Here is a 56,816-nt window from a genome sequence, read left to right as displayed (position 1 = left end):
CATCGGTTCGTCCAGCAACAGCAGCCCCGGGCTGGAGGCAACGGCTCGCGCGATCTCCAGCAGCCGCCGGTCGGACAACGTCATATGCGCGGTGCGGACATCGCGCTTGGCGGTCAACCCGACCAGTTCAAGTGCCTCCTCGGCGGCTGCCGTCGCATGCTTGACGCGGCCGCCCGAGCCATAGACGGCACCTACCATGATGTTCTCGAAGGCCGTCATGGTCAGGAACGTGCGCACCAGCTGGAAGGTGCGGGCAATGCCGAGCCGGCAGATGCGATGCGGGGCCGTGCCGGTGATGTCCTCGCCACGGAAGCGGATACGGCCCTGGGTTGGGGTGAAGAGCGCGGTAATTACGTTGAACAGTGTCGACTTGCCGGCGCCGTTGGGACCGATCAGCCCGATCAGCTCATTGGCTCCGACGGCGATGTCGATGTTGTTGAGCACGACAAGCCCGCCGAACCGCTTCTGGATCGCCTCGAGGCGAAGCAAGGTTTCGTCAGGCTGCATCGTGTGTTTCCGTTTCTCGAGGGGAAGCTATCCGCGCAATCTATCGAGGTCAGCGCCGCCCTCATCGCCCTGCCGGCCTTCTCCCCGAGTAGGACGGGGAGAAGGGCAGGCGGCAACGTCGGAGCCCGTGCCCTCGCCGCTCAGCGCTTGTCCCAGGCCGGCGCCGGCTTGTAGGTCCAGTTGCCATTCGGGAAGATCAGCTGGTGCTTGCCTTGCCACCATTGCGTGGCAACGCTGGGGATCAGCGCAAAGCCGGTCTGGTCGAATTTGAGATCGCCGACGACGGTGTCCTTGAATTCCTGGTTGAAGACCGCGTCATGCAGCGCGGCGGCATCGGTGGTTCCCGCCTTTTCGATCGCCTGCGCCAGCACCTGCGCATTAGCGTAGAAGGCGCCGACTGTGACGGAGTCCTTCTTGAATTCGGCCTCGTAGCGATCGCCGAGTTCCTTGGCGCCGCGATAGGGATAGCTCGACGACCAGAAACCGTCGGTCATGATGTAGTCCGAATCCGCTCCGAGCGCTTCGTGGAACTCGCCCGTCCAGGTGCCCTTCCAGCCATGCAGATAAGGCACGGAGAAGCCGAGCTCCTTCATCTGGCGCAGCAGCGTCACCGTGTCGGCCGGCGAGCCGAACACCAGCATGGCGTCGACATTGGCGGCCTTGAGCTTGGTGATCAGCGCCGAATAGTCGGTGGCCCCGATCGCCCAGGGATCGTCGACCGCGAAAGTGTAGCCATATTTCTTGGCCGCCGCCTCGAAGGCGCCGCCAAAGCCCTTGCCGTCGGGCGAATCCTCGGTGACAAGTGCCGGGTTCTTCGGCTTCTCATTGGCCGGCAGCTTGTTCCAGATCTCGAATGGCACCTCGGCGCCCGGCCCCGGGTGGAAGAAGAAGAGGGCCGAGTATTTGAGCTTCAACGGCTGCCACTCGAACGGGAACGCCGTCGTGATCATGTAGAACTTCTTGTATTTCTCGGCGACGATGGCACCGGCGATGTTCATCGGCCCGGAATGGGTCGATAGCAGCGCGTCGACCTTCTGCACCTTGATGAGGTTTTCCAGCGCCGAGGCGACCTTGCTTTCCGAGCTTTCGTCGTCGGCGACGACGAGGCGCACCGGCAGCTTCTTGCCGGCCGACTTGAGCATGATGCCGCCGGCCTTGTTGATGTCGGCCACCGCTTGCTCATAGGCCCATTTCTGCTCCTTGCCGTCGCCGGCCAGCGGCCCGGTCAAGGAGATCGGAGCGCCGATGACGATCTCGTCGCCGGCGGCATTCGCGACCCCTGTGCCGCCGGCCGCAAGTGCGGTCGACAGCACCAGGCCCGCCAGCATTGCCTTCAGATTGTTTCCCATTGCATCCTCCCAGGTTGTTTCATCGGCCGGACGCATCGGCGCCCGCCCGCATGCCTCAGACCGTCGCTGCCGCGACCAGCCTGGTATCGGTGAACTGCTCGAAACTCACGGCTTTACCGTCGTCCATCTCCCAGACATGGACGACGCGCGCCGACATTTGCTTGCCGGTCTTCCTGTAGGTGCCCGAATAGGTGCCGATGCCGACGATGGTGGCGCCGCCGTCGACCAGTCTTTCGAGCTTCAGCGTGTAGCCGTCCCACTCCTCGCCGATGCGCTTGAAGACCCCCGCTATGATGGCGTCGGGGCCGACATAGGTGCCGGCATAGGGGAAGCCCGCCATTTCGGTCCAGGCGGTGCGGCTGGTGATTGGCGCCATCATCGCAGATAGGTCCTTGGCATCGGAACCGGCGTAATGGGCCTTGATCGCTTCGTAGTTCTTGTTCATCGCGTTCTCCCGCGCGGTCAGACCGGCGCCTTGCCTTCGTCGTAGACGGTTCTGGATTTCTTCTCGATGTGAGCGCCGGCCGGCTTGTTCTCGACCTTGCCCAGGCTGGTCACGCCGAGGAATTTCCCGGTCGAGCGCATGACGTCCCAATTGTAGAAGAACAGCGAGGCGACCGGGATGATGAACTCGCGGAAGCCGAACACATATTGGTTGTCGGCAAACTTCCAGGTGGTCGCCAGGTCGACGTCGCCATGGCCACGCTGGATGCCGACGAGGTTCTGCCAGGCATAGCGCTCGGAGCTCAGATAAATGTGCTCGTAGACGTGGTTGGGGCTGTATGTGTAGTGCGCGGTGAGCCCGATCAGGTCCCGGGTCGGCGCCGGTTTGATGCCGGTCGGCGCCACGCTGAGGTCGCCGAGCACGCCGGCCGACCAGGTCTGCGCGACGCGCGGCTCGCCGGGCGCTTCGCCTGCTTCACGCACCCGTTCGCGCACCGACAGCACGCGGCGCGTGCTGGTGTTGACGATGTAGGCCTCATCCTCGGTCGGCCGGCCGGCGAAAGTCATGTTGATGAAGAACACGTTGGCGGCGACTTCGAGCGCCTCGTACCAGTCCGCGCCGGCCTCGCTGCCCTCGCTCCACGCCACCGTGTCGGGCGACGTGAAGGCAAGGTCGATTGTGCGCCCCGTGTCGAGCGTGATCTTGAAGGTCTGGCCGCGCAACGCTGATGTCGTCGCCAGCCGGTTGGTGGCGATGCCGGCGGCGAAATCGTCGAAATGCTTCCAGTCCGCCGGCCTGTTCTGGTCGTTCATCGCACTCTCCCAATCAATCGACAAAAGCTAATGTCGGCAGGTCGACGACGGTGGCGCCGCCATCGACGGTCAGGATCGAACCGTTCATCATGGCCGCCTCGCTCGAAGCGACGAAGCAGACGACGTTGGAAACCTCTTCCGGTGTCGCCGGCCGGCCGAGCGGGACGTCCCTGGTCACCAGCCGGTAGGCATCGTCGATCGAGCCAAGTCCGTGCTTCTCGACGATCACCGCCATCTGTTCGTCGGCCATGTCGGTCGAGACCCAACCCGGGCAGATGATGTTGGTGCGCACGCCCTTGCGGCCATAGTCGCGCGCCAGCGATTTGCCGAAGCCGATGCAGGCATGCTTCATGGTGACGTAGCCGGCGGCGTCCGGGCCGGCAAACAGGCCGGCGATCGAGGCAACGACGACGATGTTGCCCTTCCGCGCGATCAGGTCCGGCAGGCATTCGCGGGCGCAGACGAAAGCGGTGTCAAGATTGGTGCGCGTCGCCAGGCTCCAGGTTTCGTCGCTCATCGAAATCGTCGGGCCGACACCATGGCCGCCGGCATTGGCGACGAGGATGTCGACCGGTCCGATTTTTTCATGCACTTCGGCAAGCGCCGCACGCACCGCCTTCGGATCGGCGGCATCGCCCTGCACCACCAGACCGCCAATATCCTTGGTCACAGCTTCCAGCGGCTCGCGCCGCCGGCCCATCAGGACCACCTTGGCGCCGTCGGCCGCCATGCGCCTGGCCACCGCCGCGCCGATCCCGGTGCCGCCGCCGGTAATGAAAGCCGTCTTTCCCGAAAATCGCATTGTTCCATCCCGATTGGTAAGCGCGCCGGCTATGTGCCGATCTTCACTGGGAATAATGCGGCACCGGCCAATCTGCGTCTTGTCCGAGCGAGAACTTTGTTTTGACTGAGTGCGCACTTTGCGCCCTGTCCGATGAAGTGCCGCGCGACCTTGCGCGCGGCACTCGCTCGCCGGATTACTTTTTCACCGCTTCCAAATCCATGACGATGTCGACATCCGGTCCAAGGCCGAAGCCGGCCGCGGCCTTGGCCATCGGGAAGTCGGCCGTACTGACCTTGCCTGTGGCGCTGAACGCCGCCTTGGTCAGCGTCGCATCCCACGGCGCCGGCGCCTCGTTGATCAGCGTCACGTCGAGGGTGATCTCTTTGGACACACCGCTGATGGTGAGATTGCCGGTGACCTTGCCGGTCTTGTCGCTGACCTTCTCTACCTTGGTGCTTTCGAAGGAGATCGCCGGGAATTCGGCGGCGTTGAAGAAGTCGGGGCCTTTCAAATCGCTGTCGCGCTGGTCATAGGCGGTGTGCACCGAGCCGACATCGATCTCGGCCTTGACGCTGCTTTTCGATGGATCGGCCTTGTCCATCACGATGGCGCCCTTCACCGCATCGAACTGGCCATGCGCGATGCCGTAGATGCCGTGTTTTATGGTGAAGGTGATCCAGGCGTGCTGGCCGTCGATCTCGTAAGTGTCGGCATGTGCTGCCGATGCGAATGCGCACACCGAGGCAAAGGCCAACGCGGCCGTCAGTTTTCTCATCGTCACGTAACTCTCCCCATTGTTGGTTGTCGTTCTTTGGCTCAGGAAAAGCCGAGGGCGGCTCCATGCGGCGCCCATAGGATCGCCGTCAGGATGGCCAATATCGCCGGTGTGGCGATCAGCAGACCGGCAATCGGCGGCCGCAACGGCCGGACGCCGGGAACAAGGCCCCGCAGCGGACCGGGCATCAGCATGGCCACGATCAGCGGCAAGGATGAAAGCACCAGCGCGACCGGATTAGCCTTCGGCGCCAGCAGCGCGACCTGGATCTGCACGGTGGCTGCGGCGTAGATAAGCAGCAGTTCAGTGCCCTTGCTCCAGGCAACGGCGGAGCCTCCGCGCAGCACTGTGATGTACTGGACAAGACACCAGCCGCCGGCGAGCGCGGCAAGCGATCCCAGCAATTGCCCGGTGACGATCGAGGCGCCAAGCACCGAGACGATGGCGCCGGCCAGGCAAAAAGCGAGCATCGCCGCCGGCACCAGGAACGGCGCTTCGGCGGACGACGATGGCGAGGACCGCGCCGACAGCAGCATCGCGGCGCCGACGATCGCCAACAGGCCGGCGATGAGGGCGGCGACCATCTGCAGGTCGAGTGAACCGCCGGCCAGGCGGCGCCAGCCAAGCCACAGCAAGGCTACCGCAAGCGCGGCGGCGACAAGCTTGCCCGCAACGGCAGCGCTCAACAGGCGTTCGGGCAACAGGCCCACGACGATGCCGCCAGAGGCGAGATAGATCAGCTTCTGGCTGGCGGCGACCGGCGGCACCACAGGCGGCCCGAGCGTGTCCCAATAGAAGAACAAAATCAAAGCGGCCCACAGCAGAGAAAGCACTGATCCCGGCAGTGCGACCCTTGCCAACAGCGCCATCACCGTGCCGAGCGCGAGTGGCAGCGCAGCAGTGGTGACCATCGGATTGCCCAGCAACGCACTCAATCGTCGACACCTCTTTGACAACCGGGAAGCCTGCGCAAAACACGCTGCTCGATGCGACTTTGGTCTAGGCCAGTCGACTGCGGGGCGTCTTGTCCAAGCGGGAACTTTGTTTTGACTGAGCGTGCACTGGCACCATCAGCCGCTTGAAGCCAGCCGACACGCTCCATAACCCTGATGCAACGTGTTCACCAGCAATCGAGGAGGATGGCGTGAACGAGAGAACCGTGCCGCCGATCAGCACTGCTGCCGCCGCTTTCCTGGCGCGTCCGCACCGGCCCTTCATCAATGGACGCTTTGTTGACGGCTTGGCGGGAAATGGCCTCGCTGTCGATGATTCCGCCTCCGGCGAGATCGTCGCGCATGTGCCCGAGAGCGGTCCCGAACTGGTCGACCAGGCGGTGCGTGCTGCGCGTGCAGCCCTTGAAGGCCCGTGGGCCTCAATGCGGCCGGTCGACCGCCAGAACCTGATGCTGAAGCTCGCCGACGCCATCGAGGCCGATGCCGATCTCTTGGCCGAGATCGAAAGCATCGAGAACGGCAAGTCGCTAGGTGTCGCCCGCATGCTTAGCGCCGGCGGCAGCGTCGACTGGCTGCGCTATTATGCCGGGTGGGCGACCAAGATCGAGGGCTCGACCTTCCAGGTGTCCATTCCGGTGCCGCCTGGCGCCAGGCATCAAGCGATGACCATAATGGAACCGGTCGGCGTCGTCGGCGCCATCGTGCCGTGGAATTTCCCGTTGCTGATCGGCATGTGGAAGATCGCGCCGGCGCTCGCCTGCGGCTGCACCGTGGTGTTGAAGCCGCCGCAGGAGACGCCGCTCGGCCTGCTCAGGCTCGCAGAACTGATCAAGGCGTCAGGCTTCCCGCCCGGCGTCATCAACATCGTGACCGGCAGCGGCAGCGTCACCGGCGAGGCGCTGATCCGTCATCCCGGCATCGACAAATTGACCTTCACCGGTTCGACGGAAGTGGGAAAACGCGTCGGCCACGCGGCCGTCGACCATGTCGCCCGCTTCACGCTGGAGCTCGGGTCGAAATCGCCGATGATCCTGCTTGCCGACATGGAAGAGGGCATTGAGCCCCTGGTCGCCGGGCTCGGCATGTTTTTCAACCAGGGCCAGGTCTGCACCTCGGCCTCGCGGCTGCTGATCGAAAAGTCTATCTACGAACGCACGCTGGCGCGGCTGGCCGAGATCGCCGATGGCATGACACTGGGCGCCGGCCGCGATGCCGAAGCCCAGATCAACCCACTGGTCTCGGCCAAGCATCGAAGGAGCGTCGAGGGCTTTGTCGAGCGCGGCCTGGCGGCCGGCGGCGAACGTGTCAGCGGTGCGCGGCCGGTGCCGGCCAGGGGCCACTATGTCGCGCCGACCATCCTGCACAATATCAGGCCCGACATGGAGATCGCGCGTGAGGAGGTGTTCGGTCCGGTGGTGGCGGCGATGCCTGTCGCCGATCTCGACGAGGCGATCCATATCGCCAACGACACGCGCTATGGCCTGTCGGCCTCGATCTGGACCCGCGACATGGGCAAGGCGATGACCGCCGTCCACGGCCTCAAGGCCGGCACGGTGTGGGTCAATTCGCATAACACGCTGGACCCTGCGGCACCCTTCGGCGGCTTCAAGCAGTCCGGCATCGGCCGCGAACACGGCCGCGCGGCGATCGACGGCTATCTCGAGACCAAGACCGTCATCATGCGCTACGCCTGACGCCATGAACGCTGCGTACGACTACATCATCGCCGGCGCCGGCTCGGCCGGCTGCACGCTGGCCAACCGCTTGGTCAATACCGGCAAGCGCGTGTTGATCGTCGAAGCCGGGCCGGCCGACAATTCGCGCTTCATCGACATGCCCGCCACCTTCGCCAAGGTGATCGGCACGGCGCGCAGCTGGATCTACGAATCCGATCCCGAACCCAGCGTCGGCGGCCGCCGGCTACCGGTGCCGCAGGGCCGCACGCTGGGCGGCGGGTCGTCGATCAATGCCATGCTCTATGTCAGGGGCCAGCCGCAGGACTATGATGACTGGCGCGACCTTGGCTGTCCCGGCTGGGGCTGGGACGAGGTGCTGCCGGTGTTCAGGCGGCTGGAGCGCAACGAGCGGCTGGCCGGCGATCGCCACGGCACCACCGGACCGCTGCCCGTCTCCGATCCCCGCCATCGCCATCCGCTGTCTCTGGCCTATGTCAGGGCCGCGCAACAGGCCGGCTATCCCTTCAATGACGACTTCAACGGGGACAGGCAGGAAGGCGTCGGCTTTTACCAGACGACGACCGCGAATGGCGAAAGACAATCGGCGGCAAAGGTGTTCCTGAAGCCGTTGGCAGGCAATGCCAACCTCACCGTCGTCACCGATGCGCTTGTCACCGGCGTGACATTGGAAAACGGTGCGGCAAGCGGCCTCGCCTACACCACATCGGACGGACAGACCCATGCAGCGACGGCGGAAGCCGAAGTGATCCTCACATCAGGCGCGCTGGCGACGCCGAAGCTGATGATGCTGTCGGGACTGGGGCCAGCCGAACATCTGACCGCGCTGGGCATTCCCGTCATCCGCGACATGCCCGCGGTCGGCCGCGACCTGCAGGATCACGTCGCGGCTCCCGTCTATGCGCTGACGCGCCAGCCGATCTCGCTGCTTGGTGAGGACCGTGGCCTGCGGGCGCTGCGCCACGGCCTGCAGTACCTCATGTTCCGCACCGGCCTGCTCACCTCGAATGTGGTCGAGAGCGGCGGCTTCTTCGACGCCGATGGCGATGGCCGTCCCGATATCCAGTTCCACGTCCTGCCGGTGATGATCGAGAGCGCCGAACACGGCTCGATCGAGCGGCACGGCATGGAGATCAATCCTTGTGTGCTCAGGCCGAAGTCGCGCGGCACGGTCAGGCTGCGCTCGCGCGATGCGGCCGATCCGATCCGCTTCACCACCGGCTTCCTGTCCGATCCGGACGATCTCGCCTTGCTGCTGGCCGGCATGAAGATCGCCCGCACCATCCTGCGCCAGCCGGCGCTGCAGGCCATGGTGGCGGAGGAGCTTTCGCCGGGCGCGGCCGCGGATCTTCCTGACCAGGCGATCGTCGGCCACATCCTCGAACACGCCAAGACGGTCTACCACCCATCGGGAACCTGCCGGATGGGCAATGACGACAGTGCCGTGGTCGATCCGCGGTTGCGCGTCCGCGGCGTGCCGCGCCTGCGGATCTGCGATGCCTCGGTCATGCCCAGGCTCATCAGTGGCAACACCAACGCGCCGGTGATCATGATCGCCGACCGCTGTGCCGATTTCATCCTCGGCAGCGCTTAGCGAGAAACGGTCAGCCGAGAGAAATCCAGGCCGTTTTGAGATCGGTGTATTTGTCCAGCGCATGCATCGACTTGTCGCGACCGAAGCCGGACTGCTTGACGCCGCCGAGCGGCACGGTGATGTCGGCGCCGCCATAGGTGTTGACGTGGACGACGCCGGCATTGATGTTGCGCACCATACGATGCGCCGTGGAGAGGTTGGCGGTCCACACCGCCGAGGCAAGGCCATAAACCGTCGAATTGGCAAGCCGCACCGCCTCTTCCTCGGTCTCGAAGCGCATCACGCCGAGCACCGGCCCAAACACCTCCTCGCGGGCGAGTTGCATCTCTTGCGTCACGTTCTCGAAGATCGTCGGCGCCATGTAGCTGCCGCCGGTTTCGGCCAGGATCCGTCCGCCGCCGGTGACCAGACGGGCGCCTTCAGCTGTCGCCCGTTCGACGAAGCCGAGATTCTTGTCCAGCTGCTCGGCGCTTGATACCGCACCGACGTCGCTCGTCAGATTGAGCGGATCGCCGACCTTCAGCCGCGTGGTCGCTGCGAGGAGCTCGTCCATGAAGCGGTCGTAGACCGACGCCTGGACGAGCAGGCGCGAGCCGGCAACGCAGACCTGGCCGGAATTGCGAAAAATGCCGTTGGCCGAGACGATTGCGGCCTGTTTCAGGTCCGGGGCGTCGGCAAAGACGATGTTGGGCGACTTGCCGCCGAGTTCGAGGAAGACGCGCTTCAGATTGGAACGCGCCGCATACTCAAGCAGATGCCGGCCGACCGGCCCCGAGCCGGTGAAGGCTATGGCGTCGACATCCATGTGCAGGCCGAGCGCCTCGCCGGCAACCGCGCCACGGCCGGTAACGACGTTAAACACACCGGCGTGAAGCCCGGCTTCGGCAGCGAGCTCAGCCAGCCGCAGAAGCGTCAGCGAAGCGACCTCGGGCGGCTTGACGACGATGGAATTGCCGGCAGCCAGCGCCGGCGCGATCTTCCAGGCGCCGATCATCAATGGGAAATTCCAGGGTACGATGACGCCGACAACGCCGAGCGGCTCCTTGTGGATCAGCCCGAGCACATTCTCGGCCGTCGGCGCGATCTCGCCATAGACCTTGTCGATAGCCTCCGCGTAGTAGCGGATGGTGCCCGCGGCCGATAACGGCTCGGCCTTGTAGGCCATGCCGATCTCGGTGCCGTTGTCGCGGACGCCAAGCACCGCCAGTTCATCGACATGCTTTTCGACCAGCTCGGCTAACTTCGTCAGAATCTTCTTGCGGAAGGCGGGGGCGGCGCGCGACCACGAGCCCTTCTCAAACGCCTTGCGCGCCGACGCCACGGCGCGATCGACATCGACGGCGTTGGCGTCGGCGATGCTGGCGAACGGGCGGCCATCGATCGGCGAGATCACGGGCAGCGTGGCGCCACTTGCACCTGCGGTCTGCGCACCATCGATGAAGAGGTTTCGCACGCCGACCTCGGCCTTGCGCAACGTGTCGATGGTGTTCTGGTTGATCATTGCGTACCGGCTCCGAAGGCGACATGCAGGGTGGTTGGCGCGCGAAATTCCCAGCCCCGGAACACCGGTTCCTTGCCTGGCACCAGCCGCAGATCCGGAAACCGTTCCAGCAGAAGCCTTACCGCGAGGCACATCTGCTCGCGCGCAAAAAACCGACCCGAACAGAAGTGATGGCCAAAGCCGAAGGCAGCGTGGTTGCCTTCATCACGAAGGATGTCGAAACGGTCGGGATCGGAGAACCGGATTTCGTCGCGGCTGGCCGAGGAGACGAGCGCGGCGACTGGCGCGCCCGCCGGGATGGTCACGCCGCCGAGCTCGACCGCGCGCGTCGTCTGGCGCGTCTGCGTGCCGATCGGCGCGACCCATCGCAGACCCTCGTCGACCGCCTTCGGCACCAAGGTTTCCAGATCGTCCAGCACCTGCCGCATCTGCTCGGGATGCGAAAGCAGGCCGGCAAGTATGGAGCCGGCGCCATGGCCGGGCTCCTGCATGCCGCCGAGCAGGATGACCTTGATGCTCGGCATCACGAAGTCGATGGCGCGGGTCGCACCCTGCGGCATGCCGTCATGCAGTATGTGCGACAGGGCGGAGTCGTCAGGCGCGTGGACAAGCCTCTCCAGCGTCGGCAGGATGGCGGCGCCAACCTCGGCGCTGATCGCATCGGCGATTTCCTGGCGCTTCGGATCGTTCTCGAAATTGATGGCGCCCTGGGCAAGGCCATAGAACCAGCGCCGCAAGGTCGGCATGTCGATGTCGGCCAGCCCGAGCGAGCGCGCCAGGCTGAGCGTCGACACCGGCTCGAAATACTCGGCCATCAGTTCCGCCGCACCCTGCTCGGCGATCCGGTCGAGATAGGCTCCGGCGATCGAGCGCACGAGATCCCCGGCATAGGAAGCGACGGTGCGCGGCCGGTATTTCGGGTCGACGCCCTGGCGCAGATCCTTGTGGACGTCTCCGTCGGTGGTCAGGATGGTCGGCTTGCCGAAGGAGCGTTCGACCGGGGATGTCCCGACAACCGCGGAGAAGATGTCGGGCGACTTCGCGACCGTTTCGACATCCTTCCAGCGGGTGACGAACCAGAGGTTGACCGCCGGCACGAAAGCGACCGGCGCGTTGCGCCTCAGTTCAGCATAGATCGGATACGGATCGGCTTCCAGCGCCTCAACGGTGATGCTCTCGGCAAAGCTCAACGCCGCTACTCCCCTAGGGTGAAGAAGGGGGCGGCGTCATGCGCCGCCCCTCTTGATCTCAGTCCTTCAAAGGCTGTCCAAGCTCGGCGAAGGCCACCGGATCCCGGCTCTTCAACGCGCTCGCCAGCACAAGGCCAACCACGGCCGCGATCAGCACCAGCGCCGGCAGGAACACGCCGAGGAACCCGCCAGCACCGGACAGGCCGCCGAAATTGATGACGATCAGATAGATGATGATGACGAAGGCGATGAAGGTCAGCCCCGGCAGGATTGTGGTCTTCACCGCGTTCTCCGGACTGGACGGGTTGGCACGGAAGAACATCACGACGGCGAGCGAGGCCACCGCCATCATCACGATGACGCCGAGAGTGGCAACGTTGGTCAGCCACGAAAACAGCGCCAGCACCGGGTCAAGGCCAAGCACGGCGAAGAGCCCGACGACGACAGCGGCAAGCACGCTCTGGATGACCGAGGCGACATGCGGGCTCTGGTGCGTCGAATGGGTCACGCCGATGGTCCGCGGCAGGAGCTTCTCGCGGCCGGAAACATAGATGTAGCGGGCGACCGCATTGTGGAACGCCAGTACGCCGGCAAACAGGCTCGACACGAACAGGATGCTCATGGCGTGCGAGAGCATCGTTCCGGCGTAGCGGTCGGACAGGCCGAACAGGAACGTGGTCGGATCCTGAAGCCCCTGCAGCGCCGGCAGCAGCTTATCAACGCCGGCACCGACCGCCATCAGCCATGCGGTGACCATGTAGAAGACGCCGATCAGGATGACGGAGAAATATGTCGCCCGCGGAATGGTGACCTTGGGGTCGCGCGCCTCCTCGGCATAGATCGTCGTTGCCTCGAAGCCGATGAACGCGGCAAAGCAGAACAGGATGGCGATCGCCGGCGCGCCGCTGGTGATCTGGCTCCAACTGAACGGCGCCGCTGACAGTCCACTATCGCCTCCGGTCTTGACGATCGCCATGTCGAGGATCAGCACCACGACGTATTCGGCAAGCACCAGAACGGTCAGGATCTTGGCCGACAGGTCGACCTGCCTGTAGCCGAGCACGGCGACGATGGCGATGGCGATGAAACTCCACGCCCACCAGGGCAAGTTGATGCCCCAGCCGGCAAACAGCCCGGCGGTCGCGGCGCCCAGAAGGCCCATGACGCCGATCTGCATGGCATTGTAGGACAGGATTGCAATCAGCGCCGTGGCGCCGCCGGCGAGGCCGCCGAGCCCGCGCGCCGCATAGGCATAGAAGGCTCCCGCATTGCCGACATGGCGCGACATGGCGACATAGCCGACCGCGAACAACAGCAGCAGCAGCGTCACGATCAGATAGGTGCCGGCAAAGCCCGCGCCATTGCCCATCAGCATGCCGAGCGGCGTGCCGCCAGCCACAGCCGTCAGAGGCGCCGCTGCCGAGATCACCATGAAGGTGATGGCGCCAACGCCAAGGCTGTTCTTCCTCAGCCGGTTCGCTTCGCCGGCTTCAATTGTCGTCATCTTTCCCTCCAATTCCGCGCTGCGGAAGCCAAGTGTCCCTGAAATGTCGAGGCCCTGTGTCGGGCCGCCTTGTCGTTTCATTATTTGCAACGACATTTCGAATATAGACTTGCAAAGGAACCGGCTTCCTGTCAAGTTAATTCGCACGTTAAGTATCAGATGGAGGATCAGATACGCATGGGTACGGTGAGCAAGGCCATCACGCTGCTGGAAATGCTCGGTCGCGGCGAGCCCGAGACGGCGTTGGCTGACCTCGCCCGGCGCGCCGGCTATGACAAGGCAACAACGCGCCGGCTGCTGGTCTCCCTGATCGCGCATGGGCTGGTCGAGCAGGATGAAGCCACGCGTCTTTACCGGCTGGGCGCCGGTGTCGCGCGGCTGGCGCTGATGCGCGAAGCCCAGTTCCCCTTCCTGCGCATGGCGGTGCCGGTGGTCGAGGCGCTTGCGGCGGAAACCGATGAGACGGTGCACCTGTCGGAATATTCGAAGCGCGGCCTGATCACAGTCCATGTCGTCGAATCGACCAGGGCCAATCGCGTCAGCGTGCAACTCGGCGAGGTGCTGCCGATGCATGCGACGGCTTCTGGCATTGCGTTCCTGGCGTTCACGGAAGAGCGTATCCGAGACGCTGTTCTGGCCGGACCGTTGCCGGCCTTCACGCCCCACACAATAGGCGACGCGAAAACACTTGCCGAGCATGTCGCCGCCGCCCGCGCGCGCGGGCACTCGACCGGCTCGCAAGGCTTCGAGGAGGGCGTGCTCAGCGTCGCGGCGCCGATCCTCGGCGCCGACGGTTTTGCCATCGGCATCATCGCCGTCGCGGCGCCTAAGGTGCGGGTCCAGAAGGGCGAGATCGAGCGCTATGGCGCCAGTGTGGCGGCGGCTGCGCGCGTTATCAGCGAGCGGCTTTTCGGACGGCAGGGCCAGCCGGGCCGCAAGCGAGCATGACAACAAATACCCCTGCAAGGAGATGGACTGTGGAGGAGACACGCCGAATCCTGGTTATAGGCACCGGTGACACCAAGGCCGACGAATTGCTCTTCATGCGCGAGCGCATCGAGGCGGTCGGCGGTGTCGCCGTGATGATGGATGTGAGCGTGCTCGGCGATCCGCCCTACCAGCCGGCGCATGACAAGCATGCGGTGGGTCAAGCTGCCGACACGACCATCGAGGCGATCATCGCCAGCGGCGACGAGAATTCGGCGATGACGCTGATGGCGCTCGGCGCCTCGCGGCTTGCCCGCGCACTCTGCGACAAGGGCGAAATCGACGGTTTCATCGCGCTCGGTGGCTCGATGGGCACCGACCTTGCGCTTGACGTCGCGCTGGCGCTGCCGCTCGGCGTGCCGAAATTCGTCATCTCGACCATTGCCTATTCACATCTGCTGCCACCAGAACGGATCGCCACAGACCTGATGATGATCCTGTGGGCGGGCGGTCTCTATGGCCTCAACAGCGCCTGCAAGGCGGTGCTGTCGCAGGCCTGCGGCGCGGTGGTGGGTGCTTCGCGCGCCGTCGTCAAGCCGGACGCGCCGCGACCGAGGATAGGCATGAGCTCGCTCGGCAAGAGCTGTCTGCACTATATGGTGACGCTGAAGCCGGAGCTGGAGAAGCGCGGCTATGAAGTCATCGTCTTCCACACCACCGGCATGGGCGGCCGGGCGCTGGAGGCGATCGCCGCGCAGCGCGGCTTCGTCGCGGTGATGGATTTCAGCCTGCAGGAACTCGCCAACCAGCTGACCGGCTCGGTGGTGAATTCCGGCTCCGACCGGCTGGAAAATGCCGGTCGGCAAGGCATCCCTCAGATCGTGGCACCTGGCGCCATCGACATGGTGGATTTTCCGACCTGGCAAGCACTGCCTGCCCGTTTCTTCGAACGTCCGTACCATGCGCACAACCGCCTGCTCGCCTCGGTGACATCAGACGGCGAAACCCGCAAGGAGATCGCGCGCGCCATCGGCGAGAAGCTCGCCGCCGCAACCGGGCCGACCGCCTTCATCCTGCCGGCAGGCGGCATCCAGCAATGGGACCAGGAGGGCGAGCCGCTGCACGAACCGGAGGCGCTGTCGGCCTTTGTCGAGGAGATGCGCTCGAGCGTGCCCGGCAATGCCGAGTTGCACGAGATATCAGGGCACATCAACGACGCCGCCTTCAGCGCCAAGGCACTGGAGATCTTCGACCGCTGGGTCGCCGAAGGCATTGTGCCGCTGGGCGCGCCGGAAGGAACACAAGCTGCATGAGCGGGCCATTGCCAAAGGCGCTGGTGCTTGACTTCGGCGGCGTCGTCACCCGCACGCTGTTCGAGACGCACGCGCTGACCGAACGCGCGTTGGACTTGACGCCCGGCACGCTCGGCTGGCGCGGGCCGTTCGATTCGGAATCCGACCCGCTGTGGCGTTCCATGCAAGCCGACGAGATCAGCGAGCGCGACTACTGGAAGACGCGCACGCGTGAAGTCGGCCGTCTCGTCGGCGAGGACTGGGACGACATGTCGACTTTCGTGCAGCGGGCGCGCGGCACCGACCCGCAAGCGGTGGTGCGGCCAGAGGCGGAACGAGCGATCCGTGCGGCGCATGAAGCTGGCATCCGGCTCGCCATCCTCTCCAACGAGCTCGACTTGTTCTACGGCAACAGCTTTCGCGAGCGCCTGCCGCTGCTGTCGCTGTTCGAGACCATCATCGACGCCACCTACACGCATATCCTCAAACCCGATCCGCGCGCTTATGCGATGGTGAGCGAAGCACTGCACTTGCCGCCCGCGGCTTGCGTCTTCGTCGACGACCAGAAGCGTAACGTCGACGGCGCGGTCGCCGCCGGCATGCTGGCCGTGCATTTCGACGTCGCCCAACCGGGGCAAGGCTATGCAGAGGCGCTCGGCCATTTCGGCGTTGCGGCCTAAGAAGAAACGGAGTTCCCACCGATGCGCGACATCAACTTCCTCACCGAGAACAACGCCAAGCCGATCTGGCATCCGATGGCGCATCCGGCCGAGATGCGCGCGACGCCGCCAAAGATCATCATGAAGGGCGAAGGCGTCTCGGTCACCGATGCCGAAGGCCGCACCGTCCTCGATGCAGTCGGGGGCCTGTGGAACGTCAACCTCGGCTACAGCTGCGATCCGATCAAGAAGGCGATCGCAGCACAACTCGACGCCCTGCCCTATTATTCCGGCTTTCGCGGCACCTCGACCGGACCGTCGATCGAGCTTGCCTATGAGCTGTGCGACTGGTTCGCTCCCGAGGGCATGGTACGGACCTTCTTCACCTCCGGCGGCTCGGACTCGGTCGAGACGGCACTGCGGCTGTCGCGGCAATACTGGAAGATCAGGGGCCAGGGCGACCGGACGAAGTTCCTGGCGCTGAAGAAGGGCTATCACGGCACGCATTTCGGCGGCGCCTCGGTCAACGGCAACGCCAATTTCCGCCGCAACTACGAGCCGCTGATGCCCGGCGTTTTCCACACGCCAGCGCCTTGGACCTACCGCAACCCATTCGACGAGACCGACCCGGCGAAGCTGGCGAAACTCTGCGCGCGGGCGATCGAAGACGAGATCGCCTTCCAGGGCGCCGACACCATCGCCGCCTTCATCATGGAGCCGGTGCTCGGCGCCGGCGGTGTGATCGTTCCGCATGAGAGCTTCATGCCGATGGTGCGGGCGATCTGCGACCGTCACGACATCCTGCTCATCGCCGACGAGGTGGTGACCGGTTTCGGTCGCACCGGCGCCTGGTCGGGCTCGCGGCTCTCCGGAGTGAAGCCGGATTTCATGAGCATCGCCAAGGCGATCACCTCGGGCTACTTCCCGCTCGGCGCCACGCTGATCAGCGCCAAGGTTGCCGACGTCTTCGAGGCCGACAAGACCAGCTTCGGCTCGATCGGGCACGGCTACACCTATTCCGGCCATCCGGTCGGCTGCGCGGCGGGGCTGGCCACACTCGCCGAGACCAAGCGGCTTGCCGTCAACGAGAATGCGGCGGCGCGCGGTGTCGAGCTCGGCAAGGCGCTGGAGGCGCTGAAGGCGAAGCACGCTCTGGTCGGCGATGTGCGCTACCAAGGGCTGATGGCGGCGCTCGAACTGGTTTCCGACCGTGCCGCCAAGAAGCCGGCCGACAAGAAGACGATGAATGCCGCCGCAGAGGCCGCCTACAAGGCCGGCGTCCTGCTGCGCGTCTCCGGCAACACCATCATCCTGTCGCCGCCGCTGGTGATCTCGTCCGCCGATGTGGCAAAGATCGCCGAGGCTCTCAACGCCGGACTGACGGCAGCCGCCTGAGCGACGGTGACGCTCAGTCCTGACCGAGCCGCAGGCGTCGCCACGCCGCCGGCGAGAGGCCGACGGCGGCGCGGAAGAAGCGCGAGAAATAAGCCGGGTCGTTGAACCCGGTCTCATAGGCGATGTCCTCGACCGGGCGCACGGTGAACAGCAGCAGGCGCTTGGCCTCGACCAGCCGCCGCTCACCAACCGCCTGGCGTACGCCCGCGCCGAGCACCTGCCGCGCTGCCTTGTCGAGCAGATGGCGCGTGGTGCCGAGCGCGGCGACATAGCGCTCGACCGGCCAGTCGTCGCGAAAATGCCGGTCGATCAGACGCCGCAGCCGGCCGCCCAGCGCCACCGTCGCCGGCACCGCGACAGCATGCGACTGCGCATCGAGGCGGGCGATGCCCGACAATGCCACGGCGATCAGCGGCGGCAGGATTTTCTCCATACCGGGCAACCTGTCGGCATATTCCGCCTGGATCATCGTAACCGTATCACCCAACCTTTCCCAGAGGGCCGTTTCACCGCGTCCGGTGACGAAGACCGGCTGGTCGAGCGGCAGCGCGGACTGCTCAGCGATCGCCGCAAGGGCAGCATCGGAGACCGAGACAACGATGGCGTCGGCGCCCGTCTCGATGCTGAATCCGTGGACCACGCCGCTCGGCATGAAGCTCACCGTCGGCGCCGAAAAACTCCAGGTCTCGTCTTCGATCCGATAAATGCCGCTGCCGCCGGTCCAGAAGGTGATCTGCGCCATTTGCGGGTGCTTGTGCGCGAGAACCTGGCCGCGATGCACGGAGGCACGTGCAAGAACAGTCTCGACATGCAGGAATCCGACGTCGAGCGCACGCGCCGGTTTGCCGTAGACGAAGAATTCGGGAATGGCAGTCTGGCTCATGACGGCAAAAAAATCCAAGTGGTTCTATACTTTCGTCCATAAACCTTTGTCACGACGATCGCTACAGTTGACGCGTTAAAGGAGGATCATGATGCGATCGGAAGATTTCCGGGCCGACACGAAACGGCCGTTTACCGGTGCCGAATATTTGCAGAGCCTGCGCGACGGGCGCGAGGTCTATATCAATGGCGAGCGGATTGCCGACGTCACCACCCATCCGGCGATGCGCAACTCGGCGCGCTCGCTGGCCCGCCTCTACGATGCCTTGCACGATCCGGCGCGGCAGGCGGTGCTGACCTCGCCGACCGACACCGGTTCTGGCGGCTACACGCACAAATATTTCCGCGTCGCCCATTCCGCCGCGGATCTCGCCGCACAGCAGACCGCCATCGCCGACTGGTCGCGCATGTCCTACGGCTGGATGGGGCGCACGCCCGATTACAAGGCAGCACTTATGAACACGCTCGGCGCCAATGCCGAGTGGTACGGCCCGTTCAGGGACAATGCACTCGCCTGGCACAAACGCGCCCAGGAAGCGGCCCTGTTCATGAACCATGCCATCGTCAACCCGCCGATCGACCGCCACAAGCCGGCCGAGCAGGTGAAGGACGTGTTCGTGCACATCACGAAGGAGAACGACGCCGGCATCTGGGTGTCCGGCGCCAAGGTGGTGGCGACGTCGTCAGCGCTCACCCATTACAATTTCCTGGCGCAGAGCTCGGCGACGGTCACCGAGGACCCGTCATTGTCGGTGATGTTCATCGTGCCTATGAACGCGCCGGGGATAAAGATGTTCTGCCGCGTCTCTTACGAGCAGACGGCCAACACGGTCGGCCATCCCTTCGACTATCCGCTGTCGTCTCGTTTCGACGAGAACGATGCGATCCTGGTGCTGGACAATGTCTTCATCCCCTGGGAGGACGTGCTGGTGCTGCGCGATGCGCAGAAGATCCTCTCCTTCCACCCGGCGTCGGGCTTCATGCACGGCTATTGTTTTCAGGGCTGCACGCGCTTCGCCGTCAAGCTCGACTTCCTCGCAGGCCTGCTGGCGAAGGCGCTGCGCGCGACGGGCGGGGATGCCTTCCGCGGCAACCAGGCGGCCCTCGGCGAAGTAATTGCGCTGCGCCACATGTTCTGGAGCTTTTCCAACGCCATGGCGCACAAACCGATCCCATGGGCGAACGGCGCCGTGCTGCCCAATCTCGAGGCGGCGCTCGCCTATCGCACTTTCATGTCGGAGGCCTATCCGCGCGTTATCGATACGGTGCGCCGAGTCATCGCTTCGGGGCTGATCTACCTGCCGTCCTCGGCAAAGGATTCGACAATCCGGAGATCGACAAGTACCTTGCCCAGTACGTGCGCGGCTCCAACGACATGGGCCATGTCGAACGCATCAAGATCATGAAGCTGCTGTGGGATGCGACCGGCACCGAGTTCGGCGGCCGCCACGCGCTCTATGAGCTCAACTATGCCGGTGCGCCGGAAGAGGTGCGGCTGCAGGTGCTGAAGGGCGCTGAGCGCGGCGGGCGCCTGAGGGCGATGGAGGAACTGGTCGACACCTGCATGGCCGACTACGACGAAAAGGGCTGGACCGGCGACACCTGGCTGCCGCCGCTGCCGGCTGGCGCAAGCTGAGGTCCCGGCCATGGAGCCACAAGTTGCAAGGCTGGAGTTCCGTGAGGCGATGGCGCGGGTCTGTGCGCCGGTCAACATCGTCACGACTGATGGTCCGGCCGGCCGCGGCGGCTTCACTGCGACCGCCATGTGCAGCGTTTCCGACGATCCGCCGACGCTGCTTGTGTGCATGAACGAGCGCTCGGCGCAGACCGGCCTGTTCCTCGCCAACCAGCGTTTCTGCGTCAACGTGCTGACGCAGTTACACACCCATCTGGCGGCAAAGTTCGCCGGCACGATCCGCGACATGAGCGAGCGCTACAATGCGGCAAGATGGCAGACCATGCCGTCCGGCATGCCGGCGCTGCTCGACGCCATCGTCAGCTTCGATTGCGAGATCGGCGACGTGAACAAGGTTGGCACGCACAATGTGATGTTCGGCCGCGTCGTCGACATCCGCCACGGCAGCGACGAGGCGGCGCTGCTCTATGTCGGCCGCAACTACATGCAGCCGAGTGCACTCGGCAGTTTTGGCGGGTAGAGGCTGTCAAGTCTGGTTTTCGGATGATTCCGACTGGATCAGGTTTTCGAGCAGGTCGAGCAGGTGCTCATGCTGTTCGGCGCCGTAGCGCTGCTCGATCGCATCGTAGATGGCGATGCGCTCGGGCGACAAATCCTCGATCAGCGCCAGCCCGGCCGGGCTGATTGCGAGCAGCGCCCGGCGACCGTCATCCTTGACCTTGTTGCGGGTGATGAACTGCCGTTCCTCCATCGCCTTGATGATGCGGGTCAGGCTGGGCGGAAGGATCGAGGCGCGATTGGCAAGTTCGGTTGCCTCGAGCGGCCCGGCTTCGGCAAGCACACGCAGCACGCGCCACTGCTGCTCAGTGATGTCGTGTCGGGCAAGCATCGGCCGGAAATGCGCCATGATCACTTCGCGGGCGCGAAGCAGAGCCATGGGCAGGGAGCGGCGGGTGCTGGGCGGTAGCAAGGTCAGGTCTCCAAAAAATTCCAATTCCGGTACGACTCGCACCACACAATGAGGCTCGGATCGCAGCTATATCCGCGATTTCGCCGGGGGCGGCAATCCCACCATCGGGAGCTGTATCTGCATAGAGAACGACACTTGACATTCCGCCGTCAAGATGTAATTCACATGTTAATTACAAGGTGGAGGAAACCTTGCCACATATGGCGATCGAATATTCGGCGAATCTCGACGCCAAGGTCGACATCAGCGCGCTTTGCACGCTGGTCGCTCGCACCATCCTCGAAACCGGCCTGTTCGAACATGGCGCGGTGAGGGTACGCGCTTTTCGCGCCGAGGCATACGCGATCGCCGATCGCCTCCCCGAGAACGGGTTCATCGACATGAACTTCCGCATCGGCAAGGGCCGCAGCGCCGAGGAAAAGCAACGCACCGGCGAGGCGATCTTCACTACTGTTTCGGATCATCTCGCATCTCTGTTCACGACGCCGCATTTCGCGCTGTCGCTGGAGATCCGCGAGATCGATGCCGAACTAAGCTGGAAGAAGAATGCCATCCACCCGCGCCTGCGCGGCAAGTGACAGGAACCCATATCATGGCGGCATTGGACGACAATCTGAGAAAGGCCGAGGCCTATCTCGAGCGCTTCAGAAGCGCTGGCGTGCTCAACCAGATCGGCGGCGAAACCGTGCCGGCCGCCGACGGCTCGACATACGAGACGCTGTCGCCAATCGACCTGAAGCCGATCGCCAAGGTGGCACGCGGCAAGGCCGCCGACATCGACCGCGCCGCCAAGGCGGCGAAGGCTGCCTTCCGCGACTGGGCGGCGATATCAGGCGACGCCCGCAAGAAGCAGTTGCACAAAATAGCCGACGCCATCGTCGCGCGGGCCGAGGAAATCGCTTTCGTCGAATGCATGGACACCGGCCAGTCATTGAAGTTCATGGCCAAGGCAGCGCTGCGCGGCGCGGAGAACTTCCGCTTCTACGCCGACCGCGCGCCGGAGGCCCGCGACGGCCACACGATCCGCGCACCGAACCAGGTCAACATGACGACGCGCGTGCCGGTCGGCCCGGTCGGCGTGATCACGCCGTGGAACACACCTTTCATGCTGTCGACCTGGAAGATCGCGCCGGCGCTCGCCGCCGGCTGTACGATCGTCCACAAGCCAGCCGAGTTCTCGCCGCTGACCGCGCGGCTTTTGGTCGAGATCGCCGAGGAGGCCGGCCTGCCGATGGGCGTGTGGAACCTCGTCAACGGCTTTGGCGAGGACGCCGGCAGAGCGCTGACCGAACACCCCGACATCAAGGCGATCGGCTTCGTCGGCGAAAGCCGCACCGGCTCGATGATCATGAAGCAGGGTGCCGACACGCTGAAGCGCGTGCATTTCGAACTCGGCGGCAAGAACCCGGTCATCGTCTTTGCCGATGCCGATCTGGAGCGGGCGGCCGACGCTGCCGTCTTCATGATCTATTCGCTGAACGGCGAGCGCTGCACCTCGTCCTCACGCCTGCTGGTCGAGGAAAGCATCTACGACAAGTTCACCGCGCTGGTGGCGGAGAAGGCCAAGCGCATCAGGATAGGCCATCCGCTCGACCCCGAAACCGTGGTTGGCCCACTGATCCATCCGGTGCATGAGGAAAAGGTGCTGTCCTATATCGAGATCGGCAAGTCGGAAGGCGCTGTCGTCGCCGCCGGCGGCGGCAAGTTCGCCGGTCCGGGCGGCGGCTGCTATGTCAGCCCGACGCTGTTCGTCGGCGCCACCAACAAGATGCGCATCGCCCAGGAAGAGATATTCGGACCCGTGCTGACCGCCATCTCGTTCAAGGACGAGGCCGAGGCGCTGGCGCTGGCCAACGACACGCAATACGGCCTGACCGGCTATCTCTGGACCTCGGACGTCACCCGCGCCTTCCGCTTCACCGACGCGCTCGACGCCGGCATGATCTGGGTCAATTCGGAGAATGTGCGCCACCTGCCGACGCCGTTCGGCGGCGCCAAGAACTCAGGCATCGGCCGCGACGGCGGCGACTGGTCGTTCGATTTCTACATGGAAACCAAGAACATCGCGTTCGCCACGGCGCCGCATTCCATCCAGAAGCTCGGCGGCTGACCGGAGACCCCAACGATGCCCTTGCCCACACCCAATCTCTACCCGGCATTCAACATCGTGCGGCTCAGCCACGTCGAGCTGGCTGTTACGGACCTCGGTAAGTCGCGCGCGTTCTATGTCGACACGCTCGGCCTGCAGGTGACCGACGAGACCAAGGACGCCATCTATCTGCGCGCCATGGAAGAGCGCGGCCACCATTGCATCGTGCTCAGGAAAGGTGCCGCGCCGGAAGCCCGCGATCTCGGCTTCAAGCTGTTTTCCGACGACGATCTCGATAAGGCCGAGCACTTCTTCAAAGCCAGGGGTCTGCCTGTGAAATGGGTCGAGCGGCCCTACCAGTCGCGTACCTTCCGCACCCGCGACCCGCACGGCATTCCGCTCGAATTCTATTCCAGAATGGAGCGGCTGCCGCCGATCCATCAGAAGTATGCGCTGTACAAAGGCGTCAAGCCGCTGCGCATCGACCACTTCAACTGCTTCTCGCCCAATGTCGATGAATCGGTGGCGTTCTACAACGAGCTCGGCTTCCGCGTGACCGAGTACACGGAGGATGCCGCGACCGGAAGACTTTGGGCGGCATGGACGCACCGCAAGGGCGGTGTCCACGACATCGCCTTCACCAACGGCATTGGCCCACGCCTGCACCACGTCGCCTTCTGGGTGCCGACACCGCTCAACATCATCGATCTGCTCGACCTGATGGCCACCACCGGCTGGCTGCCGAACATCGAGCGCGGCCCCGGCCGGCACGGCATCTCCAACGCCTTCTTCCTCTATATCCGTGATCCCGACAATCACCGCATCGAGATCTATTGCTCGGACTACCAGACGGTAGATCCCGACCTAGAGCCGATCAAATGGGACCTCAAGGACCCGCAGCGCCAGACGCTGTGGGGCGCACCGGCGCCGAAGAGCTGGTTCGAGGAAGGCAGCACTTTTGCCGGCGTCGAGCCGCGCAAGTCCGATCTGGCGGCCTCGCCGATCGTCGCGCCGTGACGTCGGCTAACTGCAGGGGAAACAAATGAGCGCGGCACGTCTCGCCACCTTCACCGTTGGCGGCAAAACGCGCTACGGCGCAATCACCGACAAGGGCGTCGTCGACCTGTCGGCGCGACACGCACAGTGGCCGAGTTTGCGCGAGGTGATAGAGGCCGGCGCACTGCGACGGCTGGCGGAAGAGGCGGACGCTTTCGCCGCCGATTTCCCGCTCGACGCCATCGCCTACGAGATACCCGTCCCCTCGCCCGAAAAGATCATCTGCGTCGGCGTCAACTATCCGGACCGCAACGAGGAGTACAAGGACGGACAGGCCGCACCCTCGAACCCGTCGCTGTTCATCCGCTTCCCGCGCTCCTTCGTCGGCCATGGCAGGCCCCTCATGCGGCCGTCGGAATCGCCGCAGCTCGATTATGAGGGCGAGATCGTCATCGTCATCGGCAAGGGCGGCCGCAGGATCGCCGAGGCGGATGCGCTGGGCCATATCGCAGCACTTTCGCTCTGCAACGAGGGCACCATCCGCGACTGGGTGCGCCACGCCAAGTTCAATGTCACCCAGGGCAAGAACTTCGACCGGACCGGCTCTATCGGCCCCTGGCTGGTGCCGTTCACCGACGAGGCACAGATCGCCGACATCGCGCTGACCACGCGCGTCAATGGCGAGGTTCGCCAGCAGGACCGCACCGGCCGCATGATCTTTTCCTTCCGCAAGATCATCAACTACATCTCGACCTTCACCACGCTGGCGCCGGGCGACATCATCGTCACCGGCACGCCGACCGGCGCCGGCGCCCGGTTCGACCCGCCAATCTGGCTGAAGCCGGGCGATGTGATCGAGGTCGAGGCCGACGGCATTGGCTTGCTCAGCAACGGCGTCGTCGACGAAGGGACCGGTCGATGATGACGCCGGAACAGGTCGAAGACGCGGCCGCGAGGCTGTTCGAGGCCGAGCGCGACCGCCGCCAGATCAGGCTGCTCAGCCTCGATTTCCCCGGGGCGACGATGGATGACGCCTATCTCGTCCAGGCGGCGCTGGTGAAACGAAAAGTGGCCTCGGGCCTGACGATCAAAGGCTGGAAGATCGGCCTGACCTCCAAGGCGATGCAGTCGGCGCTCGCCATCGACATTCCGGATTCCGGTGTGCTGTTCGACGACATGTTCTTCGATGACGGCGGCACCGTTCCAGCCGGCCGCTTCATCCAGCCGCGCATCGAGGCCGAGATCGCCTTCGTAATGAAGGCGTCGCTGGCCGGTCCGGACGTGTCGATCGACGACGTGCTCGACGCCACCGACTACATCACGCCGGCGCTGGAGATCCTCGACACCCGTATCGAGCGCGTCAACAAGGAGAGCGGCAGGATACGGACCTTCTTCGACACCATCTCCGACAATGCCGCCAATGCCGGCGTCGTCGTCGGCGGCCGTCGTGCCGGACCGCGCGAGGCCGACCTGCGCTGGATCGGCGCCATCCTGTCGCGCAATGGCGAGGTCGAAGAGACCGGGCTCGGCGCCGGGGTGCTCGATCATCCGGCGAAGGGCATCGCCTGGCTGGCCAACCGGCTGCATCAGTACGGCATGCAGATATCCGCCGGACAGGTCGTGCTGTCGGGCTCGTTCATCCGGCCCGTGGAGTGTCGCCACAGTGACACTATCGCTGCCGATTTCGGACCCTATGGAGCGATCCGCATCACCTTTGCCCGCTAGCGGCAATTCCTCCATAGCCCGCTGACCCGACTTGCCGGCGGCGTGCTGAAACAGAACCCGGAAGAGCCCGAAAGGGTGTCGGCACTCCTTGCCAGCCTTCAAAGTATCGGCGCCGAAATCCGGGTGCCGCGCGAACAACCGTTCGATGCCATCGCTTTGCTGGACGATCAGGATTAACTCGACTTCCATCGCTGGCCGCGTTCCTGAAAGGCTTTATTACGCGATAGACCACGATCCGCTGACGCGCTTTTGCGCTCCTGTTTCAATCCGAGCCGCTGTCCCGAGCCGCTGTGCAGTTTTGGGCAACATGCGTTTGATCGACAAACCCGTGGCCAGAAGCCGAGGGGTTCCTTGTCGGGACGGCCGGCGCTATCGATTCGAGCGGCGGAGCGCTGTGGACGCAATCAGCAAAACGATCGAGGCGGCGATCAGCACTGTGGCAGCAGCCGCGATGGTCGGCGTCAGCGTGTCGCGCGCGATGGTGAACATCTCGCGCGGCAAGGTGCGTTGTCCGGGACCGGCGAGGAACATCGTCACCACGACTTCGTCGAGCGAGGTGGCGAAGGCAAACAGCGCGCCCGACGCGATGCCCGGCAGAATGACCGGAAGCGTGACTTTGCGGAAAGTGAGGAAGGGCGGCGCCCCCATGCTGGCGGCCGCCCAGAGCAGCCGCCTGTCGAGACCGGTGAGAGCGGCCGAGACGGGTCACCACGACGAAGGGAACGGCGAGCGAGGTATGGCCGAGGATGAGGCCGGGAAGGGTCGCGGTCAGGCCGGCCATCGAGAAGACGAAATACATGCCGACGCCGACGATGACCGCCGGCGCGATCATCGGCACCAGCAGCAAGGCGGAGATCGTGCGCCGGCCTGGCAGATTAGGCGCCGCGAGGCCGAGCGCGGCCATGGTGCCTAGCGGCGTCGCCAAAAGTGTCGTCGAGACAGCCAGAACCAGGCTGTTGCGCAGGGCATCCATCCAGGTCTGCATCGAGAAGAACTCGCGATACCACTTCAGCGACCAGCCGGTGATGGGAAAAGTGAAATCGCCGCTGCTCTTGAACGAGAACAGCACGATGATGATCAGCGGCGCCATGAGGAAAGCCAGCACCATCATGGCCGTCAGCCCGAGGCCGAAGCGGCCAAGCCGGCTGGTGGTGGTTGATCGCGGGGAGGACATCCGGGCCTCCTAGCGCAGACCGGCGCCGCTGCGGCTGAGCAGGGCGTTCTGGATGGCATAAAGCGAGAGCGTGACGACCAGCATTGTTCTTTCTCGGCGGCGTCGTCGGCGCTGTGGGTTTCAAGCATGTCGGCTTCGCGGCGACGTTGTTTCTGGCGGCCATTCTCCTCGTGCTGGCCTCCATGCCAGTCCTGGAGGACGTCTCCGTTCGCATGAGGCGGCTTTGGCAGTAGCGCTGCAGAGCTTTGCCGCATGCCAGATTTGGCAGCACATTCGCGAAGGCGCTGTTCCTGGATTTCGGCAGCTATCTGTTTTGGCCGATCCTGAAGCACGAACACGATGAGATCGGCCCAACGACAAGAGCAAGCGAACTCAGCCATACCCACTCATAGCGTAGAGTGAGGTCGAAGAGATAGCCGACGCGCCCGCGGCGGCTCCAATCGAGTGGCCGGCCGAGATAAGGGCCCATTGCCAGCCCCATCACGCGCAAATCCGAGATGGCTGGCGACAAGACTGGCCGTGACGGGAATGGCCGCATGGCTTTGGTTCGAGGCAGGGCGTATCGCCCGGTTTTCTACAGCCTCAAGACAGATGCGTCACGCATCACTAATTGAATGCGCCGCATTTTAATATATGCTGCAAGATGTAGAGATAATATCTCAAAGCTGATCAAAAAGGGGGATGCGACCGTGATAACTGCTCCACAGTTGCGTGCCGCGAGGGCGCTCCTTGGCATCGACCAGCGCAGGCTTGCCGAATTGTCCGGTCTTTCCGTGCCGACAATTCAACGCATGGAAGCCAGCGAGTCGATTATTCGGGGTAACGTCGATTCTCTCATGAAGCTGATCGGGGCACTTGACCTCGCCGGCGTGGAATTGATCGCTGAAGGCGCCTCCAGCCAAATCGGCGGGCGCGGCGTGCGACTGAAAGCGGATTTTGACCCCGCCAAAATCCTTGGCGGAGTCGATACGGATGCCAAACTCCCCGTGAGGAGCGTGGCGTGATTTCGGGGGCCGCGGTCCTCCTGTGGGGCGTCGCTGCGCTCCTGGGGACTGCGGTGCTTGCGATTGCGGAAAGCCGCAGATCCGACTCGGGAACACGCCTGATCTACGGCTTGACGCTAGGTATATCGGCGGCCGTGCTCATGGTTCTCGCGAGCCGCATCGCCGACAATCCCGTCACCCCGTCGACTGTGGTGTTGCCTCTTGGATTGCCATGGATTGGCGCTCATTTCCGTTTGGATGCGCTGTCGACTTTCTTCCTCATCGTCGTCAACTTCGGCGGCTCCATGGCCAGTCTTTATGGCCTCGGCTACGGCAGGCATGAGTCTGCGCCGCATCGGGTGCTGCCGTTCTTCCCGGCTTTCCTAGCCGGAATGAACCTTGTCGTGGTGGCCGACGACGCCTTCACTTTCCTGCTTTCCTGGGAATTCATGTCGCTCGCCTCCTGGGCGCTCGTCATGGCGCACCATCGCAAGCAGGACAATGCGCGGGCGGGCTACATCTATCTCGTGATGGCGAGCTTCGGCACACTCGCGCTGCTGCTTGCGTTCGGCCTGCTCGCCGGATCCGATGGAACCTACACATTCGACGCGATGCGAGCCGCCGATCCCACCCCGTTCGCCGCTGCTTTCGTCCTGGTTCTCATGCTGCTGGGCGCCGGCTCCAAGGCTGGACTCGTCCCGCTGCACGTCTGGCTGCCACTCGCTCATCCGGCCGCGCCAAGCCACGTCTCGGCTCTCATGAGCGGCGTGATGACCAAGGTCGCAGTCTATGGCTTCATACGCGTTATTTTCGATCTGCTCGGTGAGCCGGCATGGTGGTCGGGTGTTGCCGTGCTTTTCCTTGGCGGCCTGACGGCGGTTCTCGGCATCCTCTACGCGCTGATGGAAAAGGACCTGAAGCGACTGCTTGCCTATAGCACCATTGAAAACATCGGCGTCATCTTCGTAAGCCTTGGTCTCGCGCTCGCTTTCAAGGCGAACGCCCTGCCATCGGCTGCAGCGCTGGCGCTCACCGCCGCGCTGTTCCACGTCCTCAACCATTCCTTTTTCAAGAGCCTGCTGTTTTTCGGCGCGGGCGCCGTGCTGACGGCAACCGGAGAGCGGGATATGGAGAAGCTGGGCGGTCTCATCCACCGCATGCCCTTTACAAGTTTTGCCTTTCTCGTCGGTTGCGTCGCGATCTCGGCACTTCCACCCTTCAACGGCTTCGTCTCCGAATGGCTGGCCTTTCAGGCCATATTGCAGAGCCCCGATCTGCCACAATGGGGACTGAAGGTCATGGTGCCCGCCGTTGGCGGTCTGCTGGCGCTGTCAGCGGCACTGGCCGCGGCCTGCTTTGTAAAGGCGTTCGGGATTGCATTCCTCGGCCGGCCACGCTCGGCCGCGGTGGAACTGGCGCATGAGGTCGACCGCTACTCGCTGGCGGCAATGTTCATTCTCGCTGCCCTTTGTCTCCTGGCCGGCATTCTGCCCGGTCTTGTGATAGACGGCCTCTCATCGGTGACACTGCCACTGATCGGCAGCCGGATGCCTGTGCAGGTGGCCCAGCCCTGGCTGTCTATCGTGCCGATTGCAGCGAGCCGCAGTTCCTACAACGGCCTGTTGGTGTTCCTGTTCATCGCCTTTTCCGCATCCGCTGCGGCATATGTGATCCATCGCTTTGCATCACATGCACTCCGTCGGGGTCCCGCCTGGGGTTGTGGCTTCCCGGATGTGGTCCCGAGCTCGCAGTACACGGCCGTCAGCTTCGCGCAGCCTATCCGCCGCGTCTTCGGCACGTTCGTATTCCGTGCAAGGGAAACCGTCGAAATGCCGGCACCTGGCGAGACCGGTCCGGCTCGTCTGAATGTCGAAATGCATGATGTGATCTGGGAGACGCTGTACCTGCCTATCGGCCGGGCCCTCGACTTTGCGACCGACCACCTCAACCATCTGCAGTTCCTGACGATCAGGCGCTACCTGACCCTCGTCTTTCTCTTTCTCATTGTCCTGCTCCTGGTGCTCGCACTATGGCCGTGATTCTCGAGTTGGCCGTTCAAGGCGCGCAGATGGCGCTGGTGCTTTTGCTGGCGCCGCTCCTGACCGGATTCGTGCGCAAGGTGAAGGCACGGCTCTTGCGCCGCCAGGGTCCTTCCCTGATCCAACCTTACCGCGATCTCTTGCGGCTGATGCGCAAGGAAGTCGTTCTGGCGGACAACGCATCCTGGCTGTTTCGCGTGACGCCCTATCTGATCTTTGCCACCACCTGGGTCGGCGCGGCGCTCATCCCGACATTCGCCGCCGGCCTCACATTCAGTTGGACCGCCGATCTCATAGCCATTGTCGCACTGCTGGGAAGCGCCCGGTTCTTCCTGGCGCTGGCAGGCATGGACGTCGGCACGAGCTTCGGCGGCATCGGCTCGAGCCGCGAGGTGATGATCGCTTCGCTGGCCGAACCCGCCATGCTGCTCATCGTGTTCAGCCTGGCGCTCGTCGCGGGTGCTACGCAACTCTCAACGGTCGCCGCCTTCATGGGGTCACCGGAGGTTGGCTTGCGGGTGTCGCTCGGGATGTCGCTCATCGCCCTCGTGATGGTGGCGATCGCCGAAAACGCCCGCATACCCGTGGACAACCCATCGACCCATCTGGAACTCACCATGGTTCATGAGGCGATGGTGCTGGAATATTCCGGTCGCCATCTGGCGATGATCGAGTTTGCCGCCTTCCTCAAGCTTCTGCTCTATGTGTCGCTGATTTCCTGCGTCTTCCTACCTTGGGGCCTGGCGAGCGCCGGGGCAGGACTGGAATCCCTTGCTCCGGGTGTCGTCGCCTATGTCGGCAAGCTTGCCGTCTGTGGCGTTCTCCTCGCCGTGTTTGAGACTGCCATTGCCAAGATGCGCGTCTTCCGCGTCCCGGATTTCCTCGGGGCAGCGCTGATGCTGGCCCTGCTCGGCACGCTCCTGCTGTTCGTCTCACGGAGCCTCTGATGAACGGCCTCACCTTCGACATCGCTCACCTGCTCGCCGGCGGCCTGGTGCTGGTCAGTTTCATGATGCTGTATCAGGATCGCCTCTTTGCTCTGATCAACGTTTTTGCGCTTCATGCAATCGTGCTGGCCCTGTCCGTAGCTTGGCAGGCATACATTCAGGACGCGCATCATCTCTACGTCACGGCGGCGATCGCCCTCGTCTTCAAGGCGATCGTCATTCCTGTCGGGCTTCATCGCATCATTCAGCGGCTCGGCATCCATCGTGACGTCGAGACCGCCGTCGGCATCGGTACGACGATGCTTGCGGGGATAGGCCTGGTGACCCTGTCCATGGTCCTGATGCTGCGCGTCACTCCCGAGGCTGATCCCCTCGCACGCGAGGACCTGGCTTTCGCGCTGTCCATCATTTTGCTGGGGCTGCTGGTGATGGTCACCCGCCGTAACGCCGTCAGCCAAGTTGTCGGATTCATGTCGCTCGAGAACGGTCTGGTCCTCGCCGCCACGGGGGCCAAGGGCATGCCTCTGGTCGTCGAGATCAGTGTCGCCTTCTCGATCCTTATCGCCTTCATCGTCATCGGAGTCTTCCTGTTCCGCATTCGCGAGAGGTTCGACTCGGTGGATGTCGGCGCGCTCGACGACTACAGGGGAGAACACCGTTGACCGCGTTTTCCCTCGATGCGGTGGCCGCCATTTTGCTGATACCGGTCTTCGCGGCCGCACTTCTGGCGGCGCTGCCGAAATACCAGATATCGGCGGGCGTCAATGTCGCGGCGAGCTTGCTGACCTTGCTCGCCGCACTGTCGCTTCTTGTCACCGACCGCCCGCAGCCTGGGCAGTATCTGCTCGTCGACGATCTCAACATCGTCTTCATCGTGCTCAACACATTCGTCGGCTTCACCACCAGCGTCTTCAGCGCTTCCTACATTGCCCACGAACTGGAGAGCGGGCGGCTGACAGTCCCGAACTTGCGGTTTTATCACGCAATGTACCAGGTCATGATGTTCGGCATGAACCTGGCGTTCGTGTCGAACAATATTGGCTTGATGTGGGTGGCGGTGGAGCTTGCCACGCTGACCACCGTGCTCATGGTCGGCATCTACCGCACGCACGAAGCGCTGGAGGCAGCCTGGAAATATTTCATTCTGGGCAGCGTCGGCATCGCGCTCGCACTGTTCGGCACCATCCTCGTCTACATGGCTGCACAGCCGGTTGTTGGCGAGGGGACGAATGCGATGGTCTGGACGGTGCTCATCGCTCACGCCGCGCGCTTCGATCCGGCTCTGCTCAATGTCGCCTTCATCTTTCTGCTGCTCGGCTACGGGACGAAGGTCGGCCTTGCGCCCTTACATGCCTGGCTGCCAGACGCGCATGCTGAGGGTCCAACGCCGATTTCCGCAGTGCTGTCGGGCTTGCTGTTAAACGTCGCACTCTATGCCGTGCTGCGCTTCAAGCTATTGCTCGCGGCAAGCCCGGAAGCGATCGCACCTGGGCCATTGATGATCACGATGGGACTGACGTCGCTTGTCTTCGCGGCCTTCATGCTCTACCGCCGCCGCGACATCAAACGCCTGTTCGCGTACTCCTCGATCGAGCACATGGGCATCATCGTGTTCGCCTTCGGCATAGGAGGCCCGCTCGCCAATTTTGCCGGGCTGCTGCACATGGTCATGCACAGCCTGACCAAGTCGGCGATCTTTTTCACGGTCGGCCACATTGCCCAGGTCAAGGGGACACAGAACATCGCCGAAATCCGGGGACTGACGGAAACACATCCTGCCCTTGGCTGGGCGCTCGTCATCGGCGTCGTTGCCATTGCCGGCCTCCCTCCGCTCGGTATCTTCATGAGCGAATTCCTGGTCGTGAGTTCGACATTTGCAAGACACCCTCTTTTGGCGATGCCCTTGGTTTTCGGGATTCTGCTCGCTTTCGGCGCCCTGCTGCTTCGACTGACCGGCGTCGCTTTCGGCGAACCGCGCGGCAGCACTGCACCCGCCGAGGCGTCCTACATTCCGATGTATTCCCACTTGGCGTTGGTGTTTGCCGCCGGCATCTATCTGCCGCCACCGCTGGTCACATGGTTCCAGCACGTCGCAAGTATCCTGGGGTGAGCAGAGGAGAGAAAGAGCATGCCCGCGCTGATCGACCTCATCCTTGCTGGCCAACGTGTCGAAAATCATTTCCCGTGGTCGCGCGCCGTGGTGACTCCGAAAAAATGGGGCTTTGCCGTCGAGCAACTGGCCGAGGGCCACTGGAGCTTGCTCGGCCTATGGGGTGAGCCAGGCGCCGTCCACATGGCACTTCTCGATGAAAGCGCCGGGGACATCGGCGTCGTCAGCCTGGAATGCCCCAGTGGCCGCTACCCATCGGTCGGCCGGCTGCATCCGCCCGCATTGCGGCTCGAACGTGCGGCTGCTGACCTGTTCGGGCTCCTGCCACAAGGCGCGCCTGATATGAGACGGTGGCTTGATCATGGCCACTGGGGTGTCAGCTATCCGTTGAGTACCCGCGTCCGGACGTCTGCTGCGACTGCCTTCCCGTACAGTTTCCTGCCTGCCGAGGGGGAGAGCCTGCATCAGATCCCAGTCGGGCCCGTGCATGCCGGCATCATCGAGCCGGGCCATTTCCGGTTCACGGCGAGCGGTGAAACGGTCGTCCGGCTGGAGCAGCGCCTCGGATACGCGCACAAGGGTATAGAAGGCCTGATGGCGGGGTCCGACATCGACCGTGCAGCCAAATTGGCGGGCAGAACCTCTGGCGACAGTACCGTGGCATACTCCCTCGCTTTTGCCCGCGCGGTCGAGGCGGCGCTGGGTGTCCAGGTTCCCCCACGCGCGGTCTGGCTGCGAGCGCTCATGGCCGAGTTGGAGCGCCTGGCCAATCATCTGGGCGACATCGGCGCTATCTGCAATGATGCCGCCTTCGCGCTCATGCATGCCCACTGTGGGGTGCTGCGTGAGCGCGTATTGCGGGCAAGCGATGCTGCCTTCGGTCACCGTTTGATGCGCGACTGCATCGTGCCCGGAGGCGTGGCAAGCTTCCTGAGCGATGAGGGCACGACAGCGCTCAGGTCCCTGATCGCAGAGATCAGGCAGCGGTTTCCCGCGCTGGTCGAGCTCTACGACAACACGGCGTCGCTGCAGGATCGGACTGTCGCAACTGGCCGGCTGAAGGTGGAACTCGCTCGTCAATATCGCGCCGGAGGCTACGTTGGCCGGGCCTCCGGTCGGGACTTCGATGCCCGACGCAATCTCGCTTATCCACCCTATGGCGAACTCGCCTTCGATGTACCTCTCCTCCAGGAAGGCGATGTGAACGCCCGTGTATGGATTCGTATCCACGAGGTCGAACAGAGCCTGTCCCTGATCGAACAAGTCCTGCGACAACTGCCAGACGGACCGATCCGCGTCGATTTCGCGCAGACAAACCGATCGCATGAAGGCATGGCGCTCGTCGAAGGTTTTCGCGGCGACATTCTGGCCTGGCTGCGCATTGGCAAGGGCGGCTTGGTCGAGCGCTGTCACCTCCGTGATCCGTCATGGTTTCAGTGGCCGCTCCTTGAAGCGGCGATCGAAGGAAACATCGTTGCCGACTTTCCGCTGTGCAACAAATCGTTCAACTGCTCTTATTCGGGCCATGATCTCTGAAGGCACGCTGTCATGCGCAAGCTTCTTTTTGAAAGCCTGATACGCCCCCCTCTCACCGAGCGTCCGCCGTTGGCAAGCAGCGCGGCAGTCGACGAACTCGCACGCGCGCTCGATGGGGCTGCTCACAAACGATTGGGGCGAAGCCTGTCGATCCGGGCGGTCGATGCCGGTTCCTGCAACGGCTGCGAACTTGAGATGCACGCGCTGAACAACGCCTTCTATGACATCGAGCGTTTTGGGATCCGGTTCGTCGCATCACCGCGCCATGCCGATGTACTGCTCGTCACCGGGCCGGTCACAAAAAACATGCGCGAGGCATTGAAGCTGACCTACGACGCAACCCCCAACCCAAAATGGGTGGTCGCACTGGGAGATTGCGCAGGCAATGGCGGCTGTTTCTCCAGCAGCTATGCGGTGGTGTGCGGAGTGTCCGAGGCCTTGCCTGTCGATCTGCACATTCCAGGTTGTCCGCCGCCGCCAATCGAAATTCTGAAAGGCCTGCTCGCCTTGCTTGAGGGCGTGAATTCCAAGACTGGTGCTGCCCGAAGGTGACCATGTAGAGGCTTTGCCAAGGTTGGCCTTGTCGCTGCATAGATCCAACCAATGCGTAGCCGTGAGTTTAAGGGCATCAGCCAACCTCTGTCCCAAAATTGGAAGGCGCTCGGCGGCGAGAACAGCTAAAACGCCTGCTTTTTCGCCGGCAGCCCAGCGCTTTCGATCGAAGGGGAACCCGTTCCCTAGTCCGAAATGGTTACTTGCGCTGCAGCTAATGTAGTTACAATCTTGTGCAGTCGGAAGCTGCATGGGCCGGCTAAGCGCGAGTACCGTCTTCGCCGGCGTCTCAAGGCAGTCGACCACATTTTTGCGGTGCTCTAAGGGGGAAATCAATGAGATTGACGATTATTTGTGCGGCAATTGTGATGGCCGTATCCACCGCCGCCGTTGCACACGAGAAAAAGAGGGTGGTCAGTACACCAGTAACGTCGTGCTGTGCCGACCTGTCGGGCAGCACGATCAAGAAAAACAGGGAAACAAAATTGGACTGCAGTTCAACCGGAACTGTCTCCAGCGCGATTTCGAAAGACAAATCGGAGCCGCGCCTGGGATATGAAACGGTTAATCCTGCAATCATATCGATCTATTAGCTGAGGAAATACCCGGCAGGTCTATCGGCGCTCAGGCTTCGGGAGCAGGACCTGGACCGACTCGCGGCCATTGCCTGCGGACCATATTCAAGATCGATCAAGTCGGACGCTGCCGCGAAATCAGCTGTTAATCGCTTGGTGGCGGCGCTCGGCCTCATTGCGCATGCCTGCGCTCAATGTTTGATGCGGTCACGCATTGCGTACCAAAGCATGCCGAGCACATAGAGCGGGCCGCGCAGCGCCGTGCCGCCGGGGAACGGCAGCGGGCTTAGGGTCGAAAACAGATCGAGCCGCGAAGCATCACCGATGATCGCCTCAGCGAGCAACTTGCCCGACAGCGTCGACAGGATCACCCCCTTGCCCGAATAGCCATGCGCAAAATAGACGTCGCCATAGCGACCGACATGCGGCAGGCGCGATGTCGTCACCGAGACCAGCCCGCCCCAGGCGTGATCGATGCGGCGGCCGCGCAATTGCGCAAAGGTGTTTTCCATGTGCGGCCGCACGAAGCCGGCAATGTCGGCGGGCGGCGACGGCGTATAGCGCTCGCCGCCGCCGAACAGCAGGCGTCCATCCGCCGACAGCCGGTAGTAATTGACGACGAAGCGCGTGTCGGAGACGGCCACATTGCTTGGGATGACGTCGCTCGTGTCGCCCAGCGGCTCGGTGGCGATGATGTAGTTGCCGACCGGCATAATGCGACTGTTGACGCGCGGCTCAAGCCCGTGGAGCAGCGCATCGCCGGCCAGTACGACATGCCTGGCCCGGACCGAGCCTTTGGCCGTCGAAACCCGGGGGGAAGCTTCCCGCTCCAGCCGCACCGCCACCGAATTCTCGTGGATGGTGACGCCCGCCGCAGCCGCGGCGCGAGCAAGACCGAGCGTGTAGTTCAGCGGATGCATATGGCCACCGAGCTTCTCGTACATCGCGCCGTGATAAGGTGTGTTCACCATTCCGCGCGCCTGCGCTGCCGACAGCATCTCGACATCATGAAAGTTCATCACCGTAGAAAGGCACTCGGCCTCTTCTTCGAGGTCGCGCAGGTCGGAACCGTTGACCGCACCAGCCAGATGGCCGGTGAGCCTGAGGTCGCAATCGATGGCATGGCGCTCGATCAGACCGAGCACGAGGGCCCGCGCCTCGAAGGCGAGATCGAACAGCGCCCTCCCCCGTTCCGGCCCATATAGCTTGACCAGCCCCTTGGCGCCCTTGCGCAGGCCGGGGATCATCTGGCCGCCATTGCGCCCCGACGCCCCCCAGCCGATCTTGCCGCCTTCGAGCAGCACCACCTTCAGGCCGCGTTCGGCTGCATGAAAGGCTGCGGAGAGGCCGGTACAACCGCCGCCGACCACCACCAGATCGGCGTCGACGTCGCCCTGCAGCGCCGGATGGTCCGGAGCCGGATTGGCCGTCGCGACATAGTAGGATTTGCCGATATCCAGGCCGGAGTTGAAGCCCCCAGAATTGAAGCCCATCATCACACCTTGAGCAGCAGATGGTCGCGTTCCCAAGAGGTGACGACGCTCTGGAACAGGTCGAGCTCAACGCTCTTGACGCGCAAATAGGTCTGGAAGAAATCCTCCCCGAGCACCGCCCGAAGCGGATCGCACGCAGCGAAGCGGTCGAGCGCCTCTTCCATGGTTTTGGGCAGCGTGCTCCTGCTGCGATAGGCATTGCCCGACGCTTCCGTCGAACGAGCGATCTTCTCCTCGACGCCGAGATAACCGCAAAGCAGCGAGCCGGCTATCGCCAGATAGGGATTGGCATCGGCGCCGGGCAGCCGATTTTCCACGCGCCGCGCGGTGGGCCCGCCGGCCGGCACACGCAGGCCGCAGGAGCGGTTGTCGTGCGACCACTCGATGTTGGCGGGTGCACTGTGGTTCGGCCGGATGCGGCGGAACGAATTCACGTTCGGCGCAAACAGCGGCATCACCTCGGGAATGTATTTCTGCAGGCCGCCGATGAAATGCCCGAACATCTCGGTGTCGGCGCCGTCGCGCCCGGCAAACAGCGTGTTGCCCGCCTCGTCGACGACAGACATGTGGAGATGCATTGAGCTGCCGGCTTGTGCGGCTATCGGTTTGGCCATGAAGGTCGCCTGCATGCCACCTTCCTGCGCGGCCTGGCGCGTCATTCGCTTGAACAGCAACACCTTGTCTGCCAGCGGCAGCGCGTCGCCATGCAGGAAATTGATCTCCAGTTGGGCCGTGCCCGATTCATGGATGAGCGTGTCGAGCGGCAGTCCGGCTGCCGCAGCATAGTCATAGAGGCGCCGGATCACCGGCTCGAATTGCTCCAGTGCCGCCATGTCATAGGGATGCTGCACGCTTTCGGAGCGGCCATTGCGCCCGACCGGCGCCGTCACCGGCCTATCGGGATCGGGATTGGGCGCGGTGAGATAAAATTCAAGCTCCGGCGCCACCACCGCCCGCCAGCCGCGCTGGCGATATAGATCGAGCACGGCCCGCAACACGTGCCGCGGCGAAGCCATCCACGGCCGGTCGTCCATGTGGAACGCATCGGCGAAGACATAGGCCTTGCCTGGCCCGCCACCGGGCGCCAGACAGATTGTTGCGACATCCGGCACCATCCGCATGTCGGGGTCCTGGTAGGCGAACCCCTCGTCGACGGAACCGGAATAGCGGCCGTCGATGCTGACCAGGAACGCGCTGCTCGGCAGATAGAGTGCTCGGTCCTCGATCGCCTTGAGGAACTTGGCCGCTGGCAGGGCCTTGCCGCGCAGCACGCCGTTCATGTCGGGCACCAGGCACTCGACCTCGCTGACAGCGTGAGCGGCCAACCAGTCTTTCGGGTCGTTGGTGCCGTTCATGGTCGAGGCATCCGTTGTTGTGGTGTCAAGCATCAGGTCGGGTCCTTGCGAGAGCGAGAATGGCTTCGGCAGCCACGTCCGTTCCGGGTGTCAGCGCCATATGCACTGCATTCTCCCGGAGGCGTGCGCGCATTGCAGCATCGGCCATCAGGCCGAGAATGCTTCGCGCCAATTCGTCTTCCGTCCAGCCATCGCGGCTGATGTGGCGCCCGACGCCGGTTTCCTCGGCACGTTGCGCATTGTCATGCCCGTCCCAGCAATAGGGCATGACCAGCGACGGCACACCGAAACGCAGTGCTTCGCAAAAGCTGTTGTTGCCGCCATGATGAATGAAGAGGTCGCATTTCGCCACGACCGAAGGCTGTGGAAACCAGGCATCGAGATAGACATTGTCCGGAACGGCGCGATAGCTGTCGCGCAGACCTCCGGCATTGACAATGAAGCGGGCCGGCAGCCTGTCGAAAACGGCGAGCATGCGCTGGATCAGGCCGACATCCATGCCGCCAAGACTACCGAAACTGACATAAACCAGCGGTCCGCCATCGCGCGGAAAAACCGGCACGTCGAAAGGCCCTTCCGAGCGGACGCAGCCTTCGAGATAGACGAAGCTGGCAGGGTCGAGCGGCTCGGCGCGCTGCCTTCGCACAATCGTTGGGGTCAGCAGCAGATTGAGGGCGGGCGAAGGTTCCAGAAAAAGACCCGTCGGCAAGGGCGCAAGACCGGCGTCGGTCCGAAGCCGATTGAAGCGGTCATGGGCCGGAGCGACCGCTGCCAGGTAGCGCGCCTCGAACGCCGCGCGGCTCGGGTCGTCGGCGGCGAGACCGGACAGATAGGGTGGCACATTGGCATCGGGAAGCTCAGTTTCGGCGCAGGAGACGACGCGCACCCACGGGCAGCCGGCTGTCGCCAATGCCGGGAACATGACGACGTTGTCGAGCACCACGGCGTCCGGCTTCAGCCGCGCCAGCAATTGGCGCAGCGGCGCCTCGGCGTTGACCGCAGTGTCTACGATTGCTTGCCAGGTCGGGGCAACGTAGGTTTCGAGCTGATCGATGGGGCTCAGCCTGAAATGCGGCAGATGACGGCGCACGAAGGCCTGCCAGTAGCTCTGGCGTTCGCTGTCGGTCAACGGATCGTCAGTCGGCAACTGGTATTCCTGAAACCCATAGTCGGCGAACACGCCAGAAAAGCCGGCATGGCAGATGAACACCGGACGGGCGCCACGAGCGCGCAGGGCCTGCGCTATGCCAACGCAATTCAGCGCAGCGCCGAAGCTCGCTTCCGGAAACAGTGCGATGGTCGGGCTGCCTTTGCGCATGATCCTCGTTATTCCGGCCGGCTGATCATGCCGAACAGCGCGGGCGCCCCGCGACTGGCCGCCTGCGGTCGCTGGCTGCGTGAAAGCCGCAGATGGACCCGAAGCAGATCGGCTGCAACCTCGTACTGCTGGCTCTCCAGATGGTCGAGTATGGTCAGATGCTCGCGCAATGATTGCTTCAGCCGGAAGACATTGACGCCGGCATACGTTCCCGGCAGCCGGCGCAGCCTGAGATGATCGGCCAACGCCTCGCCGACGAAGCGGTTGGCGGAGCCACTGGCAATCATCCCGTGAAAATCGATGTCCAGCCGTTGGAACTCTCTGGAATCGAATGCCGCGTCGGGCAGAGCCAGCAGCATTTCCATGCCCTGTCGCAAGGCTGCCGCGCGCGTCCCATCCAGCCGGAATCCAGGCGCCAGAAGGGCGGCGGGTTCCAGCAACAGCCGGAATTCATAGCTCTCCCCTTGTGCGCCAGGATCGTCCGGCACTCTCCTGAAAAGCCAGGACTGCCCCGGCGCGCGGTCCAGAAGATTTTCCTCGACCAGTTTCTTCAGCGATTTTAGTACCGTCCTGCGCTCGGCATTATACCGTCGCATCAGCGCGCCGACGGTGACCGTCCGGTCCAGCCGGCGCGCCGAGCGGTCTCGCAGGATCATGTCGGCAAGTTCATCCTCCTCGGCGCTCGGCAGGTCGGCGGCGACGGTCGCCTGGCTTGTGAGGTCTACGGCCAAGCGATAGCCGGACTCAGCCTCCCATTGAACTACGCCTTTTTCAGTGAGCAGACGCAGCGCGGCCCGCACCGGAGTTCGGGATACATTGCAGAGCGAAGCGATCTGCTGCTCCGGGAGATGAGCGCCGGGTTCAAAGCCGCGTTTCCGGGCCACATCGAGAATGCGCTGTGCGAGGTCGAGATGGTTGGTGCGGGGACGTCGGGCTGCAACTTGCATGGCAATTCTCATGAAGGACGGGCGGCGGAGGTTTGGCCGATTGCCCTTGCGGATGCGATCGGCCGGGATTCACCGTAGTTTGACAAATTATGGATTGACGTACTTTTTTCTGCAATAGTACTGTGAGATCAATCGGCAATAAAAAGACCGGGGAACAGGATCAAAGCGGCTGCGGCTGCAAGCGCTGGTCCGACGACTAAGTTCGATGATCAACCAGAATGGGAGTCTGTCATGACCACCACCACCCTGCGGCACCGTCCGTTAAGGAAATCCTTGATCGCACTTGGCCTTGGCCTGGCGCTGTCAGCGCCGGCGACTGCCTCCGACCTCGTTATCTCCAACTGGGACGGCTACATGGCGCCGGATGCCATGAAAGCTTTCAAGGCGGCGACCGGTGTCTCCGGTGAAGTCGTGGTTCACGCCACTAACGAGGAGATCATGGGCAAGCTCGTCGCGTCCGGCGGCAAGGGCTATGACGTGGTCTTCGTCTCCTCGTCCTTCGCCGAAGTGCTGAACAAGCTCGGCCTGATCGAGGCGATCGACCATGCCAAGATCCCTAACCTCGCTAATCTCTATCCCGAGGCGGCGAAGCTGCCGCACGACGCCGGCAACAATTTTTCCGTGCCCTACACTTGGGGCACCACCGGCCTTTGCTACCGTTCGGATCTGGTGAAGGCGGAGCCGGTCAGCTGGAACGACCTTCTCGCCCCGTCCGATGCGCTCAAGGGCAAGACGACGATGCTGGCGACCGACCGCTGGCTGCTTGCCGCCGGCCAACTCGCCAAGGGCTATTCGGTGAACGAGACCGATCCGGCAAAGCTCGGCGAAGTCAAGGACCTGCTGATCTCGGCCAAGAAGACTTTGCTGGCCTATGACGACACGACCTTTTATTCAAAGCTGGTCTCGGGCGAGGCGCTGATGGTTCAGGCCTGGGATGGCTGGTGCAATTACGGGATCGCCGAGAATCCACAAATTAAATACACCATACCGAAAGAAGGCTCGGATCTCTGGGTCGATACGATGGTGGTGATGAAGGCATCGGCCAACAAGGACGCCGCCTTCCAGTTCATCAACTTCATGCTGGACGCCAAGAACCACGCCTGGGCGGCCCAGAACATCGACTACAAGGTACCGAACAAGCCGGCTATGGAAAGCCTGCCGGCGGATTTTCTCGCCAAATTTCCCAATATGAGCATGCCGGTGGCAGAGTTGGTCAAGTTCGAGCAGTTGCGCGATGTCGGCGATGCCCAACGCGACTACTCGAAGATCGTCAGCGAAATCAAGGCCGCGCAATAACCGACATCAAAATCAGAAATCCCGGTCGACGGCGGGGTTTTCGCCGCCGACCGTTGAATGCGGTACCGCAATCTTGTCCCAAACAAGACTTCGCTCATTCTTGCTGATGACGCCGGCGCTGGCCTGGCTCACCGCCTTGATGGTCGTGCCATGCGCGCTGGTGCTAGCGCTCGCCTTCTTTCGGCGCGGCATCTATGGCGGCATCGATTACACTTTCACGCTGGAGAATTTCGGGCTGGTGTTCGACCCGCTCTATGCCGGCATCTTCCTCAATTCGGCGCGCATTGCCGGCACGGCAACCCTGGTCGCGGTGGTGATCGGTTATGCCGCCGCCTATGCGATCGCGGCAGCACCCCGGCAACTGCAGCCGGTGTTTCTGTTCTTTGCCGTCTTGCCCTTCTGGTCCAACTACCTGATCCGTACCTATGCCTGGATCGTGCTGCTCAACCGCGAAGGGCTGATCACACAACTGCTGCGCTGGTTCGGCTACACCGGCGAGCCGCCGTCGATGCTTTATACCGAAGGCGCCGTCATCGCCGGTCTGGTCTACAACTATCTGCCCTTCGTCATCCTGGCCTGCTACGCGCCGCTGTCGCGGCTCAATCCGGAGCTCGCAGAGGCCTCGCGCGATCTCGGCGCGTCGGCCGTGACCACATTTCGCCGGGTCATCCTGCCAGTGACCGTGCCGGGTATCGCCGCCGGTGCTGTTTTCGTCTTCGTGCTGTCGATCGGCAATTTCGTGACCCCTGCTCTGCTCGGCGGTGGGCGCTTCCAGATGATCGGCAATGTCGTCTACGAGCAGTTCCTGACCGCCAATGACTGGCCCTTCGGTGCGGCACTGGCAATGGTGCTGATCGCCATCATGCTGCTGGTGCTGACGGCGCAGGCCCTGGCTGCTGATCGCGCCTCGGGCCGTGCCGCCGAAGCGAGAGGAGGCGCCGATGGGTGAGCGCTCCCTCGCCACGAGGCGCGCGCTCTGGCTCGTGCTTTCACTGGTCCTGGCCTTCCTCTACATCCCGATCGCCGTGCTGGTGGCGCTGTCGTTCAACCAAGGCGGGCTGCCGACCGTCTGGTCGGGCTTTTCGCTGAAATGGTATGTCTCGCTAATCGGAAACGCCGCAATCCTTTCTGCCGCGCTCAACACATTGATCGTGGCGCTTGTCTCGACCGCCATCGCCACGCTGCTCGGCACGCTGCTGGCGATCGGCGTCGAAATACGCCGGCAATACGGCAAAGGTCTCGAGGCGCTGATCTTTGCGCCGATGATCATTCCCGACATCGTGCTGGCGATCGCGCTGCTCAGCTTCTTCTCGATGCTTGATCTCACCTTGGGCCTGCACACCATCATCCTCGCCCATGTCGTCTTCAATCTCGCCTTCGTCTGCTCCGTGGTGCGCGCGCGGCTGAAAAGCTTCGACTGGTCGATCGTCGAGGCCTCTGCCGATCTCGGTGCTTCCGCGCTCACGACATTTCGGCGGGTGATGTTGCCGGTGATCCTGCCTGCCGTCGTCGCCGGCGCGCTGCTCGCCTTCACCCTTTCGGTCGACGAATTCATCATCGCCTTCTTCACCGCCGGCGCCGGCCGCGCCTCGACCACGCTGCCGATGCAGATCTATTCGATGATTCGCTTCGGCATCACGCCGGAGATCAATGCCTTGGCGACTATCGTCATGGCGGTCTCAATCACCGCGCTGACCCTGTCGCAGCGGCTCAACCGTGGGGTGATCGGCCAATGAACGAGCCCCGCACGCTGCTGGCGATCGACAACGTGTCGAAGAAGTTCGGCCGGGTGACGGCGGTCGACGGCGTTTCGCTGGATATCCGCGAGAACGAGTTCTTCGCCTTGCTTGGACCTTCGGGCTGCGGCAAGACAACGCTGCTGCGCATGTTGGCCGGCTTTGAGACGCCCAATGACGGGCGCATCCTGCTCGACGGCCGTGACATCGCCAGGACCCCGCCCAATAAGCGGCCGGTCAATCTGATGTTCCAGTCCTATGCGCTGTTTCCGCATATGAGCGTCAGGGCGAATGTTTCCTATGGCCTCGAAATGGAACGCTTGCCTGCAAAGGAAATCCGCTCCCGTGTCGACGCCATTTTGGCGACGACCGAACTCGTTGCCTTCGCCGACCGCAAGCCGGAGCAATTGTCTGGCGGGCAGAAGCAGCGCGTCGCGCTTGCCCGAGCGCTGGTCAAGCGACCACGGCTGCTTCTGCTCGACGAACCGCTTGGTGCACTCGACAAGAAATTGCGCGGGGCCATGCAACTGGAGCTGAAGCGGCTGCAGCACGAGGTCGGCATCACCTTCGTCATCGTCACCCATGATCAGGAGGAATCGCTCGTCATGGCCGACCGTATGGCAGTGCTCAGGGACGGCAAGCTGCTGCAATGCGATACACCCCATGCGGTCTACGAGCACCCGGGGGACCGTTTCGTCGCCGACTTCATCGGCGTCATGAATTTCGTACCGGGCAAAGCCGCCGGCGACGGCGTGCTGGCAAGCAACGGCGTGCGGATCGCCGGCGATGTTCCCGCAACAATTTCGCCCGGCGCTGCGGCGCTAGCTTCAGTGCGGCCCGAACGCATCCGGCTGTTCCCATCGGCAGAAACGGCCAACCGTATCTTCGGCGCGGTCGAGGCGCTGGCCTATCAGGGACTCGATCTGCAGCTGCACGTCCGCACCGCCCTGTCGCCAAAGCCGTTCCTGGTGCGCGTCACCGCCGACGCCGCCGACCGCCGCCCGGTCTCGTCGGGCGATACAGTCGAGCTCGGCTGGGATGCGGCTGACGTCAGAATTTTCGCAGATTGATCGAAGGAGAACCTCTCATGACGCAGAAGACGATCGCGTTCTTTCCGGAGGCCGCCTATGGCCCCGCGCTCAATTCCGTCGGCATAGCCCAGGCGATCGAGGCGCGCGGCCACAGAGCGGTGTTCCTGTCGGACCCCGGTTTCGTCGACGTCTACAAGGGCTACGGCTTCGAGGCTCATCCGGTGAACCTGTCCGAGCCGATGCCGCCGGAACAGATGGCCAAGTTCTGGGAAGACTTCATCAACGGCCACATCCCGAACTTCCGCAAATCGCCCTACGACCAGGTCGACAATTACGTGAAGGATTGCTGGACGGCGATCGTCGACAGCGCCAAATGGGCTGAGAAGGATCTGCCTGGCGTGCTTGCGACGATCAAGCCTGATGTCATCTGCGTCGACAACGTCATCCTGTTCCCGGCAATCAAGCAGTATGGCAAGCCCTGGGTGCGCGTCATCTCCTGCTCGGAAAACGAGATCGAGGACGAGGACATCCCGCCACATCTGTCCGGCTGCGGCGAGAACGACCACGCCTGCCATCGGCGTTACCGCGACCATTTCAACGCCGTCATCAAGCCGATCCATGACAACTTCAATGCGTTTTTGAAAGCGAACAACGAAGCGCCGTATCCGATCGGCCAGTTTTTCGAGGCCTCGCCGTACCTCAATCTGCTGCTTTATCCCGAGGCGGCGAAGTTCATGCGCCGCTATCCGCTCGACCCGGCAAAATTCCAATATCTGGAAGGCTGCGTGCGGCAGGAGAAGCCCTACACCGTGCCGGTTTTTGCGAAGAATAATGACGGGCCGCTGCTCTATGTTTCCTTCGGCAGCCTTGGCGCCGGCGATGTCGATCTGCTGAAGCGCATCGTCGCAACGTTGGGCAAGACGCGCTACCGGGCGCTGGTCAATGTCGGCGGCTACAAGGAGCAATACGCGCAAGTGCCCGAAAACGTCATCGTCGAGAGCTGGTTCCCGCAGCCCTCGGTCATCCCGCAGGTCGATGCGGTGATCCATCATGGCGGCAACAACTCGTTCACCGAGTGCCTGTATTTCGGCAAGCCGGCGATCATCATGCCCTACGTCTGGGACGGCCACGACAATGCGACGCGGGTCGAGGAGACCGGCCACGGCTTCGGCATGCCGCGCTACGACTGGAGCGACGCCGAGCTCATCGCCAGGATCGAAACCTGCCTGACCGACCCGGCAATCAAGGCCAAGCTGGCCAAGACGTCGGCCCAGATGCAGTCGCAGAACGGCCCGGAGAAAGCGGCTGCTTTGCTGGAGAAATTACTGTGATCTCAGCCCCACACCTCCAGCAAGCCTCGACCCGCACCGACCTCGTCGACTGGGGCACCCAGCCCGACGCGCTGGAAGGCGCTTCGCACTCCACCGGCAGGCTGGTGCACAAGGGGCCGAACAACCAGCCGGAATCCGGCATCTGGGTCTGCACACCCGGTCGCTGGCGGCTGGCGATTCCGCGCGACGAATTGTGCCATTTCGTTGCCGGCCGCGCGACCTACAGATCGGACGACGGCGAGGTGATCGAGGTATCCGCCGCCACGGTTGTCATGTTCCCGGCCGGTTGGACCGGCGAATGCACCGTCCACGAGACCATCCGCAACGTTTACATGCTGGCCTAAAGCCGGCCACTGGAGCTCCCGACATGCCGACACCGATCATGAAATCGCCGCTCGCCCTCACCGACCTGGTCGACTGGGGCGTCATCCCCACCCTGATCGAGGGCGAATCCCGCACTTCCGGCAAGCTGCTGCACAAGGGGCCGGAGGGCCGCTCCGAATGCGGACTGTGGGTCTGCACGCCGGGCAAATGGCGCTGCCACGTCACCCGCGACGAGTTCTGCCATTTCCTCGAGGGATGCTGCACCTATGTCCACGAATCCGGCGAGGTGATCGAGATCGAACCGGACACCGCAGCGTTCTTTCCGCAGGACTGGAAGGGCGTCTGCACCGTCCACGAGACCATCAAGAAAGTTTACATGATCCGCTGAACCTTCTCGATAATTCTACCCTACCGGACACCTGACGCCGTTTTCTCCGCTTCCGATGCGCACGGACTTTAATGTCCGCTCCGCTTCGGTTCTCGAAAACCACGCCGCCTGTCTCGGCAGGGTGAATTCTCAAAAAGTTTCCGTGCACACGGGAGGACAGAATGGACTTTTCACCTGACCGGCCGACCTTCTTCGTCAATCCGGATTATCGGCCAATGACCGGTGCGGCAAAACCGGTGATCGATCCGGCGACGCTCGAAACCGTCGGCGCGATCACCGCAGCCAGCAACGGCGAGATCGACGCCGTGCTCACCGCAGCGACCAAGGCGCAAACGGCCTGGAAAAAGCTCGACGCCAAGAGCCGTGCCCGGCATCTGCACGCCGTCGCGAACGCCATCGAAGCGGCCGACTTCACGCGCTGCGCCGAGCTGATGGTGCACGAGATGGGCAAACCCTATCCGGAGGCGATCGGCGAGATCGCCAATTGCGCGCCGATCTTCCGCTATTACGCCGAAATGGCGCGTGACGACGCCGGCAAGATCGCCGGCACGACGCAGGCCGGTTCGTTCCAGTATGCCCGCTACGAGCCCTACGGCACGTCGGTGCACATCATGCCTTACAATTTTCCGATCCTGTTGATGTGCTGGACCGTCGCCGCCTCGCTTGCCGCCGGCAATGCCTGCGTGATCAAGCCCGCCGAAGCGACAACATTGTCGACGCTGGATTATATAACCGTGTTTCGCTCCCTGCCGGAGGGCCTGGTTTCCTGCATGCCAGGCGGAGCAGCAACGGCGCAGGCGCTGATCGCCTCGGACCGCACGCATGCGGTTGCTTTCACCGGTTCGGTCGCCGCCGGCAAGGCTGTCGCCGTCGCATGTGCAGAGCGCATGAAGCCTTGCGTCATCGAGGCCGGCGGCAGCGATCCCCTGATCATCAGCCAACACGCCCCACTGGACGTGGCGGCTGCCGGCAGCGTCACGGCTGCCTTCCATCTCACTGGCCAGGTCTGCACTTCGGCCGAACGGTTCTTCGTGGTTGATGCCGTTCACGACCGCTTCGTCGATCTGTTTGCCGAGAAAACGCGCGCGCTGCGTATCGGCAACGGCCTCGACAAAACCGAGATCGGACCGCTGGTCAGCGAGGCCGCGCGTGCGAAGGTCATCCGGCTGGTCGACGGTGCGATCCGCAGCGGTGCCAAAGCGATCACCGGCGGACGCATTCCGCCGGCACATAATGTAGGCTGGTTCTACGAGCCGACCATCCTGACCGGCATCACCGCCGATATGGCAATCGTGCGCGAAGAGTGTTTCGGGCCGGTCGCCGCAATCTGCCGGGTCAAGGATTTCAACGAGGCGATAGAGCTTGCCAACGACAGCCCCTTCGGTCTCGGCGCCTCGGTCTTCACCACCGATCTTGCCGAAGCGCATGAGGCCGCGGAGCGGCTCGAGGCCGGCATGGTCTGGGTCAACAATCCGCTGATAGACAATGACGCGTTGCCGTTCGGGGGCTGGAAGGCTTCGGGCCTCGGCCGCGAGCTCGGCCGCCAGGGTCTGGATGCATTCCGCCGCTCGAAGATGGTCATCATCGACCACAGACCGGAGATTCAGGGCTGGTGGTATCCCTATCCTGACAGCTGGTTCCGCGAGGCAGGCGGGCGCAAGCATGTTTGACACGACTATCTTCGGGCGTGCTGCTAGCTAAGTGTTTAGGATATCCGCCTCCGCCGAATGCAGCCATATCGGGCGTGGCGCTGTAGCCGAAGGCTGGTGAGATCGGAATCAGAAAGGCCACCTGCGCTCAACGGCCATTCGCCCGGCGGACCCGCCAGATGACATTACCGACGTCGTCGGCGACGAGCAGTGCGCCAGTCTGATCGATAGCGACGCCGACCGGCCTGCCCATCGCCTCGTCATTACGCCCGATGAAGCCAGTGAGCACGTCTTCCGGAGGACCGCTCGGTTTGCCACCATGGAACGGCACGAAGATGACCTTGTAGCCGCTATGCACGCTTCTATTCCACGAGCCGTGCTGGCCGACGAAGGCGCCGTTGCCGTAGGCCGGACCGAGCCGCGCGCCTTTGGAGAAGGTCAGTCCCAGCGAGGCGGTATGAGAGCCCAGGGCGTAATCGGGCTTGATCGCTGCCGCCACGAGATCGGGGCGCTGCGGCTTGACGCGTTCGTCGACGTTCTGTCCGTAGTAGCTGTAGGGCCAACCGTAGAAAGCGCCGTCACGAACCGAGGTCATGTAATCCGGCACAAGGTCGTCGCCGATCTCGTCACGCTCGTTCACGGCGACCCAAAGCTGGCCAGTCTCAGGATTCCAGGAGAGCCCGTTCGGGTTGCGCAGGCCCGAGGCGAAGACCCGAATGCGGCGGGTAGACCGATCCACTTGAAGGACAGCGGCGCGGTTCTTCTCGGCGGCTATGCCGTTTTCTCCAACGTTGCTGTTGGAACCAACGGTGACATAGAGCTTGCGTCCATCCGGAGTTGCGATCACGTCCTTGGTCCAATGATGGTTGAGGTCCCCGGCCGGCAAGTCGATGATCTTTTCCGGCGACGTGCTGACTCGGGTCTGGCCATTGGAGTAGGGGAAAGCGACGAGCGCGTCGGTATTCGCGACAAAGAGTTTGCCTTTGGACAGCGTCATGCCGAAGGGCGAATTGAGGCCTTCCGCGAACGTCGTGCGCACATCCGCAATGCCGTCGCCATCGGTGTCGCGCAGGAGCGTGATGCGGTTGGCGCTTTTGGTCGCGGCGCCAGCCCGCTTCATAGCCAGGTCCATGAAGACCTTTCTAAGACTGAAGCCTTCATCATGCTTGGCAGGGGCATTGGTTTCAGCAACCAGCACGTCGCCGTTCGGAAGCACATGTAGCCAGCGCGGATGGTCGAGGCCGGTGGCGAAGGCGTTCACCGTCAGCCCCTTCGCCGGGGTCGGCATACCTTCTTTCTGCCAGCCTTTCGCCTCCGCGATGTTAACAGTCGGGATCAGCGTCGGTCTTGGTTTCGGTAAAGTGGGGTTGGGGCCATAGCCGGTTATTGCCCCGGTTTTTTGCGCCGGAATCCCAGCGCAGCTTGCCATGACGGTGCCCAACACCGCTACGAGTACGCTTCCTCGGAAGCCGGCATGCATCGGACGTCCTCCGCATGGATCTGTGTCGCGCTCTTTGTGCAAACGGAAGTCAGTGGCTTATTCTTCCAATTGCTTCGAAACAGCGGCGCTCGTGATCCTAGGAACCAGGAATTCGCGACAGATCTGCTCTCGGTAGAAATATGGCGCGAGAAGATTGCGGCAACCGCGCGAATATCTGTCGCGCGATATGAATCTCACATTCGTGTCGCGCGAAATCGATACGGCTTGCGCTTTTCGGTATCGAGTTGCTCATGGGCCAACATGCGTTCGAATGGAAGGAGACCGTGAACGGCGGGACCCACAATGACCCACCGATTGCGCCAGCTGGTGAAACAGCTGTTGTTGCTGCTTAGCAAGACGCTGCCAATCTGCTAAAGTCTGCGGTGGGAGGAGACGGATATCCAATCGCTGCCGATAGCACATCCAAGTGTAGCGAAGGCGACACCCGGCGCATCACTTCCGCTCGCCTATTCCCTCGCGACGCTCTGCTGGCTCCTGTCGGCCGGCGTCTATATCGCCGCCAAGTGGGTTGCCCCCGAGATGCCGCCTTGGGCGCTCTGCTTCTGGCGGCTGACGCTCGCGTGCGCGATCCTGCTGCCTATCGTCCATCGTCATCACGGGGCGATGCTCGTGCTGATCCAATCCCGGGTGATCGAGGTGCTGGTCATCGGCACTATCGGACTAACCTTGTGTCAGGGCATGATCTACACGGGCCTCAACTATACCAACGCGACGACCGCCGGCATCATCATGGCGCTGTCGCCGATCATGACCATGGTGCTTGCCCGCTTCGTGCTCGGCGAGCCCCTCGGTGTCTGGAAAGCGCTTGGAGCGCTGGTCGCTCTGGCTGGGATGGTGGTGATCGTGGCGCGCGGCGACCTTGCCGCGCTGATGCAGCTGCAGTTCAATCCCGGCGAGTTGTGGATCGTCGGCAGCGCGTTTTGTTGGGGCCTCTACACCGTGCTGCTGCGTCGCGCCAAATTCGCTATCGAGCTTCTGCCGATGGTGGTCCTGCTGCTGGGAGCCGGCGCGCTGGCCGCACTGCCCTTCTATCTCTGGGAACTGTTTTCCGGGGATCGTTCGGCGCTGCATGCGAACGGCCTTCTGGCTCTCGCCTATGTTGCCGGCCCCGGCGGCGCTCTGATGTACTATCTCTACAACCGTAGCGTCGAGACGCTTGGTGCGGGGCGCGCCAGCATGCTGCTCTATCTCCAGACCGCCTTCGTCGCCGTTCTCGCTTATCTGGTCCTTGGCGAAAGCTTGCACGACTACGATCTCGCCGGCGCCGCCTTCATCATCGCCGGCCTGCTGCTCGCCACCGCGATCACGCCGAGGCAGCGCACGGTGCGTGTCGCGTAGGCAAACATCAGTTCCGCTGCTTCGGCGAGCAGCTCGCAAAATCAGAGCGCCACCCGAAGCAAGCCGGGTCACTGAAGTCGGCTGTTGTGACGCAGCACGAGGCCGACCGCGCCGAGCAATGCGTCGTTCTCCGTGTGCTTGCCAACGATTATCCGCGTGCGCAGCGCAGGCGCCACATCGCGGGACTTGATGAGCGTGTGGCGTTCATATGATGCGATCAGTGGCGCCAGGAGAATGTCGCCCGCCAAGGCCATGCGGCCGCCGATGATGATGAGCGGCGGATTGAGAACCGAACCGATCAGGCCAAGGCCACGGCCGGCGAACTCGGCGGTGTCCTCGATCATCCGCAGCGCCCTCACGTCGCCCTGCTCGGCCATCATGATCACGTCGTCCATCGTGACCGGCCGCCGCACGATGCGCGAAATCTGCTCGAGCGGTCGGGCAAAGCTGGCATAGAGCTCCAGGCATCCTCGATTGCCGCACCGGCAAAGGTCGCCGCCGGGATCGATGCTGATGTGCCCGAATTCGCCGGCGCCGCCGGCGATGCCGCTCACCAGCCGACCGTGGTGGACAATGGCCCCGCCGACGCCCAGATCGACCTTGAACAGCACGAAATCGTCCTGGCCGACGGCCGCACCCCACATCAGCTCGGCAATGGCCGAGCAGTTGCTCTCATTGTCGGCGAAGATCGGCTGTTCAAGGACCGGCCCGAACACATCGCGGATGTTGACCCCGGCCCAGGTCGGAACGATACTCGCGCGCAGCACCACTCCTTCGCGGCTGACTGGGCCCGAGACGGAGACCCCAACCCCCAGGAGCCCCGCCATCGGCAGACCGTTCTCTTCGTAGCATCGGGCAATTACTGACTTGGCGAGCTGGGCCGCCTGTTGCGGCTGGTAGTCCAGACCCATGGGGATAGTTTGTTCGGCAACGAAAGAATGCGAGACGTCGGCGACGACGCACCGCATCTCGTCGAGGCCCAGATGGATGCCGACGCAGGTGCCCGCAGCGGGATTGAGCGTCAATGTCGTGGCAGGCCTGCCGATACCCCTCGCCGCGTCATGATGGGCCGAGGATTCGATCACCATCCCGGACTTTCTCAAGCCGTTGAGCGCGGTCGAAACCGTCGACCGCGCCAAACCGGTAATGCGGGTAATTTGCGACGCAGAAAGCGCGCCGCGCTCGCGCAGGCATCGGACGATCAGGCTCTCCGGCGACGCGGACGGCCTGTCGATCAGCCAATTTCTAAGCGAAGGTTTGTTCATGATGAGCACAAAGGACGTTGACTGATAGCCCAGATATGTCATCTTGGAAAGAACGGAGATTACTGCATCTCGCCGGCCACGACCTCAAATCGCGGGCCACAAGCGGTCGATACGAACCGTGCATCATATAGGGGAGTGAAACGATGAAATACCTGAGGACGGCCTTTGCGGCCGCTACCGCCTTCACCTTGATTACCGGAACAGCCCTCGCGGAGCCGAAGACCAACCTCTTGCATCAATGGGCCACCGGATCGGACGCCCAGGCTATCGCCAAGCTCGGCGAGATGTTTACCGCCAAGGGTGGCATCTGGCAGCAGACCTCCATCGCAGGCCATACGGCCAATACCCTGGCCAAACTGCGTGCTGACGTGATCGCCGGCAACGCACCTCCCGCTGTGCAGCTAAAGGGCCCCGAGATCGCCGAATGGAACGAGACGGGCATGACAGCCAATCTCGACGACCTGGCGAAAGCGGAAAATTGGGAGAAGGTCGTCGCTCCCGAATTGCTGCCGGTGATGAAGCCGACCGGGAATTGGGTGGCCGCGCCGATGAACATCCACCGCATCAACTGGCTGTGGGCATCGCCGAAGGTCATGAAGGACGCGGGCGTCACCGAGATGCCGAAGACATGGGCGGAATTCAATGCCGCCTGCGACAAGATCGTGGCCAGCGGCAAGATCTGCATTTCGCACTCGACCGCCGACTGGACCGACTCGACCGTCTTCGAAGTGGTCGTGTACGGTCAGGACCTCGATCTCTACAAGAAAGCCTTCGTCGAGGGCGACGTCGACGCCATGCGCAGCGACGGCATGGTCAAGGCCTTCGAGCAGTTCCGCACCATGACCTCGAAGTACATGGACCCCGGCATGAACGGGCGTGACTGGGATACCATGTCGCATCTGGTCGGCCGCGGCGAGGCCGCCTTTCACATCATGGGCGACTGGACGATCGGCCTGCTGACGGCCGGCGGCTTCAAGGAGGGCACCGACTATGTCTGCGCCCAGGCGCCGACCGATTGGGGCAAGCCGGGCTTCATCCTGAATTCAGATTCGGTCGTGTTCTTCAAGCAGAAGGACCCGGACTATATCGAGGGACAGAAGCTGCTTGCCAGCATCATCCTGTCGCCCGAATTCCAGACCATTTTCAATCAGACCAAAGGGTCCATTCCGGCGCGCCTCGATGTCGATCTTTCGAACGGCTTCAATCCCTGCCAGCAACTCTCGCAAAAGGATTTGCAAGCCTCGATCGCCGCCGGCACGCTCGTGCGTTCGATGGCGCACAACATGACGGTTCCGCAAAAGGTCCGCGGCGCAATAATGGATAGCATCACGGAGTTTGTAGCAACGCCGGATATGAGTGCGCAGGACGCGGCCAATGCGATGGCGGATGCGGCCGAAGCGCAGAAGTGACGCTGCCGATGATGGCCGGGGGCGAAGCTCCCGGCCAGACCTCGCCGGAGCAGCCCGATGTCCACCCATGATCTGATTGTACCAGCCGCAGCTGCCGCGGCCCGTCCGTGGCGCGAGCGCCTGGGCACGATGGTGCCCATTCTGGTGCTGGCGCCGTCGATAGCGGCGAGTTTCATCTATGTTTTCGTCTTCACGCTCTGGACGCTCTACATCTCGCTGTCCAATTCGTCGCTGTTGCCGACCTATGGGTTCGTCGGCCTGGACAATTACGCTTCGCTCTGGGCAAACCGGCGCTGGAACATCGCCTATACCAATCTCTTCCTGTTCAGCGGCTTCTATATCGTTGGCTCGATGGCCGTTGGCCTGCTGCTCGCGATCGCGATCGACCAGCGCGTCCGCGGCGAGGCGGTTTGGCGCACCATCTTCCTCTATCCGTTGGCGGTGTCCTTCATCGTCACCGGTACGGTGTGGAGTTGGCTCTATAATCCTGTCGACGGTATCCAGGCCTTCGTTCGCGGGCTTGGCTGGACCGACTTCAGCTTCGCCCTGACGGCCAACCGCAACACTGCGATCTATGCGGTGATCATAACCGGTATCTGGCAGTCGTCCGGCTTCGCAATGGCACTTTTCCTGGCCGGTCTGCGGTCGGTCGATCCGGATCTCGTCAAGGCCGCGCAAATCGACGGCGCGTCGGTTTTCCGGACCTATCGGAGGGTCATCCTGCCAACCATCGCTCCGATATTCCTGGCGGTGGCGGTCATTCAGATACAATTCGCCATCAAGACCTTCGACCTGGTGGCGGCGTTGACGCGGGGCGGGCCAGGTGTGTCCACCACCTTCCCAGCCATCTATGTCTACGACCTGATGTTCCAGCGCGGCCAAATCGGTGAGGGTGCCGCCGCGGCGATGATGATGCTCGCGGCGGTCGCGGTGGTGCTGGTGCCGTACTCCTTGTGGATCGTCTGGCGCCGGCGGGCGGAGGGCCGCAATGGCTGAAATTGGCCCTAATGCCCGTTTTGATCCGGAAGAAGCCGCTGCCACGCGCCGGCATTTCTGGAGCCGCTTCCTTGTCTATGCCGTGCTGACGCTTTTCGCGGTCGTCTATCTCGTGCCGCTACTGGTGGTGATCTTCAACTCATTGCGCGAGCAGTCGGAGATTGCCCGCAACGGCCTCATCTCCGTACCGCGCAGCTTCCGGTTCGATGCGTGGGCGCAGGCCTGGGGATCCTACTGCGTCAGCGGTACCTGCGAGGGAATGAAGCGCAATTTCTTCAACTCACTGGCCATGACGATCCCCGCCACCATCATCTCGACCATTCTCGGCGCCATGAACGGCTACATCCTCTCCAAATGGCGCTTCAGGGGCTCCGAACTGATCTTCAATCTGATGCTGCTCGGCGTATTCATGCCCGGCCAGATTTCGTTGATGCCGTGGGCGTTCCTGCTCGGCAAGCTCGGCCTGACCAATTCCACATACGGGCTGGTGTTGATCCACGTCGTCCAGGGCATCTCGTTCACCACCCTGTTCTGCCGCAATTTCTACGTCAGCATACCGGACGACCTGATCAAGGCGGCACGCATCGACGGCGCCGGGTTCTGGCGGATCTTCCGCAAGATCATCCTGCCCCTGTCGCCGCCCATCCTGATCGTCACCGTCATCTGGCAGTTCACCGGCATCTGGAACGAGTATCTGTTCGGCGTCGTCTTCACATCGGGCCAGCAGCAGCCGATCACAGCGGCACTGGTCGCGCTCACGGCCGGCGGCACGACCGCGCGTGCTTACGATGTGATGAGCGCAGCCGTGCTGATCGGCGCGTTGCCTCCGCTGCTGATCTATCTGTTTGGTGGAAAATACTTCGTGCGCGGCCTCACCCAGGGCGCCATAAAATGAGGCGTCGCCCATGTCCGCGTTGATGATCCGCAACCTTCACAAGAGCTACGGCTCGCTCGAGATTCTTGCCGGCATCGATCTCGAGGCTAAGACCGGAGAATTCGTCGCCCTTGTCGGCCCGTCGGGTTGCGGCAAGTCAACCTTGCTCGCCATGATCGCCGGACTGGAAACCGTCACGTCGGGCGAGATATGGATCGGCGACCGGCTGGTGAACTCGGTGCAACCCAAGGACCGCGATATTGCGATGGTGTTCCAGTCATACGCTCTCTATCCCACCATGACGGTGCGCCAGAACATCACCTTCGGCATGGAGAGCCGCGGCGTGCCAAAAGCGGCGCAGGCGGAAGCTGTCCAGCGGGTTACCGCACTCCTGCAGATCGAACAGCTGCTTAAACGCAAGCCCGGCCAGCTCTCGGGAGGCCAGCGGCAGCGCGTTGCGATGGGGCGTGCCCTCGTGCGCGACCCGAAGCTGTTTCTGTTCGACGAGCCCTTGTCCAACCTCGACGCCAAGCTGCGCGTCGACATGCGTACCGAAATCAAGAAGCTTCACCATCGCGTCGGCAAGACCACGGTGTATGTCACCCATGATCAGGTCGAGGCGATGACGCTTGCATCCCGCATTGCGGTGATGAACCAGGGCTCGGTACAGCAGTTCGACACGCCGAAACGGATCTACGACCGGCCGACCAACATGTTCGTTGCCGGTTTCATGGGATCGCCGGCGATGAATTTCATTCCCGCCCGGCTTACGGGCTCGACCAGCATCTCGGTACGCGCCGCTGACGGCAGCGACGTCAGCCTTGCCCTTGCCGCGCCGATGCCCGCCGGCGCGCCAAAGGACGTCGTGCTCGGTATCCGGCCGGAACACATCTACCGTTTCACGACCGATCTGAAGTCGCGCAAACCTGCTGTAGCGTCCATGCAGGCGCCGGTCGAATTGGTCGAGCCT

The 56,816-nt window shown here is 63.2% G+C and carries 54 protein-coding genes and 1 pseudogene (2 of these 55 running past the window's edge); 35 read left to right on the top strand and 20 right to left on the bottom strand.

Translation table 11 applies throughout. The features are described 5' to 3' along the window. The 7 genes from NKH49_RS17265 to NKH49_RS17235 all read right to left on the bottom strand — a co-directional run. Nucleotides 1-507, bottom strand: the 5' portion of a protein-coding gene (locus NKH49_RS17265) for an ABC transporter ATP-binding protein (RefSeq protein ID WP_352926898.1). It extends 231 nt beyond the left edge of the window; 507 of the gene's 738 nt are visible here — the first part of the coding sequence; its start codon is at nucleotides 505-507; its stop codon lies beyond the left edge, outside the window. 140 nt (nucleotides 508-647) lie between these two features. Then, complete coding sequence (locus NKH49_RS17260) at nucleotides 648-1,856, bottom strand: amino acid ABC transporter substrate-binding protein (protein ID WP_352926896.1); 1,209 nt, start codon at nucleotides 1,854-1,856, stop codon at nucleotides 648-650. A gap of 55 nt (nucleotides 1,857-1,911) precedes the next feature. Continuing rightward, entirely contained in the window at nucleotides 1,912-2,301 is a 390-nt protein-coding gene (locus NKH49_RS17255; RefSeq protein WP_352469655.1) for a nuclear transport factor 2 family protein, read from the bottom strand. A 17-nt stretch (nucleotides 2,302-2,318) separates the two neighbouring features. Continuing rightward, the gene (locus NKH49_RS17250; protein ID WP_352539273.1) at nucleotides 2,319-3,113 is read right to left on the bottom strand and encodes a MoaF C-terminal domain-containing protein; all 795 of its coding nucleotides are present in this window, start codon (nucleotides 3,111-3,113) and stop codon (nucleotides 2,319-2,321) included. A gap of 13 nt (nucleotides 3,114-3,126) precedes the next feature. Continuing rightward, nucleotides 3,127-3,915 (bottom strand): SDR family NAD(P)-dependent oxidoreductase, encoded by a 789-nt coding sequence (locus NKH49_RS17245; RefSeq protein WP_352469653.1) that lies wholly within the window; start codon nucleotides 3,913-3,915, stop codon nucleotides 3,127-3,129. 175 nt (nucleotides 3,916-4,090) lie between these two features. Beyond that, nucleotides 4,091-4,672 carry a YceI family protein gene (locus tag NKH49_RS17240; protein ID WP_352539477.1) on the bottom strand — a complete coding sequence of 194 codons (582 nt, stop codon included), beginning with the start codon at nucleotides 4,670-4,672 and terminating at the stop codon, nucleotides 4,091-4,093. Nucleotides 4,673-4,713: 41 nt separating this feature from the next. After that, nucleotides 4,714-5,607 carry a hypothetical protein gene (locus tag NKH49_RS17235; protein ID WP_352926894.1) on the bottom strand — a complete coding sequence of 298 codons (894 nt, stop codon included), beginning with the start codon at nucleotides 5,605-5,607 and terminating at the stop codon, nucleotides 4,714-4,716. A 209-nt stretch (nucleotides 5,608-5,816) separates the two neighbouring features. Between NKH49_RS17235 and NKH49_RS17230 the strand changes: the two genes are divergently transcribed. Next, nucleotides 5,817-7,319 carry an aldehyde dehydrogenase family protein gene (locus tag NKH49_RS17230; RefSeq protein WP_352767506.1) on the top strand — a complete coding sequence of 501 codons (1,503 nt, stop codon included), beginning with the start codon at nucleotides 5,817-5,819 and terminating at the stop codon, nucleotides 7,317-7,319. A gap of 4 nt (nucleotides 7,320-7,323) precedes the next feature. Beyond that, the gene (locus NKH49_RS17225; RefSeq protein WP_352926892.1) at nucleotides 7,324-8,913 is read left to right on the top strand and encodes a GMC family oxidoreductase; all 1,590 of its coding nucleotides are present in this window, start codon (nucleotides 7,324-7,326) and stop codon (nucleotides 8,911-8,913) included. Between the two features lie 10 nt (nucleotides 8,914-8,923). Here the strand turns inward: NKH49_RS17225 and NKH49_RS17220 are convergent, their stop codons facing one another. The 3 genes from NKH49_RS17220 to NKH49_RS17210 are packed head-to-tail and all read right to left on the bottom strand — an operon-like array spanning nucleotide 8,924 to nucleotide 13,108. Then, complete coding sequence (locus NKH49_RS17220) at nucleotides 8,924-10,414, bottom strand: aldehyde dehydrogenase (protein ID WP_352836767.1); 1,491 nt, start codon at nucleotides 10,412-10,414, stop codon at nucleotides 8,924-8,926. Beyond that, entirely contained in the window at nucleotides 10,411-11,604 is a 1,194-nt protein-coding gene (locus tag NKH49_RS17215; RefSeq protein WP_352685378.1) for a cytochrome P450, read from the bottom strand. Before NKH49_RS17215 ends, NKH49_RS17220 begins: the two co-directional genes overlap by 4 nt. Before the next feature lie 58 nt (nucleotides 11,605-11,662). Beyond that, complete coding sequence (locus NKH49_RS17210) at nucleotides 11,663-13,108, bottom strand: APC family permease (RefSeq protein WP_352926889.1); 1,446 nt, start codon at nucleotides 13,106-13,108, stop codon at nucleotides 11,663-11,665. A 177-nt stretch (nucleotides 13,109-13,285) separates the two neighbouring features. Here NKH49_RS17210 and NKH49_RS17205 point away from each other — a divergent pair, with 177 nt between their 5' ends. From NKH49_RS17205 to NKH49_RS17190, 4 genes are read left to right on the top strand one after another with little or no spacing between them, the layout of a single operon-like run. Further along, a complete protein-coding gene (locus NKH49_RS17205; RefSeq protein WP_352767251.1) occupies nucleotides 13,286-14,056 on the top strand; it encodes an IclR family transcriptional regulator in 771 nt (256 codons plus the stop codon). Nucleotides 14,057-14,085: 29 nt separating this feature from the next. Further along, on the top strand, nucleotides 14,086-15,348 hold the full coding sequence (locus NKH49_RS17200) for a Tm-1-like ATP-binding domain-containing protein (protein ID WP_502907900.1): 1,263 nt from the start codon (nucleotides 14,086-14,088) through the stop codon (nucleotides 15,346-15,348). 8 nt (nucleotides 15,349-15,356) lie between these two features. Beyond that, the gene (locus NKH49_RS17195) at nucleotides 15,357-16,007 is read left to right on the top strand and encodes an HAD family hydrolase (RefSeq protein WP_352767894.1); all 651 of its coding nucleotides are present in this window, start codon (nucleotides 15,357-15,359) and stop codon (nucleotides 16,005-16,007) included. Nucleotides 16,008-16,028: 21 nt separating this feature from the next. Further along, nucleotides 16,029-17,381: an aminotransferase class III-fold pyridoxal phosphate-dependent enzyme gene (locus NKH49_RS17190; protein ID WP_352926887.1), complete on the top strand. Its 1,353-nt coding sequence runs from the start codon at nucleotides 16,029-16,031 to the stop codon at nucleotides 17,379-17,381. A gap of 13 nt (nucleotides 17,382-17,394) precedes the next feature. On the opposite strand, the gene NKH49_RS17185 is transcribed toward NKH49_RS17190, so the two are convergent. Continuing rightward, a complete protein-coding gene (locus NKH49_RS17185) occupies nucleotides 17,395-18,264 on the bottom strand; it encodes a helix-turn-helix domain-containing protein (RefSeq protein WP_352767520.1) in 870 nt (289 codons plus the stop codon). Nucleotides 18,265-18,355: 91 nt separating this feature from the next. Here NKH49_RS17185 and NKH49_RS17180 point away from each other — a divergent pair. Both NKH49_RS17180 and NKH49_RS17175 read left to right on the top strand, forming a co-directional pair. Next, nucleotides 18,356-19,899: pseudogene (locus NKH49_RS17180) on the top strand (4-hydroxyphenylacetate 3-hydroxylase N-terminal domain-containing protein). A gap of 10 nt (nucleotides 19,900-19,909) precedes the next feature. Next, on the top strand, nucleotides 19,910-20,419 hold the full coding sequence (locus tag NKH49_RS17175; RefSeq protein WP_352469640.1) for a flavin reductase: 510 nt from the start codon (nucleotides 19,910-19,912) through the stop codon (nucleotides 20,417-20,419). Nucleotides 20,420-20,425: 6 nt separating this feature from the next. On the opposite strand, the gene hpaR is transcribed toward NKH49_RS17175, so the two are convergent. After that, nucleotides 20,426-20,836, bottom strand: a complete 411-nt coding sequence (gene hpaR / locus NKH49_RS17170) for a homoprotocatechuate degradation operon regulator HpaR (protein WP_352767897.1) — start codon at nucleotides 20,834-20,836, stop codon at nucleotides 20,426-20,428. A 224-nt stretch (nucleotides 20,837-21,060) separates the two neighbouring features. On the opposite strand from hpaR, the gene NKH49_RS17165 reads away from it, so the two are divergent. From NKH49_RS17165 to hpaH, 5 genes are read left to right on the top strand one after another with little or no spacing between them, the layout of a single operon-like run. Further along, nucleotides 21,061-21,447, top strand: a complete 387-nt coding sequence (locus NKH49_RS17165; RefSeq protein ID WP_352926885.1) for a 5-carboxymethyl-2-hydroxymuconate Delta-isomerase — start codon at nucleotides 21,061-21,063, stop codon at nucleotides 21,445-21,447. 14 nt (nucleotides 21,448-21,461) lie between these two features. Further along, nucleotides 21,462-22,979: a 5-carboxymethyl-2-hydroxymuconate semialdehyde dehydrogenase gene (hpaE, locus tag NKH49_RS17160; protein WP_352926883.1), complete on the top strand. Its 1,518-nt coding sequence runs from the start codon at nucleotides 21,462-21,464 to the stop codon at nucleotides 22,977-22,979. A 15-nt stretch (nucleotides 22,980-22,994) separates the two neighbouring features. Continuing rightward, nucleotides 22,995-23,975, top strand: coding sequence for a 3,4-dihydroxyphenylacetate 2,3-dioxygenase (gene hpaD, locus NKH49_RS17155; RefSeq protein WP_352469637.1), 981 nt, complete (start codon nucleotides 22,995-22,997; stop codon nucleotides 23,973-23,975). A 25-nt stretch (nucleotides 23,976-24,000) separates the two neighbouring features. Then, nucleotides 24,001-24,876, top strand: a complete 876-nt coding sequence (locus NKH49_RS17150; protein WP_352926881.1) for a fumarylacetoacetate hydrolase family protein — start codon at nucleotides 24,001-24,003, stop codon at nucleotides 24,874-24,876. Continuing rightward, nucleotides 24,873-25,679, top strand: a complete 807-nt coding sequence (gene hpaH, locus NKH49_RS17145) for a 2-oxo-hept-4-ene-1,7-dioate hydratase (protein WP_352469635.1) — start codon at nucleotides 24,873-24,875, stop codon at nucleotides 25,677-25,679. The genes NKH49_RS17150 and hpaH overlap by 4 nt, the downstream gene beginning before the upstream one ends. A 369-nt stretch (nucleotides 25,680-26,048) precedes the next feature. Here the strand turns inward: hpaH and NKH49_RS17140 are convergent, their stop codons facing one another. Next, a complete protein-coding gene (locus tag NKH49_RS17140; RefSeq protein WP_352926879.1) occupies nucleotides 26,049-26,327 on the bottom strand; it encodes an ABC transporter permease in 279 nt (92 codons plus the stop codon). Between the two features lie 98 nt (nucleotides 26,328-26,425). Here NKH49_RS17140 and NKH49_RS17135 point away from each other — a divergent pair, with 98 nt between their 5' ends. The 9 genes from NKH49_RS17135 (at nucleotide 26,426) to NKH49_RS17095 (ending at nucleotide 35,020) form a co-directional block, all read left to right on the top strand. After that, a complete protein-coding gene (locus NKH49_RS17135) occupies nucleotides 26,426-26,866 on the top strand; it encodes a hypothetical protein (RefSeq protein WP_352926876.1) in 441 nt (146 codons plus the stop codon). A 70-nt stretch (nucleotides 26,867-26,936) separates the two neighbouring features. Beyond that, nucleotides 26,937-27,086 (top strand): hypothetical protein, encoded by a 150-nt coding sequence (locus NKH49_RS17130; RefSeq protein ID WP_352469632.1) that lies wholly within the window; start codon nucleotides 26,937-26,939, stop codon nucleotides 27,084-27,086. A 456-nt stretch (nucleotides 27,087-27,542) separates the two neighbouring features. Beyond that, the gene (locus NKH49_RS17125) at nucleotides 27,543-27,857 is read left to right on the top strand and encodes a helix-turn-helix domain-containing protein (RefSeq protein WP_023675522.1); all 315 of its coding nucleotides are present in this window, start codon (nucleotides 27,543-27,545) and stop codon (nucleotides 27,855-27,857) included. Then, nucleotides 27,854-29,875 carry a hydrogenase 4 subunit B gene (gene hyfB / locus NKH49_RS17120; RefSeq protein WP_502907897.1) on the top strand — a complete coding sequence of 674 codons (2,022 nt, stop codon included), beginning with the start codon at nucleotides 27,854-27,856 and terminating at the stop codon, nucleotides 29,873-29,875. The genes NKH49_RS17125 and hyfB overlap by 4 nt, the downstream gene beginning before the upstream one ends. Beyond that, nucleotides 29,866-30,822: a respiratory chain complex I subunit 1 family protein gene (locus NKH49_RS17115; protein WP_023675520.1), complete on the top strand. Its 957-nt coding sequence runs from the start codon at nucleotides 29,866-29,868 to the stop codon at nucleotides 30,820-30,822. Before hyfB ends, NKH49_RS17115 begins: the two co-directional genes overlap by 10 nt. Continuing rightward, nucleotides 30,822-31,484: a hydrogenase-4 component E gene (locus tag NKH49_RS17110; RefSeq protein WP_023675519.1), complete on the top strand. Its 663-nt coding sequence runs from the start codon at nucleotides 30,822-30,824 to the stop codon at nucleotides 31,482-31,484. Before NKH49_RS17115 ends, NKH49_RS17110 begins: the two co-directional genes overlap by 1 nt. Then, complete coding sequence (locus NKH49_RS17105) at nucleotides 31,481-32,932, top strand: hydrogenase 4 subunit F (RefSeq protein WP_352926874.1); 1,452 nt, start codon at nucleotides 31,481-31,483, stop codon at nucleotides 32,930-32,932. The genes NKH49_RS17110 and NKH49_RS17105 overlap by 4 nt, the downstream gene beginning before the upstream one ends. A gap of 18 nt (nucleotides 32,933-32,950) precedes the next feature. Further along, nucleotides 32,951-34,468 (top strand): hydrogenase large subunit, encoded by a 1,518-nt coding sequence (locus NKH49_RS17100; RefSeq protein WP_352682058.1) that lies wholly within the window; start codon nucleotides 32,951-32,953, stop codon nucleotides 34,466-34,468. A 12-nt stretch (nucleotides 34,469-34,480) separates the two neighbouring features. Next, a complete protein-coding gene (locus NKH49_RS17095; RefSeq protein ID WP_352836791.1) occupies nucleotides 34,481-35,020 on the top strand; it encodes an NADH-quinone oxidoreductase subunit B family protein in 540 nt (179 codons plus the stop codon). 289 nt (nucleotides 35,021-35,309) lie between these two features. Here the strand turns inward: NKH49_RS17095 and NKH49_RS17090 are convergent, their stop codons facing one another. The 5 genes from NKH49_RS17090 to NKH49_RS17070 all read right to left on the bottom strand — a co-directional run bounded on the left by NKH49_RS17090 (nucleotide 35,310) and on the right by NKH49_RS17070 (nucleotide 40,708). Then, nucleotides 35,310-35,555, bottom strand: coding sequence for a hypothetical protein (locus tag NKH49_RS17090; RefSeq protein ID WP_352926872.1), 246 nt, complete (start codon nucleotides 35,553-35,555; stop codon nucleotides 35,310-35,312). 231 nt (nucleotides 35,556-35,786) lie between these two features. Next, a complete protein-coding gene (locus NKH49_RS17085; protein WP_352926870.1) occupies nucleotides 35,787-37,091 on the bottom strand; it encodes an NAD(P)/FAD-dependent oxidoreductase in 1,305 nt (434 codons plus the stop codon). Beyond that, nucleotides 37,091-38,476: a glutamine synthetase family protein gene (locus NKH49_RS17080; protein ID WP_352926867.1), complete on the bottom strand. Its 1,386-nt coding sequence runs from the start codon at nucleotides 38,474-38,476 to the stop codon at nucleotides 37,091-37,093. The genes NKH49_RS17085 and NKH49_RS17080 overlap by 1 nt, the downstream gene beginning before the upstream one ends. Further along, nucleotides 38,469-39,764 carry a nucleotide disphospho-sugar-binding domain-containing protein gene (locus tag NKH49_RS17075; protein WP_352926974.1) on the bottom strand — a complete coding sequence of 432 codons (1,296 nt, stop codon included), beginning with the start codon at nucleotides 39,762-39,764 and terminating at the stop codon, nucleotides 38,469-38,471. The genes NKH49_RS17080 and NKH49_RS17075 overlap by 8 nt, the downstream gene beginning before the upstream one ends. Before the next feature lie 5 nt (nucleotides 39,765-39,769). Continuing rightward, on the bottom strand, nucleotides 39,770-40,708 hold the full coding sequence (locus NKH49_RS17070; RefSeq protein ID WP_352926865.1) for a GntR family transcriptional regulator: 939 nt from the start codon (nucleotides 40,706-40,708) through the stop codon (nucleotides 39,770-39,772). A gap of 231 nt (nucleotides 40,709-40,939) precedes the next feature. Here NKH49_RS17070 and NKH49_RS17065 point away from each other — a divergent pair, with 231 nt between their 5' ends. The 8 genes from NKH49_RS17065 (at nucleotide 40,940) to NKH49_RS17030 (ending at nucleotide 48,484) form a co-directional block, all read left to right on the top strand. Continuing rightward, the gene (locus NKH49_RS17065) at nucleotides 40,940-42,004 is read left to right on the top strand and encodes a polyamine ABC transporter substrate-binding protein (protein ID WP_352926863.1); all 1,065 of its coding nucleotides are present in this window, start codon (nucleotides 40,940-40,942) and stop codon (nucleotides 42,002-42,004) included. Between the two features lie 106 nt (nucleotides 42,005-42,110). After that, complete coding sequence (locus NKH49_RS17060; protein ID WP_352926971.1) at nucleotides 42,111-42,953, top strand: ABC transporter permease; 843 nt, start codon at nucleotides 42,111-42,113, stop codon at nucleotides 42,951-42,953. Further along, the gene (locus NKH49_RS17055; protein WP_352539290.1) at nucleotides 42,946-43,740 is read left to right on the top strand and encodes an ABC transporter permease; all 795 of its coding nucleotides are present in this window, start codon (nucleotides 42,946-42,948) and stop codon (nucleotides 43,738-43,740) included. The genes NKH49_RS17060 and NKH49_RS17055 overlap by 8 nt, the downstream gene beginning before the upstream one ends. Next, the gene (locus tag NKH49_RS17050; RefSeq protein ID WP_352539291.1) at nucleotides 43,737-44,810 is read left to right on the top strand and encodes an ABC transporter ATP-binding protein; all 1,074 of its coding nucleotides are present in this window, start codon (nucleotides 43,737-43,739) and stop codon (nucleotides 44,808-44,810) included. The genes NKH49_RS17055 and NKH49_RS17050 overlap by 4 nt, the downstream gene beginning before the upstream one ends. A 17-nt stretch (nucleotides 44,811-44,827) precedes the next feature. Beyond that, a complete protein-coding gene (locus tag NKH49_RS17045; protein WP_352539292.1) occupies nucleotides 44,828-46,102 on the top strand; it encodes a glycosyltransferase in 1,275 nt (424 codons plus the stop codon). After that, nucleotides 46,099-46,446: a cupin domain-containing protein gene (locus tag NKH49_RS17040; protein ID WP_352539293.1), complete on the top strand. Its 348-nt coding sequence runs from the start codon at nucleotides 46,099-46,101 to the stop codon at nucleotides 46,444-46,446. Before NKH49_RS17045 ends, NKH49_RS17040 begins: the two co-directional genes overlap by 4 nt. A gap of 23 nt (nucleotides 46,447-46,469) precedes the next feature. After that, the gene (locus tag NKH49_RS17035; protein WP_352926859.1) at nucleotides 46,470-46,814 is read left to right on the top strand and encodes a cupin domain-containing protein; all 345 of its coding nucleotides are present in this window, start codon (nucleotides 46,470-46,472) and stop codon (nucleotides 46,812-46,814) included. A 161-nt stretch (nucleotides 46,815-46,975) separates the two neighbouring features. Continuing rightward, nucleotides 46,976-48,484: an aldehyde dehydrogenase family protein gene (locus tag NKH49_RS17030; RefSeq protein WP_352539294.1), complete on the top strand. Its 1,509-nt coding sequence runs from the start codon at nucleotides 46,976-46,978 to the stop codon at nucleotides 48,482-48,484. A 127-nt stretch (nucleotides 48,485-48,611) separates the two neighbouring features. Here NKH49_RS17030 and NKH49_RS17025 read toward each other — a convergent pair whose 3' ends face one another. Continuing rightward, the gene (locus NKH49_RS17025; protein ID WP_352539295.1) at nucleotides 48,612-49,943 is read right to left on the bottom strand and encodes a PQQ-dependent sugar dehydrogenase; all 1,332 of its coding nucleotides are present in this window, start codon (nucleotides 49,941-49,943) and stop codon (nucleotides 48,612-48,614) included. Between the two features lie 399 nt (nucleotides 49,944-50,342). On the opposite strand from NKH49_RS17025, the gene NKH49_RS17020 reads away from it, so the two are divergent. Then, nucleotides 50,343-51,302 (top strand): DMT family transporter, encoded by a 960-nt coding sequence (locus NKH49_RS17020; protein ID WP_352926968.1) that lies wholly within the window; start codon nucleotides 50,343-50,345, stop codon nucleotides 51,300-51,302. 68 nt (nucleotides 51,303-51,370) lie between these two features. Here NKH49_RS17020 and NKH49_RS17015 read toward each other — a convergent pair whose 3' ends face one another. Next, nucleotides 51,371-52,567: an ROK family transcriptional regulator gene (locus NKH49_RS17015; RefSeq protein WP_352926855.1), complete on the bottom strand. Its 1,197-nt coding sequence runs from the start codon at nucleotides 52,565-52,567 to the stop codon at nucleotides 51,371-51,373. Nucleotides 52,568-52,710: 143 nt separating this feature from the next. On the opposite strand from NKH49_RS17015, the gene NKH49_RS17010 reads away from it, so the two are divergent. The 4 genes in view from NKH49_RS17010 to NKH49_RS16995 are tightly spaced (at most 57 nt apart) and all read left to right on the top strand, a layout consistent with a single transcriptional unit that may run on beyond the window. After that, nucleotides 52,711-53,976, top strand: a complete 1,266-nt coding sequence (locus tag NKH49_RS17010) for an ABC transporter substrate-binding protein (protein ID WP_352926852.1) — start codon at nucleotides 52,711-52,713, stop codon at nucleotides 53,974-53,976. 57 nt (nucleotides 53,977-54,033) lie between these two features. After that, entirely contained in the window at nucleotides 54,034-54,972 is a 939-nt protein-coding gene (locus NKH49_RS17005) for a carbohydrate ABC transporter permease (RefSeq protein ID WP_352466746.1), read from the top strand. Further along, a complete protein-coding gene (locus NKH49_RS17000) occupies nucleotides 54,965-55,867 on the top strand; it encodes a carbohydrate ABC transporter permease (protein WP_352539299.1) in 903 nt (300 codons plus the stop codon). The genes NKH49_RS17005 and NKH49_RS17000 overlap by 8 nt, the downstream gene beginning before the upstream one ends. Before the next feature lie 10 nt (nucleotides 55,868-55,877). Continuing rightward, on the top strand, nucleotides 55,878-56,816 hold the 5' portion of the coding sequence (locus NKH49_RS16995) for an ABC transporter ATP-binding protein (RefSeq protein ID WP_352448125.1). It continues 159 nt past the right edge of the window; 939 of the gene's 1,098 nt are visible here — the first part of the coding sequence; it begins with the start codon at nucleotides 55,878-55,880; its stop codon lies off the right edge, out of view.

The sequence above is a fragment of the Mesorhizobium sp. M1088 genome (genome assembly GCF_040318575.1).
Classification (GTDB): Bacteria; Pseudomonadota; Alphaproteobacteria; order Rhizobiales; family Rhizobiaceae; genus Mesorhizobium.
This window is presented reverse-complemented; position numbering and strand designations above follow the sequence as displayed.

Coding starts and splice junctions, on each gene's coding strand:
- NKH49_RS17260 (WP_352926896.1), bottom strand. CDS start 1,856: ATGGGAAACAATCTGAAGGCAATGCTGGCGGGCCTGGTGCTGTCGACC.
- NKH49_RS17255 (WP_352469655.1), bottom strand. CDS start 2,301: ATGAACAAGAACTACGAAGCGATCAAGGCCCATTACGCCGGTTCCGAT.
- NKH49_RS17250 (WP_352539273.1), bottom strand. CDS start 3,113: ATGAACGACCAGAACAGGCCGGCGGACTGGAAGCATTTCGACGATTTC.
- NKH49_RS17245 (WP_352469653.1), bottom strand. CDS start 3,915: ATGCGATTTTCGGGAAAGACGGCTTTCATTACCGGCGGCGGCACCGGG.
- NKH49_RS17240 (WP_352539477.1), bottom strand. CDS start 4,672: ATGAGAAAACTGACGGCCGCGTTGGCCTTTGCCTCGGTGTGCGCATTC.
- NKH49_RS17225 (WP_352926892.1), top strand. CDS start 7,324: ATGAACGCTGCGTACGACTACATCATCGCCGGCGCCGGCTCGGCCGGC.
- NKH49_RS17220 (WP_352836767.1), bottom strand. CDS start 10,414: ATGATCAACCAGAACACCATCGACACGTTGCGCAAGGCCGAGGTCGGC.
- NKH49_RS17210 (WP_352926889.1), bottom strand. CDS start 13,108: ATGACGACAATTGAAGCCGGCGAAGCGAACCGGCTGAGGAAGAACAGC.
- NKH49_RS17205 (WP_352767251.1), top strand. CDS start 13,286: ATGGGTACGGTGAGCAAGGCCATCACGCTGCTGGAAATGCTCGGTCGC.
- NKH49_RS17190 (WP_352926887.1), top strand. CDS start 16,029: ATGCGCGACATCAACTTCCTCACCGAGAACAACGCCAAGCCGATCTGG.
- NKH49_RS17185 (WP_352767520.1), bottom strand. CDS start 18,264: ATGAGCCAGACTGCCATTCCCGAATTCTTCGTCTACGGCAAACCGGCG.
- NKH49_RS17175 (WP_352469640.1), top strand. CDS start 19,910: ATGGAGCCACAAGTTGCAAGGCTGGAGTTCCGTGAGGCGATGGCGCGG.
- hpaR (WP_352767897.1), bottom strand. CDS start 20,836: ATGGCTCTGCTTCGCGCCCGCGAAGTGATCATGGCGCATTTCCGGCCG.
- hpaE (WP_352926883.1), top strand. CDS start 21,462: ATGGCGGCATTGGACGACAATCTGAGAAAGGCCGAGGCCTATCTCGAG.
- hpaD (WP_352469637.1), top strand. CDS start 22,995: ATGCCCTTGCCCACACCCAATCTCTACCCGGCATTCAACATCGTGCGG.
- NKH49_RS17150 (WP_352926881.1), top strand. CDS start 24,001: ATGAGCGCGGCACGTCTCGCCACCTTCACCGTTGGCGGCAAAACGCGC.
- hpaH (WP_352469635.1), top strand. CDS start 24,873: ATGATGACGCCGGAACAGGTCGAAGACGCGGCCGCGAGGCTGTTCGAG.
- NKH49_RS17140 (WP_352926879.1), bottom strand. CDS start 26,327: ATGGGGGCGCCGCCCTTCCTCACTTTCCGCAAAGTCACGCTTCCGGTC.
- NKH49_RS17135 (WP_352926876.1), top strand. CDS start 26,426: ATGAGGCCGGGAAGGGTCGCGGTCAGGCCGGCCATCGAGAAGACGAAA.
- NKH49_RS17115 (WP_023675520.1), top strand. CDS start 29,866: ATGGCCGTGATTCTCGAGTTGGCCGTTCAAGGCGCGCAGATGGCGCTG.
- NKH49_RS17110 (WP_023675519.1), top strand. CDS start 30,822: ATGAACGGCCTCACCTTCGACATCGCTCACCTGCTCGCCGGCGGCCTG.
- NKH49_RS17100 (WP_352682058.1), top strand. CDS start 32,951: ATGCCCGCGCTGATCGACCTCATCCTTGCTGGCCAACGTGTCGAAAAT.
- NKH49_RS17095 (WP_352836791.1), top strand. CDS start 34,481: ATGCGCAAGCTTCTTTTTGAAAGCCTGATACGCCCCCCTCTCACCGAG.
- NKH49_RS17085 (WP_352926870.1), bottom strand. CDS start 37,091: ATGATGGGCTTCAATTCTGGGGGCTTCAACTCCGGCCTGGATATCGGC.
- NKH49_RS17080 (WP_352926867.1), bottom strand. CDS start 38,476: ATGCTTGACACCACAACAACGGATGCCTCGACCATGAACGGCACCAAC.
- NKH49_RS17070 (WP_352926865.1), bottom strand. CDS start 40,708: ATGCAAGTTGCAGCCCGACGTCCCCGCACCAACCATCTCGACCTCGCA.
- NKH49_RS17065 (WP_352926863.1), top strand. CDS start 40,940: ATGACCACCACCACCCTGCGGCACCGTCCGTTAAGGAAATCCTTGATC.
- NKH49_RS17060 (WP_352926971.1), top strand. CDS start 42,111: ATGACGCCGGCGCTGGCCTGGCTCACCGCCTTGATGGTCGTGCCATGC.
- NKH49_RS17055 (WP_352539290.1), top strand. CDS start 42,946: ATGGGTGAGCGCTCCCTCGCCACGAGGCGCGCGCTCTGGCTCGTGCTT.
- NKH49_RS17050 (WP_352539291.1), top strand. CDS start 43,737: ATGAACGAGCCCCGCACGCTGCTGGCGATCGACAACGTGTCGAAGAAG.
- NKH49_RS17045 (WP_352539292.1), top strand. CDS start 44,828: ATGACGCAGAAGACGATCGCGTTCTTTCCGGAGGCCGCCTATGGCCCC.
- NKH49_RS17035 (WP_352926859.1), top strand. CDS start 46,470: ATGCCGACACCGATCATGAAATCGCCGCTCGCCCTCACCGACCTGGTC.
- NKH49_RS17030 (WP_352539294.1), top strand. CDS start 46,976: ATGGACTTTTCACCTGACCGGCCGACCTTCTTCGTCAATCCGGATTAT.
- NKH49_RS17025 (WP_352539295.1), bottom strand. CDS start 49,943: ATGCATGCCGGCTTCCGAGGAAGCGTACTCGTAGCGGTGTTGGGCACC.
- NKH49_RS17015 (WP_352926855.1), bottom strand. CDS start 52,567: ATGAACAAACCTTCGCTTAGAAATTGGCTGATCGACAGGCCGTCCGCG.
- NKH49_RS17010 (WP_352926852.1), top strand. CDS start 52,711: ATGAAATACCTGAGGACGGCCTTTGCGGCCGCTACCGCCTTCACCTTG.
- NKH49_RS17005 (WP_352466746.1), top strand. CDS start 54,034: ATGTCCACCCATGATCTGATTGTACCAGCCGCAGCTGCCGCGGCCCGT.
- NKH49_RS17000 (WP_352539299.1), top strand. CDS start 54,965: ATGGCTGAAATTGGCCCTAATGCCCGTTTTGATCCGGAAGAAGCCGCT.